Below are 44,474 nucleotides of genomic sequence, written 5' to 3' on the forward strand. Positions count from 1 at the left end.
AAAGCGATGACGTAGTACGCCAAGCTCTAATACATGCTCACCAGGGGCAAAGGTAGCTTTGTCTGTAATAGTTGGCGTCTCAGCATTTGCTCGCGTGCCACTATTTGCCGTCCACTGTAGACCAATCTTGTTCGGTGTATCATCAAAGCTTAGGCTCACCTCAGAATCGGCGCTAAGTCCATACTGGGCGATACCCGATATCCAGCCACTGTGGCTGTCATCGTCATTAATTTGCGAATGACCGAGGCCACCACCATGCCATCTGGGGGAAGATCCGCCTTGCAAGTTGTGTCTATTCGATAGTCCGCTATCACGAGTGGTGATATCTTTTTCATCGACATCGCCCATACCGATACCGTCGAACAGTGCACGGCTAATTACCGGACTATCGATATCACCGTACCAGTGGTTAAGCAGTACCGATTGTCCCAGACGTGGGGCGAACTGCCAACCGTGCGCCGCACCCGATGAGAGTTGTAATGCGCGCAGGGGCGGGGTAGTGCCGTCATCGTGAGGGCTGATGCCTGACCAAACGGGCGTAGTAATGGTTTGTTGTAGGTTGTCAGTGCTGACACTAGAGTCGTAGCTGGGGGAGGCTGATAAGCTTGCGTCGCCAGTACGTGCTTGAGTCAGACCCGTATAGGTGCTGCTGACAAAGGAGAGCTTGCTGGGATAAGGGGCGTAGGGGGTAGTCGCTTCTAATAAAGTGGCTGATACCCAAACCCCAGTATCTCTGGCAATATCGTAGCCATGATCAGGTATAGACAGATGAATGGCGTTTGTCACATGACGTTGCATGTGCTGCACTGTGCGCTGTAACCACTGCTTAATAAATACCTGATGATGATAAGAGACGCTATCGTTGTCAGGTTCGATACCGATTGTCGTCACAGCAATGCAATGAGTAGATAGACTGCCAATAGATGGTAAATTGTTAATACTCACAGGACTACCGACACTAAGACCACGCATGGCACCAGTCGCTTGATAGGTTTCGCGGTGGCAGCGATTGGCACATATCCACTGTTTAGCAACATTGGTGGCGGCCTCATCGCTGTTTACTCGAGACGGTGCAGCAAGTAGTACAGTGCTGTCATCCGTCGTTAACGGTGATTCATCTACCGCTTGACCTTCATAGATTGTATCGGCTGCCAAACCATCTGCCCGTACTATGACCGTATGACTACCAAGTTGCCGAGCACTCATCTGTAGCGCATTCACACTGTCTTGACCTGACTGTACCGAGGATTGTGCGTAGCGGTAGCTTAGTGGCAATAGCTCACTTTCATCTAAGTCACTGACCAGCCACCACGTACCAAGCTCATCAATTGAATCACCTGATACCCACAAGGTAGACACTCCAATATCAGCAAGCAGTCCAGTAACAAAGTCATAGTCACTGACGTCCGATTGGGTACGCATTGGTAACGGTATATATAAGCGCTTTGACGATGCATTGTCTGATGATAAAAGGGACTCAGACACTTGCCATTGCACATCATAGTCGCCAAGGATAGTGGTCACAATATCGAGCGTCGATTGATTGATAAAACAACGGGTATGTATCGACTGGGTCAACTGCCAATCAGGGCTAACGATATCTAAAGTATAGAAATGCATCGCCCCATCCGACTGCTGATACTTTATCCCTCTTATCAGCCCAGTACCAGTACGACCGCTAGCAGTACGATCAGCGGATAATGTGGTTAAGCATATAGGGGAGTCGATTAATAATAAACAATCGTCCGAATGTAATATATTATTAACAAACAAAAGTACTTTAATACTATCAACTTGGTTAACACCACTTACCATAGAAAATGCGATAGGATAAAAGGCGTTTTTAGTTAAAATACTGGTATCAATGGCTATTTTATGTAGACGAGCGGTCTGAGAAGGCATAATAGAGGTACCATGACTGCTTATTTTATGCCAAGGAAATGGCTAGAATAGAGATGTTACTGAATTATTTACTAAGAAAATTATAGAGTTTATTGAAATATTGTCAAGTATATGTATAATCAATCTCAATTATTTTTAAAAAATAAAGAACTTTAGTTCTATTAATAGTGTTTTTAGATGTTTTCTCTTTATACTTTTAGTGATGATACTGCGCTTATGAACCACATTTATCGTACCAAGCTTATAGACAATAAACTTACAACTGCAGGTCTGCTATCTGTTGTGCTTACCGCTTCTTTGTTGACAACTGGCTGTAGCACGACCACCAAGGAAAGCCAGCAAAATACAGACAGTCAACCAATAGTCAAACAGTTAAGTGAGCCGTCACTCGCGTACCTGTCTGACGCCACCGAGATGAGTAATGCCAATCAAAGTGATGTTGAGGCGTGGATGGCTATCGCTAAAAGTAACTATGAAGCGAAACGCTATGCACGGGCGTTAAGAGCGGCGAACGAAGCTCTTAGTATTGACAACGAAATGATCGACGCGCGTCAGATTGCGATGCTCTCAGCAGTCAAAGTGATGGAGAGCAATATTGATGCTTATCACGACGATGCATTGATGGATAGCGGTGATAAGACAATGTTTAAAGACACATTAACTGATATCACAAGCCTAATTAATACGTCTAATTAAAACAATTTTGGGCAGACAAATGCATTTATCTCATACTAATAATGGCGAGCAACGACTTACGATGACCAGTATAAATAGCAGTATAAAAGTCAGTTTTAAGCTACCTAAAGCGCTCTTGGTGGGTTTGTTTATTATGGGCTCAGCGATGAGTGCAGCGCATAGTGAGCTTGTGATACAAGAGAAAGATCCAGGCGCTAGCATCATCAATCAATTTGCTGCGCTCAAGAGTGCTGATGCACAGTCAGTGCAACTGCATCAATTGATTACAGATCTCAATCAGAGGCTAGATAGCAATCCAAATGATTCTTTAGCATGGGAGATTCTGGCGCAGATTTACTATAACAATGGCTATCATGATTATGCTGTCTATGCAGCCAATGAGGCAATTGATCTGGGTCAAAATACTGCTAAGCTGAAAAAGATATTGCTAAATAGCAGCGCTATTGTCTCCCAAAGCCAATTGCGATCAGATTATTTGACGGATGAGGTCGATGGAGAGTTTTTAAAAGAGTATCAGTACGCTCTTAGTAAAATCTATGGTGAAATCTACGGTTTTAATTACGATGAGTCTTTGCCAAAACCACCTGCACCAGTTGTAAAGTCTAGAAACACTAAAACAACAAGCAAATCAAAAGCGCAGCGCCGTGCCTCTGTAAAAAAGCAAGCCACTCCTGTTAAAAAGGCGACTCCTCCTAAAAGAAAAGCAGCAGTAAAACAACCGCCACGACCAGTACCAAAAGCGAAGCCTGTGAACAAACCGGCTAAACCATCATCCCCCAGAAACAGCAACGCCAAATCCACTGATCCATTCAGTATATTACGTTGAAACCAGAAACTGCTGAGGTAACTTATTATGGCAAAGCAAGACAGTGTGCAAAAGAAACTCGCAAAAGTACGTGCGCCTCGGGTGCATCTTACTTATGACGTCGAGGTTGGCGATTCGATTGAAACGAAGGAAATCCCCTTTGTAGTCGGCGTGCTAGGAGAGTTCTCAGGAGATTCTAAGCTTGAACAACCGCGCTTTAAAGACAAAAAATTTGTCGAAGTGGATTTGGATACTTTTGACGAGGTAATGTCAGGTCTAGCACCGCGTGCGACATTCCGAGTGAAAAACGACCTGAGCGATAAAGGTGGCGAGTTTGCGGTTGATTTAGCATTCAATCGTATCGATGATTTTCGTCCAGAATCTGTGGCTGCTCAGATTGAGCCGTTAAAAAAATTGGTACAAGCACGAGATCGCTTAGCAGATTTACGCAACAAGATATCGGCCAATGAAAAGCTTGAAGACTTATTGGACGATGTGCTCAAAAATACTGAACAAGTCAAAAAAATGGCAGAACAAAATCAAACTGACGGTGAGGATTAAACGATGAATGCCCAAGCCCAGCAGCATATAGCAACTGATTCGTTAAATAGCGAAAGCTATGACTTACTCGAAGAAATCGTCAATAAGAGTAACGTTGCCAAATCCGATGATGAAAAAAATCGTGCGATGTCGCAAATCGCAGAGCTGGCCAATGAAGTTATGCAAGGTACGGTAACATTATCAGATAATTTGGCCGCATCGATTGATGCCCGTATTGCCCAGATTGACGCGTTGATATCTAAGCAGTTGACCACTGTCATGCACGCGCCTGAGTTTCAAAAGTTGGAGTCGAGCTGGCGCGGTTTGCATTATTTATGTAGTCAAACGCCATCGGAATCTATGCTTAAAATCCGCATGATGAACACTAATAAACGTGAGCTAACCAAGGATTTTCAGTCTTCGATCGACTTTGATCAAAGCACCTTGTTCAAAAAAATCTACGAAGAAGAGTTTGGTAGCTTCGGCGGTGAGCCGTACGCCGCTATCGTCGGTGATTTTGAATTTACCCGCCAAAACTCAGATATGTATCTACTTGAGCAATTATCTCATGTCGCTGCGGCTTCCCATGCACCCTTTGTATCGGCAGCATCTGCTGAGATGTTTGGGCTTGATTCGTTCACTGATATTGGTCGTCCTCGTGATTTATCAAAAATATTTGAAACGGCTGAGTACATACGCTGGCGTGCATTTAGACAGTCAGAAGATGCGCGCTACGTCGCACTGACGGTACCTAGCTTCTTAGGTCGTCTGCCTTATGACCCTAAAGATGGCACAGTGGTTGAAGGTTTTAACTTTACCGAAGAAGTATCAGGTACAGATCATAGCGACTATCTATGGGTAAATGCCGCTTATGCCTTTGCTTCACGTTTGACCTCAGCTTTTTCTGATTATCGTTGGTGTGCCGCTATTCGTGGCGTTGAGGGAGGCGGCTTGGTAGAGGGTTTACCTGTCCATACCTTTAAGACAGATGAAGGGGACTTGGCACTGAAGTGTCCAACGGAAATCTCTATTACCGATCGCCGTGAAAAAGAGCTGAGTGATTTGGGTTTTATTCCGTTAGTCCATTGCAAAAACACCAATTATGCGGCCTTCTTTGGTGCGCAATCCGTGCAAAAAGCCAAAACATACCAAAACGATGATGCGAATGCCAATGCGGTGTTGTCAACTCAGCTGCAATACATTATGGCAGTGTCACGTATTGCTCATTATCTAAAAGCGATGATGCGCGATAAGGTTGGTAGTTTCTTAGCGCCTGGTAACGTTGAGTCGTTTTTAAATGACTGGATTTCTCGTTATGTGTTGCTAGATGACGGAGCCTCACAAGAAGCAAAAGCCCAGTACCCACTGCGCGAAGCTTCTGTACAAGTTGTAGAAGTACCGGGCAAGCCTGGAGTCTACAAGTCAGTGGTATTTTTAAGACCACACTTTCAACTTGACGAATTGTCTGTTTCTTTGCGTCTGGTCACTCAACTGCCGCAGTCTAGCAACAGCTGATCGTTTATTAAAATCCAACGTTAAATTTAAACTTCTCAAAACAAGGTATGTGATATGAAAGATATTTATATTCAGTTCCGTGGCAAATACAAAATTGATGGCGAGTCTCGTGATAGCGAGCATAAAGGTTGGCTTGAAGTAAATACTTGGGATCATTTGATCCGTCAGCCAAAATCAGCGACAGCAAGTAGCGTTGGTGGTCATACTTCTGAGCGTTGTGAGCATGCTGACATGACGTTTATGAAGGACTTGGACTCAACCAGCCCTAAGCTATGGGAAGCTTGTTCTGCTGGCTATACTTTTGATGAAATCCAAGTTGATTTTTATCGTGCCAACGGTGATAAACGTGTTAAATATCTTGAAGTAAAGCTTAAGCATGCGCTTATCGCGAGTGTTGAGCCGACTGTACGTTCAGAAGGCGTACCAATCGAAAAGTTTGGCATCAAGTATGCTGCTGTTGAGTGGACTTACACCCAGCAAGATATCGATGGCACTGCTAAAGGCGCTGTCACTAAGAAATGGTCGCTAGCCAATAACACTGCTACTTATACCGCCTAAGCTAGATAGTTTCAGGTGTTGTCTATTTATTGTGACAAAAAAGAAAGGTTTATATTTAGGCCTTTCTTTTTTCAAATGGGAGTGATCGTATCGATGAATTACGCTGCTAAGGTATCTGCCAAAGAGGTCGGTTTTCGCCCAAACCTGTTCGAACAGCTATTTGATGATCAGCCTCGTCATTTGGCGCATGAACTCGTGGTCCGCCGCCTCAATATTGATGAGTTAAAATCTTCGGTCGCACAAGACTTAGAGGCATTGTTAAATACGCGCTGTGTGTTGTCCAGTAAGCTTCAAGCTTATCAACATGTGCGCTCATCGATATTGAACTTTGGCATATTGGACTTTGTGGGCTTAAGCAGTGCCAATCCTGCTGATTGTGATTATATCTGTCGGCAAATCGCCCAAACCGTCGAGCAACAAGACAGCCGATTAAAAAACGTGCGAGTATCGTTAGATATTGGCGCCATCGATGTCAATCAGCTGTGTTTTTCTATTGAAGCTTTACTAAAAGTTTACCCCGCCCAAGAGCTGGTCAGTTTCGATGCATTCTTTGAGCCAAGCTCTCAGCGTTACTTAATAAAATAAAAGATATCATCGTCCAATCTGCACAGTTGGCAGCGATAAATATATTGAGGCATTATGGACAGTCTACTTCCTTACTTTGAGCATGAGCTTAGTCTGTTTAATAAACAGTCAAAGGAGTTTGCCAAAAAATATCCAAAAATAGCCAGTCGGCTATTGATGGGACACGATACGGTAGATGATCCACATATTGAGCGGCTGATACAGGCTTTTTCACTGATCAGTGCGCGCATCAATAAAAAGCTGGACGACTCGTATGCTGATTTTACCGAGTCTTTATTGGAAGTCGTCTATCCCGATTATCTCAAACCTTTCCCATCTGTCTCTATCGCGCAGTTTAATTTAGGCATGCAAGGCAATGCGATGAGCGAAGCGATTTTAGTTCCTAAACGAAGCCCATTTGCCAGCCAAAAAATAAATGGCACGCCTTGTCAATTTCAGTCAACCCAAGACGTGACCTTGCTGCCGCTACAGATAGACAGCGTCGACTTTGAGACACGCCAAGAAGTGTATGACAATCAGCATGGACTGCTTAACGGTTGCATTAGCATTAAGTTTAAAGCGCTTAATTCGAGCTTTGATTATCAAGCATTATTGAATCATCCATTAGATTTGTATATAGATGAAGACGCCAGTCAGGGCACCAGTCTGTGGGATCTACTAGGATGTGATATTAAGCAAACGCATCTTCATGGTAGGCAAGTCAATAAGATAAACGCTAGTCCGTTTGAGATTATAGGCTTTGACCCGGAGCAGCAAATTCTGCCCAGTCATCGAGTCAGTAATGCGGCCTCTGCTTTGTTAAAAGAATACTTTTATTTTCCAGAGAAATTCAACTTTTTACGCCTCAATCTTGGTCATACTTGCCCTGATTTAAAAATTGATAGTACTGGCTTTGAGATTCGCTGCTATTTTAAGTTTGATAAAAAAAACACCATCCGCCTAAAAAACTTGCAACAACTGAGTACAAGCAGTATTAAATTGTTTTGTACGCCTGTGGTTAATTTATTTAAGGCCGCGGCCAAGCCCATTCAAGTCACCCATCGTTCTATCTATTATGATTTGGTACCCGATACCCGCGCGCTGTTTCAGCATGAAATCTATGAGGTCAATAAAGTCATAGAGTCCAAACAAAGCGACAATCGTTTGCTACAGCGTGAATACCATCCATTTTATGCGCTCAATCACTATGAGCAACAAGATGCTGGTCGTTATTATCATATCAAACGTGACAAGGATATGGCTGAGTTTAAGCAGGGTTTTGAATATCAGATTATGTTTGTAGAGAAAAACCGTGAGGACTTGTCAGGCGCGGTGAGCATGAGTGCTTCTTTATTATGTACCAATAGAGATTTGCCAGCACAGGTTGTATTCGGTCAAAGTCGCGGCGATTTGTTTAGTGAAGGGATGACGGGCTTTAGCAGTCTGTCGTTGTTAAAGCAACCCACCAGAACGGCGCGATTTGAATACACCGGTGAAGAGCGTTGGCGCTTGATATCGCTGATTAGCCTAAACTTTTTATCGCTTGCTGGCCAAGATGCCGAGCTGATGAAAGAATATCTGTCGCTCTATGATATTACTCAATCTGCCTCTAACAAACTACTGGTCGAAGGTATTGTCTCCGTTACGACCAGTATCAAAGCTCGACGTATTCAGCGTTTGCCGCAACCGGGTTTTGTGCGCGGTACGGCGATTGATATTCAAATTAACCAAAAGAACTTTGCTGGGGTCAGTATCCGCCAGTTTGCCCATTTATTGGCGCATGTTTTTGGCTATCACGCCAGCTTAAATAGCTTTGTTGAGGTGTCTATAAGTGATGCTGTTACCAAAGAGGAGATATATAGATGTCAACCACGCAGTGGTCTCAGTCCTCTTATTTAGCCGATCTAATCGCTGCGCCGCAAGCCTATGAGTTATTGCAAGCGCTACGTTTGGTTCGCCATGAAGTCAGCATGGGGCATGCGCCTATCGAAGTGCGTTACCGTGCCTCCTTGTCATTGGCTTATCCGCAAGCTGAAATTGAGTCGATGTCACTCATTGCCCAAGACAATATGGAAGACGGTGGCGATTCAGTAAAGACTGGTCAAGTAGAGGCTAGTTTATTGAAGGCTAGGCAGATAGAAGTTTGCCCCGCAGTTATTGGACTTACTGGTCCATTGTCGGCCTTGCCAGCGATGTATACCGATCATCTGGCGTCGCGGGTAAATCACGCAAAAGATAAAGCAGCACCGGCATTTTTAGATTTGTTTAATCATCGTTTGACAGATTTGTATGTGCAAGCAAGCTGGTTTTACAACTTGCCATTACAGTATGAGTTAAACAATAAAAAAGACAGCTATCTGCTGAGCTTGCGAGCGCTGGCACGGCAGCCGAAGAAGCTAACGGCAATCGATAGCTTGATTGCTTATGCTGGCACGATTGCCCCAGGGCGTTTGACTGCTGACCAGTTGTCGCATGTGTTGTCGCATTTTTTGAACAGCACCGTCAGTGTTGAGCAATTCGTACCAGAATGGTTTGATCTACCAGCAAGCGAGCAAACGGCGCTCGGTGGGCAGCATGCTGCACTTGGGGTATCTGCATTTTGCGGCGCGCGGGCCGTACAGTTCGATAGCAAAATTAGAATTGTATTTCATCAGTTGGATGCCAAGCGCTATTTAAGACTGTTACCAGCCGGCGATATGTATCGCGTGATTATTGATTTTATTCGTAAATGGTGCGGTGTCTGCTTGGCGGTCGAGATGCAACTGGAGTTAGACAAGCAATATATAAGCCCTTTGTCACTATCAGAGAGTAGATTTGGTGGCTTGGGGCAGGGTGGGTTTTTGGTATCTCAGCCTGCAACTCAGCATCATGATGACACCCGCTATGCGCTGCCTATTCAGTAGAAAGATATTACTAAAAAAGACACGGTTAATAGTTGTATATAGGCAGTTCTAAATAAAGTCGATACGATTGTAATAAAGTAAATAGCCACGTACTACTGTTATAAATTTTTCTTGCTTGCTGTTCGCAAGCGTGACAGAGGCTGCGAAAAATTTACTCCAGTAGCACTCGTATCGCTTTTAAAGTGAATCAACTATAAGTTGCTTGTTTACTAATAACTCTCAATAGCCACTCTAATTTTGATACATCCGTTTAATAAAAATAATGTTAAGTCTAATGAGAATCCCAAAGGAAAAGGTTTATGAGCCAGTTAAAAGCTGTAATTACTCGCTTGAGTCCAAGTTGCCGACAGTGTTTGCAGCAGGCGGCTAGGCTTTGTATCAATAACGGGCATCGCGAAGTTGACACTGTCCATCTATTGCATGAGCTGATTGCTACGCCGCACAGTGATGTGGCTCAAATACTCAAAGTGAATAAAATCAATCAGCAGTCATTACTAGCAGACATAACAGATCTGCTCAATACTTTTGGTCAGGCAACAGGCTCAACCCCTGTTTTTAGTCAGGACTTGATGGCGCTGTTAGAAGATGCATGGGAGCTGGCAAGCAGCCAACATGGTCAGAGTGACCATAAAAATAGCCCACTAGAGATTCGTTCTGGACATATATTACTAGTGCTATTGGCGTATGAGCGTTATCAGGTATTATTAAAAACCCTTCCTGAGCAACTCCAGTATATCGATCGTTTTACCCTAAAAGATGATTATGAGCATCAATGTCTTGGTAGTACAGAAGGCAGTGGCTCGGCTAATATGACTAATAAAAGCGCTGATATTGATGACCATGCAGGAAGTCGTGAGTCTTTAGACACAGAGCAAGCAAATGCCAAGCCAACCCCTGCATTAGATAAGTATACCTATGATTTAACGGCTAAAGCTGATGCCGAGCAAATAGATCCGGTCATTGGCCGCGAGTTTGAGATTCACCAGCTTATCGATATTTTGATTCGTCGTCGCCAAAACAATCCCATCTTAACCGGTGAGGCTGGCGTGGGTAAAACGGCAGTGGTAGAAGGCTTGGCGCAAAAGATAGTCGCCGGTCAAGTACCTGATCAGCTCAAAGAGGTGACGATACGTAGTCTCGACATGGGGCTACTGCAAGCAGGGGCGAGCGTCAAAGGGGAGTTTGAAAACCGCTTAAAGCAAGTTATCGAAGAAGTACAAGCTTCGGTACAGCCGATTATATTGTTTATCGATGAAGCGCATACGCTAATAGGTGCTGGCGGGCAGGCGGGTCAAAATGACGCGGCTAATTTATTGAAGCCTGCACTGGCTCGCGGTGAACTCAGAACCATCGCTGCAACGACTTGGTCAGAATATAAAAAATACTTCGAAAAAGACGCGGCATTATCACGTCGCTTCCAAGTGGTCAAAGTCGATGAGCCTGATATCGAAACGGCAGTGGCGATGATTCGCGGTTTGAGTGCCAAGATGCAGGATCATTTCGGCATATTAATAGACGACGATGCGCTACAAGCGGCAGTGGAGCTATCGGCACGTTATATCAGTGACAGGCAACTACCGGACAAGGCTGTCAGTGTGTTAGATACGGCGGCCGCACGGGTGAGCTTATCAAAGACCGCCATGCCCAATCAGCTGGATAAATTAAAAGCCAAAGGGTTGCAGCTAGAGCAACATATCAATAATCTCAGTCAGCAGCTTGAGCGTATCGGCGGCGTTGACGAAAAAGAAAAGATCAGCCAAAAAATAGCTGTCCTTGATGAGCAGCGTCAGGCTAATCAACAAAGCATTGTTGATATGACCAGCCGCTGGCATGAGCAGCGTCAGCTTAATGATCAATTAGATGCGCTTAATCAACAACTGAATGGCGAGCTCAATACTGCTGATACCCTTAGTGCAAAAGAGCGCTTGGACAAACAAGCTGAGTATCAAAATATCGAGCAAGCGCTAACACAGATACAAGATAAGCAGCGCCTTATTCATCCTGTATTGGATCGGCAGGTCATCAAGCAGATTATCTCAGATTGGACCGGTATTCCACTTAACGATATGGCAGGTAATGAGAAAAACCATCTCTTAAATTTGGCCGATACCTTACAAGCACGCGTCATCGGCCAAGATCATTCTGTTGCCGCTATCGTCAAGCGGATTCATACCGCAAAAGCCCGCCTAGATGATCCCAATCGTCCGCAAGGTGTCTTTATGTTAGTAGGGCCAAGTGGTGTGGGTAAGACGGAAACCGCATTGGCGCTATCCGAGGTATTATACGGCGGTGAGCGTAATCTCATTACTATTAACCTGTCAGAATATCAAGAAGCACATAGCGTTGCCTCATTAAAAGGCTCGCCGCCAGGTTATGTTGGTTATGGCGAAGGTGGCGTATTGACGGAAGCTGTCCGCCGTCGCCCTTATAGCGTGTTGCTACTCGATGAAGTCGAAAAAGCCCATCCAGACGTATTGGATTTATTTTATCAAGTCTTTGATAAAGGGGTCATGGAAGACAGCGAGGGGCGTTTAATTGATTTCAAAAATACCCTTATTTTATTGACCAGTAATATTGGTTCAGCGCAGATTATGCAGCAGTGTATCAATACTGATCCGAGTATTACGGACTTTAACCTGCCAGATAGTGATAGCCTAAAACAGGCCATTAATCCGCATCTGTACAAAGCCTTTAAACCCGCGTTTTTAGGTCGCTTAACGGTCATTCCTTATTATCCGTTAACGGATGACGCGCTGGCAGAAATTATTCGCTTAAAGCTGGATAAAATCACTGGGCGTATTCATGACAATTATGACGTCCCTTGTGTCATTGATTCTGAAGTGATCGAGCTGATTTTATCGCGTTGTCACGAGGTCGATTCTGGTGCACGTAATGCCGATGCGATTATCAGTCATACCTTGCTACCGCAGCTGGCGGGTCAGCTGCTTGCTCATGATGACAGTCAGAGTGTGCTAAAGAAGATAAACGTATTCGTCGATGAGGACGATAATTTTGCCTATCGTCTCGATACTGATGCCGTCGTGGCGCTCAATCAAATGGCGCAATACAGTGAAGATGAAACCGGAGATCAGGTTGAGAAATCGCCAAGCAAACCAGTTTCAGCTAAAAAGCCTGCCGTTAAAAAGCCGCCAGTGAAAAAAACAGCCAGTAAAAAGGCTATTAAAGAGGAGTCACTATAATGAACACTGATAACTCTTTAGTAATCAACATTGATGCGCTTATCGCGCCAATTGATGGCAGTCATCATGGCGTCGGTGAAGACCTGATATTTGATCCACGTATCGATGCCATCGTTGCTGCTCGTCAAGAGGATGATCCATTATTGGCACAAGGCAATTGGGTCACTGAGCTAAAAGTCGCTGACTGGGACTTTGTAAAAAACCAGTGTGCCGATTTGCTCAGTCATACCAGTAAAGACATGAAATTGGCACTTTGGTATGTCGATGCGTTAAGTCATACCGACCATTTAGCAGGTATTAGTCAGGGTTTGAGTCTGTTGCAGGCACTGAATGATGAATATTGGCTGACCATGTATCCGCCACTAGATGGCGAGGAAGACAGTATGGATATCAGGGCAGGGCTGCTGTCATGGTTCGTTAAGGCGCTTACTGATGATATCAAACAGCTATCGCTCGCTGATACCAAAGCAGGAAATTACAATTATAACTACTATCTAACCGCTCGTGATCATGATAAACAGCGTCAGCAAAACCCCGATAGCGAAACGTCCAATCAGCTAACGCTGAGTGACTATAATCATGCCATAAAGACCAGTAGTGAGACTTGGCAACAAGCACTCATGGCCAATCTTAGGGCAGTTACTGAGCAGTGGCAGACACTGACCGACCAGCTCAATAATCTGATGGGTATGGATGCACCAGTATTCGCACCAGTCACGGATTTATTGGTGGCACTGACCCAACATTTGCGTCCGTTGATACCAGAGTATTCTGATGATAATAGTATGTCCGCTCAAGATAGCGTAGCCGATACTATAAACAGGATGGGTGATAGTGAAAGTGCGATATCGGATAGTAGTGGACAATCCGTTAGCACAAAAAATGTTACCTCAACCAGTTTTAATCCTAGCAACCGTGATCATCAAAGCAATCGTCAGCAAGCGCTTAAATTGTTGGGTCAAATTCAAGACTACTTTGCGACCAATGAGCCGCACAGTCCAGTGACATTTTTACTTGGCCGTGCGATTGATTGGGCTGATATGCCGCTGGATCAATGGCTCACCCATATTATCAAAAACGAAGACCAGCTTTCGACACTGTCTGACATGATTGGCATTCAACCCAAGCGTGATTCATCTGACGATGGTTAGTAGCTGAATCAATTACTAACGAATGCTTGATTAACTGGCAATCTATACACAATTTGTGATCTTGCAATATTAAACTTTCCACCTTTGGACTGATAGAGAAGGGCTTGTCATGGTATGGACTCAAACAAAGCGGCATGTGCAACTTAGTAGTGCCCATCCTGATATTGCCACCAGTCTCATTCAGCAGGCTGACTTGGTTGAAAGCTTACTTGGGATGCCATTGCCCGACAGTGTTTGGAGTAAGCCCGCGCTTATGCCAGCGCCTAATGCCTATCCAAGTCCGTATCATCAAGACCAACGACAGCAGTCCTATCAGCAGCGCCAGCTTGCTCTGTATTGTGGCTACCGTATTAGCATTATCCTACTGCATCCACGAGCAGGACTGGATATAAAGCAATGGCTAGGCCAAAACCTAGCCATTCACTGGCACACGGGTGACGCCATACTACCAAGCCAAACCCGTCACGGTATCATCACCGAAGCAGTTGCCCTCGGTAGCAACAGTGGTATGGCGGCCTACCGCATTACCTGCGAGCCTATGTTAAGTCAGCTACGTTTGTCTAGCCATAACCGCCGTCACCATCATCTCAGCCTCAGTGAGCTTATCACCCAAATCATCAGCCCGTACGGCATGAACATTGAGATTGACGAGCGCCTCAGTGATGACAGCAACTACCATATCCAGCACAGCGTCCAATACAACCAAACCGATCTGGCCTATCTGACCCAATACCTTGCCCTCTACGGCATCACGGGCTACTACCGTCATGAGAACGACAAGCACACTCTAGTCTTACTACCTAGTGATGGCGAAATCTTACGTCCAGACATAGATGATATTCAAAGCATCTTAAGTCAAAACCCTGCCAACCTTGCTGATAGACAAGACCGCATCACTGCCATTCGCCCCCGTATTGCTCAGCATACCCAGCAGAGTGATCTACATCGTTATGACAGTCGCTTGATGAGTACCTATACCGGCAGTAGCAGTAGCGAACAAGCAATTGATTCGGACAGTCCCAATATTCACAGTCGCTTTTTGCACAGTCATAGCCGTTTTGATAATGAAGGTCTCGATAAGCTTGCCACCCGCTACCAGCAGAACGCGCAGCAGCGTGCCAATCTAGGCAGCTTAACCGGCAATATCCGTCATCTTAATCTGCCAAGCGCGCATCATATCGATGGCAACCCTTACTTAACCGATCCCATCAGTCTGGTATCTATTCATCAGCACATTAACAATCATATTCCGGCAGATTGGCTGGGTATAGCCCCCTTTGATCCTATTACCTTACAGTCCAATGCGAACCATGAAAATGATGACGACAATGACAACAACGTCCATCACATCAACGCCTGCTACCTGCCATTTCCGCACCATCATCATATTCCTTATGGCGAACATCTTGTTAAACTTGGACCACCGCATCCGAGTCTGACAGGTCTTATGAGCGCCAGTATTATTGATACGGACAGCAGCGCCATTACTAATGACCGCAACCACCGTGCCCATATTAGATACCACTGGCAAAGTGAGCAAGAAGGCAATAATCAGAACAGCCATCAAAGCCAAGACAGCGCGCACTGGATACCGATTGCCAGTCATTTAGTTGCCGATCACATGGGACAAACCCACCCTTTGCGTCATGGTCAACACGTCCTTATCGACTTCATTGGCGGCGACATCAGCCATCCCATCATTATCGGCAGTACTCACAATGGTCAAGGTAATTCTGATGCTCAGCATAATAGCATCGTAAGTGACACCGATACCCTTGACGCCACCAGTCCAGCTTGGTTTATCAATCAAAGCCATGCTCATCCTATTGATGGCATCAAGACTCAAAGTATCGATAGTAGTCGAACAGGGGAGGCGACCAAAGACAGCCTTATTAATGGCTATAACCAGCTGATGTTTGACGCTCATCCTGACAGTCCACAGATTAACGTTTATAGCAGCAGCTTCCAGTCTAGCTTAACCATCGGTCATCTGTATCAGCATAGCGACCACACTCGTGGTCAAGCCCGTGGACAAGGTATCAGTATTGAGAGCCAAGCCGCCGCCAATGTGCAAGGCAGTACAGGTATTCATATTAGTAGCCATCAATCAGGCAGTCAATCAAAGCGGCACATGAGTCATGACAGCCATAGCAAACTGCAAGCTGCTGACCAGCATCAACAAGCCTACACGCAGCTTGCCGAGACTCATCAGCCAGTGGGACTAGAGGGCAGCAGCAAAGCCAATAACACCGCAGAGCAGCAAACACCGTTTGCCCAGTTTAGCAAAGACACTAACGATATTACGCTTAGCGAATCTGGACAATGGCAAAAAGCCAACCTGCTCATTGACTCCCAGCGTCATCTCGCACTGTTAAGTGGACAACATAGTCAGCATACCAGTACAGAAAGCACGCATAGCCACGCCACCGACAACACCCATCATCACAGCCAAACCCAGATGAATCAACTGGTAGCAGGCAATATTCACTACTACTCAAACAAATCCCAAACCCATACTGCCGCCCATGGTGATGTGACCATACAAGCCCATCAAAATCAGATGCGCCTCGATAGTGAGCAAGTACTGCGTATCCATAGCCGAGACAGTATTGAGATCATCGCGCCTGATACGTTAACCCTAAAAGCAGCAGGCAGTGGTATTGAGATATCAGGTGGCAATGTGACGTTTATTACGCCTGCTCAAGTGGGCTATAAGGCTAGTAAAGTGGATTGGGGGAGTGGGGGTGGTTTAGGTTTTCCTGCCGTGCATTTGCCAACGGCGAAGCTACCTGAAAACTTAGATTATTATCTTCGTTATATTATTCATGACCAAGATGATAAGCCGCTTGCTTTTACTAAATGTATGCTGATTAAGCCTGACGGTTCAAGTGAGATGCATACTACTGATTATAAAGGCAAGTTAAATTTAATTGTTGACGATGAATTAAAAGACTATGAGTTGCATGTCATTGTGCATGAAATGGAAGAGTTGGATGACAATGACAATGACAATGACAATGATAATGACGCAGAGGAGGCGAAATAATTATGGCAACTCAATATACAGGATTAATATTTAAAGTACCCAGCACGGTAGACATTCATAAGTTCCGTTATGACTTAATAATAAAATATAAATCCGGTGAAGCAACACATCAAAGAACAACAGGTACTAAAACAAAAGAATATAAAAACCAAAATTTCAACGTTCAGTATAAAACTTTAGAGCGTCAGTTGCCTAAAGGGTCATTTGAACAGATAAATTATCTTATTCGAGTGAATGGAAAGCTGGTAAAGAACATTTCTGCTACACCAAACAAGAGCAAAGGAGTATTTCGTGAATATGAGTTAAAGACCACTATTGCAGGAACCAAAAAAGATCCAAATACTATTAGGAAGTTATTGATTGATACTACTGAGGTTGGGTGGATAATAATCGATAAGCAGTATTCAATTGAAAGCTTTCTTAAAAAAATATATAAAAATGAGCCTACAGATAAAGAAGAAAGTATATTTCGATCAAATAATTCGCATTTAACTGGTACACCAGTTCTTAGCTTACAGCCCGGTGACTTCGTAATATTATCGAATACGTCAAATGATAAGAACAAAGAACTAGCGAAAATGAAAAAAGATGCTAAGGCTGCCAAAATAGAATTTGATAAAGTAAAGAAAGAACTAGAGTTTAATCCTGAAAGGTTTGCATCTAATGCAGATTTTTTACATGATATGTTAAGAAAAGTAGATTATGTAGCTTTGACTAAAGATGAAGTGAAAAATGCAGATAAACCATCAAATGGTTTTAACTATGCAGCAATCCCTGCCGGTATTTCTCAGGGTATCATAACATTTAATGAAACTAATAATGCTAAAGTTACAGAAGCCTATACTAGACTCGTAGAGGCTTATGAAGATGCAAGAAAAACAACTTATGATAAGCATGGTAAGCCAGTAAAATCTAAGCTTGATAATCCTAAGAAGTTTAATTCATTCAGACAATCCTATCCTAAGTTAATTAAAGATTTTGATAATGCATTTTCTCAAAGTTATTTTAAGTACGAAACAGGTCTCACCGCCAGTAATATTAGAAAGCAGGTTAGAAAAGATGTGATCATAAGGTCTTCAAGATATAAGGGAGGAATCGGTGCTTATGTTAAAAACTTTAAGAAACTGGGAAAGATGACTAAAATAGTAGAGGGTGGAGGAAATATTCTTGTAGCAGTCAGTATTGGCGATGCAACTATGAATGTAAAGGAGGCATATGATTCGGGTGATATCGATCATATTAGGAAGACCGTCATTACAGAGACATTAAAGCTGGAAGGAGGTTTGGCAGGTGGTTGGGTGGGTGGAGCAGGTGGGGCGGCTCTAGCTACTGCCGTCATAGGTGTGGGAACGGGGGGAGTTGGGTTTATAGTGATTGGTGTAGTTGCTGCTGGTTTTGGAGTTGCAGGTGGGATTTTAGGTAGTATGGGCGGGGAAGAAGTAGCTGATTTGATTAATGAGAGAATCTGATGGATTGGAAAAATATCATAGAGTGGACTGCTATTATCTCATGGTTAGGAGGTATTATCATTTGGATGATTTCACATCAAATGGCGATTAGCCATACACAAAAGAATTTAAAGTCTTTATGTAAGTATCTCTATGGCTATGAGAGTCGTTATAAGAGCAAACTAAATATGTATGAGATGTTATTCATGACTTCAATCGCTAATGTTATATTTTATCAATATCATCTCATATATAAAAGAAAGGGGTATTTTCCGATGTTCAAGAAAGGAAAAGGTTCTATGTATCCTAATCTCACAGAAGAGACGGCTCTGTTGATAATCAAAAATAATTACAAATGGCTAGTCTTAAATGTCTTGTCTCTTGGCTTAGGTCTTTTTTGGTTGTTTGGTAGCAGTTTTTTTATTTGGTTAGCAAAGCAAGTAGGTAATTAGTTAATTAGTTAATATAGAGCTAAATTATCGTCCTAGCATCAAGTAGGACATCCAAGCTAGAATTTGACCAAATACTACTACCTTGTGTCTCATACGAAACTGACCCCTGCCGTCAAATCCGTACAGTTAAACTTGGGAGATTTTGATTACGCAGCTTGACGATAAAAGTCAAACCATACCTGTCTTGGCGATTTATAGCCCAAACCCTTTTGAATTCTCGTTCCACTGCGAGCACAGCTCTTGCTTTGCTAATCGCTTCTCATTGTAGTACAGCTCAATATAACCAATAAGATCGCTAATGGCATCCAACCTTGTTCCATAATTTTGTTGATACACAAGCTTTCTATCGGTGCGTTGTCGAAACAGTTACCCTTGCCACTCATTGAGCCTTTAAACTGATGTTGCTTAATTATTTTATGATAAGCATGGCTATAGTACTGACTGCCTCTATCAGAGTGCACAATTAGCCCTTGGCTTGGTCGTTTATTCTTGATTGCCATGTTCAATGAATTGCAAACTAAATCAGCGATCATGCGCTTATTAATAGCATAGCCGACAAGCTCTTTGGTGTATAAGTCTTTGACCCCTGCTAAGTACAACCAGCCCTCATTTGTCCAGATATAAGTAATGTCACTGACCCACGCTTCATTAGGACGCTTAGCATCAAACTGCTGATCCAGCACGTTTGGATAGACAAGTTTGTTATGACCGGAGTCAGTAGTGACTTTAAAGCGCTTGTGGCGACCGCATTTGATGCCGTGCTCTTCTTTGATACGTCTGACCATGTACAAGCTAATGTCATGGCCTTGCTCTTATTAGCTTTGCATGCAGTCAATCAACACCATAACGTTCTTTAGTTTCACTGTGAGAGGCTTTAACTAATAGCTCACAGTGGTTACGGTGTATCTGCTGGTCGCTGATGTTACGACTTACCCAGTCATAGTAGCTTGAGGGCTTTATGTTTAATACACGGCACGTAGTAGTAAAACTAGGGCGTATCCCTAATTGGAAAAAGGGATGATATTCGCTAAAATAATGCCTATATTTTAGCGATCGATAGGTATTCAGGAAAGATGGCCAGACAAGCATTAACCGATAATCTCTGGGAACAGCTACTAGTGACTATGGCGCAACATGGTTGCTATCAAAAAGATAAGAACCGCGAAGTGATGGAACTATTCTTTGGAAGCTCCGTACAGGCGCTCCTTGGCGTGACATACCTAGAGAGTTATGCCCGTGGAAGACCGCTTACAACCGTTTTAATCGCTGGTCAAAGACGGGTTTGTGGGAGAAATTTTTTTTAGCCTTTGAGCAGAAATTGATACGGAATGGGTATTCATCGACGGAAGTTATATACGCTGTCACCAGCATGCAAGTGGAGCTCGGCTTGGTGAAGATCGAGCAATTGGACAAAGCCGTGGTGGAGCAACTACAAAGATACACCTATCCTGTGATGCCGATGGATATCCGCTCGATTTTAAAATCACTGGAGGTGAAGTCCATGACAGTCAAGTTGCAGGTGAATTGATTGAGCTCATAGGTCAAGCCGACTACTTTATTGCTGATAAAGGCTATGATTCAGAAGTTATCAGAGACAAAGCTCGTACCCACGATATGGTACCTGTCATCCCTAAAAGAAAAAATGCCAAACAGCCTAATCCAGAATTTGATAGTTATTTATACAAGTTACGTCATTTAGTAGAGAATATGTTTGCGAGACTCAAGCATTTCCGCAGCATCGCGACTCGCTATGAGAAGTTGGCTCGCAACTTCAAGTCCATGCTTTACCTAGCGTGCACTATCATTCATTGCAAGATGAATTGAGGACACGCCCTAAAGAAGTGCTGGTTGTTTTTGATAAAGGCGTACTTCATTGACTGTTTTTCGCAAAGTACGCGGTGGCCTCATTCGAGCATAGCTCTCATCTTGCGTCGGGGCGAAGCAGTGCTTCGCTCTATCCCTCCTCATTTAGTATCTCTCGTTCCTCTTCAGTCACCTTAAGCTGTCGCTTGAGCTGCTTGATTTCCTGAAGAGCCGCCATAAGCTCAGGATTGTATTGTTCTGTGCCGACAAGCTTGCCTTGATTAGCTTTATTGTGTCAATTGGATAACGTTTGTATGGCTATGCCTAGCTGTTTTGCAGTCGCTGAAATATTACCGTTATTGTCCGCTATCTTCTTAACAGCTTCTGCTTTAAATTCTGTGCTATAAGTTCTAATTTTCTTCGTCATGGTAAACTCCTCATCGAGTCGTCAGTTTACCAAGTTTAGTTGTACGGCTGCTTCAGCATAGCTCAAATTGTTAATATAGCCTATTACCCTATACGTGAGAAGGGCATCTAACAGTAAAATTGGCCAGTTAATAGCAGATTGTCTTAGGGAGGAGGAGTCTAAAGAGGAATGTTAGTTTAATAAGAGAGTATATAGAATAAGAAAAAGGCCTCCAATTGCTTGGAGGCCTTTTAATATAATGGTACCCGGAGCCGGACTTGAACCGGCACGCTATTGCTAGCGAGGGATTTTAAATCCCTTGTGTCTACCAATTTCACCACCCGGGCAAAACTTGTATTATCTGCTAAGTAAGCGCTAATAAATAAGCATTTTACTTGTTAGATAGTGGTCGCTATTATAAGCATTTACGTTGATAAAGCAAGCTAAAATTAACGTAATACTAATAAATTTTTTAACTAAATAATTGGAGGCTGAGGTCGGAATCGAACCGGCGTTAACGGAGTTGCAGTCCGCTGCATGACCACTCTGCCACCCAGCCAATCAAGGATGCCTATATTAGCAAAAATAATTTAAATTACAAGTCCTTTTTTAATTAAAAGCTGCTTATTTACTAAGTTGTCATAATTTGATCCTATATTAACGGTTATTCAGACCATTTATGACTCAGATAGAGCCATTGCTGAACTTTTTGGTAATGAGAAGTTAAAGTAAACAGTTTAATCGAAGGTTAAAGTGACAAAGAGTGCGATGTCTTAAAAGTCTGTATGACCTGTATAATAAGTGACGCGGTCATCACGTAAAAAACCAGCCAGCCCCAATCGATAACGCTCAGCGACACGTACCGCTGTACTTGTCGGTGCGGACATGCCAATTAGCCAAGATATGTGGCTACGAATGGATTTTTGTATCAGTTCGATAGATAGCCGTGAGGTCATCACCACACAGACAACATCTGCTTTATGGCGCAGTTGCCAGCCGATAAGTTTATCGAGTGCATTATGACGTCCCACATCTTCAAATAGATACAACTGCTGCTCGTGCATAGTTGCAGCAGCATGAACAGCGCCTGTCAATTGATGAGTATGTTGTGCAGCATTTACTTGTGCGCGTATTGCAAGCAAACTATCGAGACTAGGCATCGTTACTGTGAGAGACTGTTTCTTATGTCGCTCATTTTTCATATAGCTACTTAAATCGGGCAGTGCTTGCGTCAGTCCTGTTATACCGCACATGCCACATCCTGTGCGCCCTGCGAGCTGGCGCCTTTGTGCTTGAATACGCTGATGACAGCGCTGGTTTAATACCAATTCCACCATATAGACATCATAGTCTTGTAGCTGCTCTGAGAGCGGATTTACGCTCATTGGCTCATCGGTTACATTGTGAGTAAAAAATGCTTCGGTAAAAGAATTTTGAATGAAAGAATCTTGATAACTTTCAGCGTCTGTCAATTGGCTCACATTCCAATCTAATAGCTCATGGCTATGCTGAATCAAACCTTCACTATATAAAAAACCGATGGCAAGGTATTCAAGCTGATAGGGGCTTGCCATCAGTATCGCATAATGAATACCATTAATAACAATCGCAACCGCTGCCTCAACTGCCAACATCGCTGACTTATCATCAATATGAATCTGCTCAGTTTTAGACAGGCTATTTGAATCAGTATCTGGTGAATAACTATGTTTTTGCGCCAAATGTAGACGTGATAGTGGCACTGTCTGCGCATCCACTAAAGCCTCAGGCGCATTATTTACAGAGTTGTCTACAGAGGTATCTTCTGAAGCTAAGTTGTTTTTTTTGGCCATTATGAGTGCTTATTATCCTTTGTTATCAATAAAATAATGATTCTCGTCTATAAATATATCTTAAGCAGAGCTTGCTATACTGCCTTGATGAATACGCTCTAATACGACGGTAACAGATTTATAGGCAGGCGTTCTCGAGTCTGGCGCATGGCTATCTAAATCGATAAGGTCGTTACATTCAGGATAATAGGTCGCAACCGCATTAGCTGCGATATCCATCTCAGTGAGTATCAAAGGTCCTAATGTACGTTGCTGATCTTTACTGTCTTGACGCGAAACCAGCACTTGATCGCCTTTTTGCCAACCCAAGCGGCTCATCTCATCCGGATGCATAAACAAAACATCACGACGATCTGTTTGCCGGTAGCGATCTTGGAAGCCAAATATCATGGTGTTAAATTGGTCATGGCTACGGACACTGGTCAGTTGCCACACTTTTTGCTCAGGGTTTTGATTATTATTAGAATTTTTACTGTCTTTGATATGATGCTGATAGGTTGACGTTGTCTGCGCCATTTGTGCGGCAACATAAGTAATCGGATATTGCGGTACTTCAAACTGCGCTTTACCACTGTCAGTATTCCACACGCGATGACGCGCAGGATGATACAAATGGAAGCCGCGCTCAGCGGCACGAATACGCTGATTAAAATTCTCAAAACCGTCAATGGCTTCAGCAATATAATCCCGGACGATATCGAAATCAGTACTCATCGCTTGCCAAGGAATGGATGATTCAGACCCGAGGACGTGAGTCGCCATATCTGCGACGATTTGCGCTTCGGATTTTAGCGTCTCACTGATTGGCTCAAGGCGACCTTGAGTAGGCACAACCTGGCACATCGAATCCTCAATCGTCGCAAATTGCTCACCCTTCACGGTCATTAAGCGTTCGGTTCTACCTAGGCAGGGCAGGATTAGATTGTTTTTACCCGGGTATAGCATGGTTTCATTCAGTTTGGTTGCCACAAAAACATTGAGTTGGGTATCGGTTAGTGCGTTTTGAATCGCACTCTTATCCGGTGCTGCAACCGCATAATTGCCGCCCATACTGATAAAAGCCTTAATTGTCCCTTGCATCAGTGCCTTTGCCCCTGCAATGACATCAAGACCATGCTCTTGCGGCATAGGATGCTTAAAAACGCGCTCAAGACTATCAAGTAGGCTTTGTTTGGGGCGCTCATGGATACCCATAGTGCGATCGCCCTGCACATTAGAGTGTCCACGAACTGGTGACGCGCCTGCACCATCAATGCCAATCATACCCATCAGCAGCAACAAATTAGTAATCATGGCGACATTATCCTCACCCTGAACGTGCTGGGTGATGCCCATACCCCACGTACAAATCGTCGCTGGACTATCAGCTACCAGTTTTGCAAGATTAATAATTTCTGCTTTACTAATGCCGCAGCCGCGTTCGACATCCGTCCAAGACTGCTGACGTAGCCAAGTGTCTAAAGCATCATACCCTGAAGTCTGGTTTTCGATAAAATCGCTATTGATTCTATCGTTTTTGGTGAGCCATTTAGCCAAACCTGTTAATAGCGCGACATCACCACCGATTTGAACTTGAATGACTTCATCGACCATCTCATCGCTTTGTCCTGCTGCCATATGGGTTGGTTTTTGCGGATTCCTAAACTTGCTTAGACCTTGTTCGCGCATCGGATTGATAGCAATAATGCGGCAGCCTTGTTTATGAGCGTGGGCGAGCATCTCAAGCATACGAGGATGGTTAGTGGCAGGGTTTTGCCCGAACAGCATAATCAGCTTAGCCTGTTCAAAATCCTCCAGCACTACCGTGGCTTTACCAACCCCTAACTGCTTACCGAGCATCACTGAGGTTGGCTCGTGACACATATTAGAGCAATCGGGTAAATTATTAGTACCAAAACAGCGCACAAATAGTTGAAACATAAATGCCGGCTCATTGGTCACCCGTCCTGAGGTATAAAACAGCGCTTCGTCTGGTGAATCAAGCTGTTGCAATTGCTCAGCAATACACACATAAGCATCTTCCCAAGAAATCGCTAGGTAACGGTCTTGTGCCGCATCATAGTATAAGGGTTCTGATAAGCGTCCACTATGCTCAAGCTCATAGCCTGACCAGCCTTGTAGTGCTGTTACGGTATGCTTGGCAAAGAAGGCCGCATCTGCCCGCGTAGACATGGTTTCGCTGGCAATGACTTTGATGCCGTTTTCACAAACATCAATGGCTTTATGGCTTTTATGATCGGGCCATGCGCAGCCCGGACAATCAAAGCCACCTTTCGGCTGATTGCTATGTAACACACTGATGCTGCCACGCAAAAAAGCCTTGTAGTCCATCAGCTTACGAGTAGACGAAATCAGCGCAGGCCAACCGGCAGCAGGGTGAGCATAAACAGGAATCTTGCGCATAACAAACCTCATAGGCGAATGGCGATAAATAACAGCGAATGTATTAAAAGCAGCTATCTTAAAAGGCTCTATATTAAGAGCTATTAAGGACTACTATATAATGGCTTGCATAAAACTTTTACTATCATTACCTATGAATAACAAAAAACCTCAAAGCAAATCATGCATTTGAGGTTTTGTGTGGACAGCATTGTTAGAATAATTGACTAGATTATAAATGAAATCTAATAGCGAGCATCTTTTGGTCTTGGCACTGTTGGCCAATCGCCATCTTTTTTAGCAAAGTCAGGGCGCGGTTGATGGGTAAAGAACTCAGCCACATCGATAGCGTCCTGATCACTTAAGACGTTACCGTGACCCCATAAACCTTTGGTTTGGATGCCCATTGGCATATTGTATTTTACAAAGGCGGCAGCCTTATAAGTACGTGCCATACCTGCACCAATATTAAAGGATTCATCACCCCATAATGGTGGGAAGACGATATCGCCGCGGCTGTCTTTGATACCTTCACCGTTATCACCATGACAAGTGGCACACTGAGCGGCGTAAATCTTTTCGCCATGGACAGGGTCGGGTATCAAGGATTCATCAACTTTACCAGCGTTATCAATATTAACCTTTTGGGCTTTAGGCGTCTTCTGTGATAACCATTCCATATACGCCAAAATAGCGAGCATTTCATCTGATTCGGGTTTTAGAGGTTTACCATTCATAGAGCGCTGGAAGCAACCATTGACGCGTTTGGTTAAATCAATCTCTACACCAGCCCGTGGCATCACTCGTGGGTAGAAGTTATGACTGTTGATATATGGGTCGCCAAGTGGGATTTTACCTTGGGCGATATGACAGCTGTTACAGTTCATCTCAGCGCCGACATTATCAGGTAATAGACGTTTGGTTTCGTTCAGTAAGCGTTTACCATAGATAATTTGTTCGGCGTTGGGTTCATCGGCAATAGAAGTATCTTGTGGCAGTACATAAGAGCCGATATCTTCGTTGGCATCGTCAGTGGTGATCAGCTTATATTCGACTGGATTACGCTCGGTAGGTTCTGGCTGTGAGCAGCCACCGATACTGACAGCAAGCACAGCGGCAGTAAGCACCGCTATAGAAAATCTGCGAGGGGCAACGCCAGCAATATTGGACAAGTTGTGTGGTAATTTATTCATTATTTCGCTCCTTTTGCAGCAGCATCGAGACCATCGAGACTTAGGTCTGGGGCAATATCAGTGCCTGTTTTTGGCTTTTTGGCGAGGAATGCTCGCATTTTTACCACATCATTGACGGTAATTTCAGGGGCTTGATTGGTCCAGCTATTACGCACGTAGTTGACCACTTCGGCGATATCAGCATCGGCTAGATTGGTAAACTCAGGCATGGTAAAAGCCATACGGTCATGCGGCGTCTCAGGCATACGGCCCCCACCTAGGGTGATTTGTAGCACAGAGTCAGCTTCTTTAGCATAGACAGCGCTATTGCCATCGAGTGCTGGGAAGATACGCGGAACCCCTTTACCATCAGCACGGTGACAGACGGTACAATATTCTACATAGAGTAGTGCGCCACGTGAGTCATAGTTACCATCTAATAATTTTTGCGTCGTAATATCTTTTTTCACTGGCAGCGTCACTTCTTTATTAGGTGCAGGCGTCAGTGTTTTTAGATACGATGACATGGCATTCAAGTCAGCGTCAGTCATATATTGGGTGCTGTGCTCGACCACTTCTGCCATCGCGCCAAAGGCAGCAGTGGTATCAGTACGACCGGTTTTAAAGAAATCATTGAGCTCAGAGACCGTCCAAGTACCTAAACCACGATGCTCACCACGGATGCTTTTTGCGCGCCAGCCATCAATGACCGCACCGCTTAAATATTCTTCAGAATCCGCATTGGTTAAGGCGATTTCTTGAAAGCCAATACCACGGCCAGTATGACAAGAGCCGCAATGACCAGGGCCTTCAATTAGGTATTGCCCACGTGCTAAAACAGCGTCATCAGTCTCAGGGACAAAGTCGCGTTTACGGTCAAACAATACTTGCCAATAAGCCAGCGGCCAGCGCCAGTTTGCAATCGGTGGTAGCTCACTTTTCATATTGGGCTCATTCACCGCTTTGACATCTGACATAAAGAAGGCATACATCGCTGCTATATCGTCGTCAGGCATGATTTGGTAAGACGGGTAGGGCATAGCAGGATATAGGGCGCTATTGTCACTACGGACGCCGTGCTTGACGGCATTTTTGAAGTCATTAAAGGTATAATTACCAATACCTGTTTCTTTGTCTGGCGTGATATTGGTTGAATAAATCGCACCAAGCGGGGTCAGCATAGGCAAGCCACCCGCATAATCTTCACCACCAAGGGTAGTATGACAAGCGACACAGTCAGCCGTACGTGCAACATAGGCGCCCTGCTTAATTAAGGCAGGGTCAGTAATATTGACCTCAAGGTCACTGTTGGTCGTTCGCATATGCGGCAGTAGTTGTCCGATAATAAAGGCGACTGCCAGTCCGATAACTGCGGCAATAAGTATAATTAATGGCCACTTTTTCACAAGCACGCCCTCCGTAATGAAATAGTTACTGATCTTATTATTAGCACTTCAGATAAAAGGCTACTTGATTAGGCTTAGCTAATTAAAAGATACAATCTTGCTATATAGTATAAGATAAGCCGTAACATAGGCATATTGTGGAAAACCACATTTATTTTAAGGTTTTATAAGTAATGCAAATGCAGTGTGCTAAGCAGCAAGTTTTATGGTTCTTTATACTGCAAGTGATATCTGCCGTCGTGATGATGATTGCAATACTGGCTTTGCTCTTTCATAATCAAGCAAACGCACAAACCTATTATCTGGGTGTACTTGCGCCGCAAGGAGAGTCTGTCGCTCAGCAGCGATGGCAGCCGTGGCTTGATACCCTTAATACTCAGTTATCAGATGACATTGTCGTGCTAGTGCCACTAGCGCTTGAGAATTGGCAGGAACAAATAGAGGCACAACAGTTTGCCTTTGTGCTAGGGCCGCAAGTACAATTCATTAAAATGGACACGATGGGCTGGCGCTGGCTTGCGACCTTGCAAGCGAATACGCAAACGGTAAATTCAAATGAATTTAAAATGTCTGATGTTAAACAAGCTGACTTTAAAACTGATGAGCAATACAAGCTATATAGGCAACTGCAAAACGAGCTTGCGCTAGCTAAGGAAGCTATCGCTGATAAGGTAATAAATCAGCCTAGTGCGATGGAGCAGATTGCCAGTGTTTTGTGGGTAAAAGCGGATAGCGATATTCAGCAATTGCGAGACTTGAAGGAGCGTAAAATAGTCGCCGTTGATAGGGATGCCTTTGCTGGCTATTTACTGGTCGCGCATTTATTACAACAAAATGGGGTACGGCCTAGCGATTATGAGGCCCAGTTTGTCGGCTATCCGATTGAGCTTACGCTAAGTACGCTGGCCAGTGGTGCGGTAGATGCGGCGATAGCGCCATTATGCTTAATGGAAGAGATGGCAAGACAAGGGAAGATTGATCAATCACAGTATCGACCTCTCAACCCAGTCGCAACAGATTCTAATTGTCAGTCTTCAACCAAGATTTATCCCAATTGGACACTAGCCGCAACCAGTCAAGCGCCAATAGCGTTAACCGAGCAGATTAATCAGTATTTATTCGCTGCAGGAGCGCAAAGCAGCAATGGTAGCGCTAATACTGACATTAATAATATTGATGTTACTACTATGCATAATAACGCAGAGTTGCGCTGGCTAGCACCTGAATCAAACAGTGATGCTGAGCGTATATTGTATGAGATGCAGCAACATCCTGCCCAAAAACAGTTAGCGGTACATATTGTAGACTGGATAAAATCACATCGATGGTGGATGAGTATTATCGTTTTTATTATAGTAATATCAACGATTAACTATGGCTGGATGAGTTGGCTGGCATGGCGTCGTCGGCAACAAATACTCGCTCAAAACCGTCTCATTCGTGATTATGACCAGCAATTACGGCAGTCTGAACGTTTTGCGGTCATTGGTGAGATGAGCGGGGCGATTGCCCATGAAATTAATCAGCCGCTTGCCACCATTCAGAACTATGCCCAAGGTTTATTGATTCGTAGCCAAGATAATAGAATGGATAAACAGACAACAGAGAAAGAAACGGTAGAAAATGCCCTACAACAGATTGTAAATGAGACGGAGCGGGCCGCTGACGTAATCAGTAACATTCGACACTGGGCCGGTCGCTCTCAGCCGAATGAAGTTAGCGTTGATATTGCAGCGACTTATGAGCAGTGTATGTTGCTGCTGGGCGAAAAAGCAGTAGGAATTACTTTTTGGTTCGCAAGTGACTACCAGCAATTACGCCTGCCAAGCTTATTATTAGATCAACTGCTGATTAACAGTGTGCTTAATGCCCAGCAGCAGCAGGCAACACATATTATGTTGCGTTGTGAGGTGAAAGAATATAGGGGTGCGCGCTGGCTAGCACTACATGTCACCGATGATGCTGGTGGCTTTAATGATGCCCAACTTATGAAGAATGAGCTAAAGGATAAACCGCACCGTTATGCAAATCAGCAGCATACCCCTCGTTCGACAAAAGCAGATGGCTTAGGGTTGGGCTTGATGATATGCCAGCGTCTATGCAAGTCGCTCGATGGCACAATGGAGATTACCAATGTTAACGCACGGCGTGAGCTTGCTAATATACAGGCGATAGATAGTCATTATCAACACCGCCTAAAGCAGTCCGTTTATAATAAAGCTCATCTGATTCAAACAGAAAGTAGCTATCTATTAACCCATGAGTTGGGCGCGCAAGTGTCCTTTTATTTACCATTATCTTTGGTCATAAGGTAGCGTATGACTTCTTTTGAGGTGCCAAGCGCGCAACTAGTCATTCATATTATTGATGATGAGGAAAGTGTGCGCCATTCGTGTGAGTTTTTGATTAGTAGTTTAGGTTTCCCTACCCAAGTTTGGGATAGTGCCTTAACGTTTTTGCAGCAAGTAGATATCTACGATCCAGCAGTAGTGGTGAGTGATTTGATGCTACCCGATATGAGCGGTCAGGAATTACAAGTGTATCTCAATAAACACGATAGCCCAATCGCATTGATTGCCTTAACCGGTAATGGCGAGATTGCCGATGCAGTCGCTATGCTCAAAAAAGGCGCTGCGGATTATTTAGAAAAACCTATCGGTAGCCGCCGTCTGCAAGAAGCTATTAATAGTGCTCAGACCTTGACCATCAAACGTGCCAAGCTCTACTATATTCGTACACTTTACACGCAGCTGACCGATAAAGAAAGACAGGTCGCCAATGAGCTGATGCAAGGTAATCTTAATAAAATCATCGCTGATCATTTAGATGTGTCTGTACGAACGGTTGAAGTCCATCGCTCGCAAGTGATGAAAAAGATGGAATCACAGCATGTCAGTGAGTTGATTCAAAAGTTGGTTATGCTAGATTCTTAAGCTTTAAGATGAAGTCTTTGAGATGAAGTTTTGAGACATAGCTTATTATTCTTAAATTTTATCCTTTTCCATAAAAACGCCTGCTATTAAGCAGGCGTTTTTGTCTTTTATGAAGCTGAATTTTTAGGGTTTTTTCGCAGCATTTAGCATAAGTTAATTAACTTAGAATCAAACTATCATCGTCAACTTTTTCACCGCGAGTTTGCTCAAACATATCGAGTAAATCATGAACGGTCATACCTTGACGCTTATCCCCTGCGACATCGAGTACTACTTCACCTTGGTGTAGCATCACCGTTCTTGTGCCATGCGCCAAGGCTTGTTGCATAGAATGAGTGACCATCATCGTTGTCAGCTTATTATCCGTCACGATTTTATCGGTTAGCTCTAATACAAAAGCCGCCGTTTTAGGGTCAAGGGCAGCCGTATGCTCGTCTAATAATAAAATCTTAGACGGTTGCAGCGATGCCATCAGTAAGCTGACTGCTTGACGTTGACCACCGGATAACAGTCCCATACGGTCAGTTAGGCGATTCTCTAATCCTAATTTTAGGACAGAAAGTTTTTCACGGAACAGCTCACGATTATTCGGGTTTAGGGCAAAGCTTAGACCACGTTTACCACCGCGTTTATAGGCGAGCGCCATGTTTTCTTCAATCGTTAGCGCTTCACAGGTTCCTGCCATCGGGTCTTGAAATACCCGTGCTACCCAATTGGCACGCTGATGAGCGGTTTTTTTGGTGACATCAATGCCATTAAGTAATATCGAGCCACTATCCACGCGCGTAGTACCGCTGACCGCATTTAAAAAAGTTGATTTGCCTGCGCCATTAGTACCGATAACTGTCACAAATTCGCCATCAGCAATGTTTAAATTGATGCCGCGTAGGGCAGGGTTTTCAATGGGTGTTCCCGGATTAAAGGTCAACCGTAAATCTTTGGCTTGCATCATAATTGTTATTCCTTACGCTTATTCAAACTTGGCGAGCCAAATAATTTTTATTGCTAATCTTATTGCTGTTTGTATTCATTAATCTTAAGCACGTAATTTACGGCTTAAAAACTTGGTTTTGGCTTTTGGTAACACTAAAGCAAATACCACTAATAAGGCAGTGATCAAGTTCAAATCTTGCGGGCCAAAGCCAATACTACGTAAGGTATCGCTCGATAAAGCGACTTGGATAAATAGCTTATACAGTATTGCACCAAGGATAACGGCAATTGTGATCAGCCAAATACGTCTGGCTGGAATGATAGTCTCACCGATGATGACAGCTGCCAGACCAATAACAATCGTACCGATACCAATAGAAATGTCCGCACCGCCTTGGGTTTGGACAAATAATGCCCCTGCTAACGCAATCAGCCCGTTAGAGATTGCCATGCCGATGATGGTCATCCACGAGGTATTGATACCTTGTGCCTGCGCCATGCGTAGGTTTGAGCCAGTCGCGCGCATAGAGAGACCTGTTTCAGTATTATAAAACCAATCTAACAACAGCTTAGCCAGTATCACTACCACGCCAATAATCAAACAGCGCATCCAATAACCATTGCCATCAGTAACCAGTGAGCTAAACACAGTTTTCTCACCTAATAATGGCAAGTTTGGTGCGCCCATAATACGTAGGTTGACAGAATATAGTGCCACCATGACCAAAATACTGGCAAGCAGCTGTAAGATACCCAGCTTGACGTGTAGCCAAGCGGTAACGATACCGGCGACAGAACCTGCAAGCATCCCAAAGGCGCAAGCAAGCCAAGGATTAACACCAGCAACGATAGAGATGCCAGCAACTGCGCCACCCAACGGAAAACTACCGTCAGCTGTTAAGTCAGGAAAATCGAGGGTGCGAAATGAGATCAGGACGCCAAGTGCCACGAGACCATAGATCAGACCACTTTCAAGCGCACCAAAAAAAGCAATTAAGGACATAGGAGATCAATAAGTCATAACCAAGCGTTTAGCGAATAGGCTACGGGTATATATAAATATAAATACCAGAATTATCTATTAGCGTAACGTCTAAGCGGTGAATTTAACAGATTAAACAATCTGCGGTTAGGGTAGACCAAAAGTATTGCAAAAACATATGACAATTAGCTAGCATTATAAGTGATTTTTATTGAAAGCTTGAGTCTAAAACGATCATTTTAAATCGTTGCCAGTTACTCCAGTTACTCCAGTCACTTAAGTTTTAAGTACTTAAAATATAAATACCAAAAAATAAGCCCAGCTGATTGAGCGATAGCTGGGTTATTTGTGTTGAACAGGTTGTAATTAATAGTATTACGATAAAACTAACGACCAGCACGCATTAACTTTTCAATTAGAATGGTTAATTAAGCGTGCTCTATAGCCGTCTATTTTATTCTGTAATTGTTAAAAAGCGCTATTCTACCACTTCTTTAGCTTTATCGATAACAGCTTGCGGTAAAGTTATCCCTTGCTCTTTAGCATGTTTCGGACTGACATATAAGTCAAGAACCTGCGGCGTATATACTGGGATTGCACCTGCTTTTTCACCATTTAAGATGCGTACGACGATTTTGCCAGTTTCACGGCCAAGATCATAATAGTTAACGCCTAATGCAGCAATAGCACCGCGCTCAACTGAGCTGGTATCAGAAGCAATTAACGGGATTTTACTTTCTTTAGCGACTTGGTACAGTGACTCGTAGGCTGAGACGACGTTATTATCCGTTGAGGTATAGATCATATCGACTCTACCTTCAAGGCTACGCGCTGCCATAGCGATATCAGTACTGCGCTGAGCAGGGGCTTCATGTACCTTGATACCAAGTGGTGCTAGTTTCTCTTTTAGGTTTTTTAGGATAATCGTTGAGTTGACTTCACCTGGGCTATAAACGTAACCGACGTTTTTTAAGCTAGGAATGATTTGACGCATCAAGTCGATTTGCGGCTCATAAGGAAGGGCATCAGAACCACCAGTGACGTTAGTGCCAGAACCGTCAAGCTTTGACACCAGTTTAGCTTCAACAGGATCGGTGACTGCTGAGAATACTAAAGGAATACTGCTGGTTGCAGCAGCTACTGACTGGGCTGATGGTGTACCAATAGCAATGATAACGTCTGAATTGTCTGCGACGAATTGTTTTGCAATCTGACCAGCAGTAGCAGTATTACCCTGCGCGCTTTGGAAGTTGACTTTTAAGTTCTCGCCATCTTTAAAGCCAGCATCGTTTAGCTCATCGATAACGCCTTTACGCACGTCATCGAGGGCTGGATGTTCAACGATAGCGGTAATCGCAACCGTTTTCATCGCAGTTTTGGCATCGCCACTAGTCGCAGTGTCATCAGTGCCAGCATCTTTTGCTGGCTGGTTACAACCTGTCAAAATTGCGGTACAAACACCGCCCAATAATAGAGCTTTAGCAAAACGATTTTGATACAACATGGGTCTTACTCCTGAAAATAATAATGTGTCCGTACATTATATAAAAGATAAATAAAGGGTAGTGCTTACAGCGGTTATAAACAGTGCTTGTTATAAGTTATCTATTATCTGTTCATTACTACAATTCCAACAGCGATTATTTGCTGGCAGTTTTTGCTTTTTCATCAACATTAATGCCGTTTTTGAGCATATCAGCTGGTAAGCTCACACCTTGCGCTTTGGCATGTTTAGGGCTGATATACAAGGTTAAATCGTTCATCACTTCAGGCTTAATGGTATTGACCGCTTCACCATTTAAAATCCGGTAAACCATCTTGCCAGTGACACGTCCAAAATCATAGTCATTGACGCCAAGCGCTGCAGTTGCACCGCGTTGGACGCTGAATTCATCAGAGGCAACGATTGGAAGGCGAATCTCATTGGCCGCTTGGGTCATCGCTTCAAAAGCTGAGGCGACATTATTATCAAATGAAGTATAAATGATATCGGCGCGCCCTTGTAAGCTGCGTGTTGCCATCCCGATATCGGTTGGGCGGTTGGCCGGAATATCTAATAACGCTAGATTTCTTGCTGGTAATGCTTTTTTAAGCTCATCACGTAGCGATACAGAGTTGGCTTCACCAGGACTGTAAACATAACCGATAGTTTTCAAATCTGGCTTAATTTTCTGTAATAAATCTAACTGCGGCTCTAAAGGTAATTGGCTTGAAAGTCCTGTCAAATTACTTTGAAAGGGTTTGCCGTCTGCCGTAATAAGTTTGGCACCAAGTGGGTCTGAAACAGCGGTATACACAATCGGTATCGTCGTAGTTGCGGCAACGATAGACTGTGCTGATGGGGTAGAAATAGCCACAATTGCATCGGGATTATCACCAACGAATTGCTTAGCAATCTGTCCTGCTGTAGCGGTATTGCCTTGAGCGCTTTGAAAGTTAACTTTTAGATTTTGACCTTCGATGTAACCATTATCTGCCAGCTCATCAATGATACCGCGACGCATGTCATCGAGCGATGGATGCTCAACAATCTGAGTGATAGCCAGCGTTTTAGCGGGTTTTTCTGTAGTGACAGCGCTGTCAGTTGTGGTGGCAGTGTCGGTAGAGTTAGAGCAGCCTGATAATCCAAGCGCGGCGCTAATAGCAGCGCCAAATAGGCTGAGGCGTAGGGTAGTAAAGGTCATTTTATTCTGGCTCGTAGGTTAGAAAATGCAGGTTACCCGAGTCAATGCTATGCGTATACTGAGATAACGGGCTAACATCAAAGTGATCAATCCATAGATCATTACGTTCATATTATGACAGTAATGTAACTTATGGCAATAAGAAATTGAAGCGTATTCGTCACGAGTATTAATAAGGAGTGTGTTGAGTGTTTTATTAAATGATTTCTCATTTATTTTAACCATAAAAAAGATGCCACCTAGGACATCTTTTTTATGGTTAAGTTTGTTGTTTGGTTATTAATCAAAAATACGCCATATATTGCTAAATAACCACCAAAGCAAGCGCAATGGAATCTCGACTATATCAATAAAGTCAAACCAATCCCATATATGCGAAGGCTCTGAATGACGGTAACGTCGTGAGCGATTTATATCCGCCGTATATATGAATAATAAGGCGCTAATAATACCGCTGCTAATAGCAATCCATAGAGCGGTTATATCGTTGCTAAAAAACCAATAAACAAGTAAGCCAAAGGTTAAATAAAGGAGAATATCTGCCAACAGTCTTAGCAATACCATTGTTATTCTCCATTATTCAATGCATCAGTAATAACAATGCTATTTAGGCCAGTACATCACCGATAACACAGTTATCAGGTAGTGTAACGACTGTTAGCTGAGTTTTTGGATTGCCTGTCGATAACACCATGCCTTCTGAGATACCAAACTTCATCTTACGCGGCGCAAGATTGGTCACGCAAATCACCTTTTTATCAAGCAATTGCTCAGGCTCATAAAATTTACGAATACCGCTAAAGACATTGCGCGGCTGACCTTCACCTACATCTAAGGTAAATTGCAGTAGCTTATCAGCACCTTCGACATAGTTACATGCTATGACATGAGCCACTTTCATCTCAACTTTGGCAAAGTCTTCAATACCAATGTAATCGGCTTGCTCTGCACTTGCATCAGTATCTTTCGCTGCTGGCTGAGTGTTTTTAGCCACTGGTTTTGCGTCTTGAGCAGCGGTTGGTGTCGCCGTTATGCCTAATGATGCTTTTGAGTCCTCAACCATTGCTGCTATGTCTTTTTCTTCAATACGCTGCATCAGCGGTTTGAATTTACTGATTTTATGACCAAGTAACCACTCATTACGACTGGCAAAACTTAAGTCATCAATGTTTAAAAATTCTTTGGCATTGGCGGTCAGCTCAGGCAATACGGGCGCAAGATATACCATTAATTGACGGAAGATATTAATCGCCACCGAGCAGACGTCTTGAACTTCTTGCTCTGAGCCTTCTTGCTTAGCAAGTGACCATGGTTTTTTCTCGTCGATATACTCATTCGCTTTGTCCGCACATTGCATGATTAAGCGCATGGCCCGCGAGAACTCACGGTTTTCATAAGCGGCGGCAATCTCGTCGCCCGTTTTGGTGATATCTTCTAACAACCGCGGCTCTGCACAAACCTCTGTGAGCATGCCGTCGTATTTTTTGACCAAAAACCCAGCGCTGCGACTGGCAATATTGACCACTTTACCGACTAAGTCAGAATTGACCTTTTGCATAAAGTCTTCTAGATCAAGGTTGATATCTTCAACTTTGTCAGACAACTTGCTGGCAAAATAATAACGCAGATATTCAGGATGTAGATGCTCAGCGTAAGTGTCAGCCTTAATAAAAGTGCCGCGTGACTTACTCATTTTTTCGCCATTAACCATTAAGAAACCGTGAGCAAAGACACCGGTTGGCGTACGGAACTCACTACCGGCAAGCATTGCTGGCCAAAATAGCGCATGAAAATAAACGATATCTTTACCAATGAAGTGATAAACCTCAGTTTTATGCTCGTTTTCTTGCATCCAGTAACGGTCAAAGTCCAATTCGTTTTCGGTACCAGCACGCTTATCACACAAGTTCTTAAAGCTTGCCATGTAACCGACAGGCGCATCAAGCCAGACATAGAAATATTTGTCTGGCTCATCGCTTGGGGTATCTGGAATCTGAAAGCCAAAGTAGGGTGCATCGCGCGAGATATCCCAACTGGTCAGTCCAGCGTCAAACCATTCTTGTAGTTTGTTGGCGACCGACACTTGCAGGCGATTGTCACTACGCGTCCAATCTTTTAAGAATTGCTCAAACTCAGGCAAGTCAAAGAAATAATGCTTAGAGGTTTTAAGCACAGGCGTGGCATTTGATAACGTTGAATGCGGGTCTTTCAGGTCTGTTGCATCATAGGTAGTACCACATACTTCACAGTTATCACCATATTGGTCTGGCGAATCACATTCAGGGCAAGTGCCTTTGACAAAACGATCGGCTAAAAACAGTTGTTTTTCAGGATCAAATAGTTGCTCGACGTCGCGGGTAGAGATATGCCCAGCGTCTCTAAGGCGACGATAAATCAGCTCAGAGCATTCTTTGTTTTCTGCAGAATGGGTTGAGTGATAATTATCAAAATTAATTAAAAATTTAGCGAAATCAGCCTCATGTGCGGCTTGCACATTGGCAATTTGCTGCTCTGGAGTGATGCCATTGTCTTCGGCTTTGAGCATGATGGCCGTACCATGAGCGTCATCAGCGCAAACATAAGTGACCTGATGACCTTGCGCCTTCATCGCTCGCACCCAAATATCAGTTTGGATATACTCTACAAGATGCCCCAAATGGATGTCACCATTGGCGTAGGGCAGGGCACTGGTTACTAGAATCTCACGCACAAAATCACCTATATTTTTATATGAACGGATTGATTATCAATAGAAATTAAAAAAGTGTGCCTATGATACCGTAATTCGGCTAAATTTGTGATATTCCTCAGTAATTAATACGGTAATTAACTCTACACGACCTATAGAAGTGTCATTCTTTTATGAGACGTCGATAGTCATACTGTCTATAGTTAACCATGATCGAACCGCCATAAAAAACCCACCAAGTAATTGCTCAGTGGGTTTTTAGTATTAAGTGATAATCATGAAATCTAATGATTTATAGCTACTCATTATGGATTCATTTAAGCAAATTAGAATGACCCAAACAGCGTACCTAAAGTAATGACTACTGCTACGGCAATCAGTGGAATAACCATGGTGACCATTGCCACGTTCAAATAGGATTGTTTATGCGTCAGACCACAAATCGCCAGTAAGGTAATGACTGCGCCACTGTGTGGCAAGGTATCTAAACCACCCGCTGCCATCACAGCGACTCGGTGCATCAGCTCTGGATCAATACCAGCGGCGACTGCCATTCTTAGATAATCTTCACCCAATGTTGATAGCGCAATACTCAAACCACCAGACGATGAACCAGTAATACCAGCCAGCGTGGTCATAGCGACGGCTTCTGAAATCAATGGATTACCAGGAGTAAGATTTAAAATACTATCACGAATGATGAGGAAGCCTGCCAATGAGGCAATCACTGCACCATAGCCTACTTCAGATGCCGTATTAAAGATTGGCAACATCGAATCATAAGTACCACGGTTGATGGTTTTTTGCAGATTTGTCCAATGACCGATACGCATGACGATTAGCACCACACAAGCTACAACCAATGAGATAATAATCGACCACAGCCCGAGTGAGCCTGCGATATTCAAGTCTGGGAACTGGGTCTGTAAGCCACTAAAGTCCATCGATGGGAAGATGAAGTAAGTCAATAAAGCGTTTAGACCGATAACCAAGACCAATGGAATCATAGCAACGGTAAATGACGTATGATGCGTACTGAGCAAATTAGTGTCCGTTGTAGTTCCACCAATACCGCCCACATCACTATCATCATGCTGACCGTAACCTTCACCTGCTGCATTGGCTTTTTGGGCTCGTGACTGCAACCATAACCAACCACAGATAAACATGATAGTACCGCCGATGATACCTAAAATAGGCGCGGCAAATACGTTGGTATTGTAATAAGGAATCGGAATGGCATTCTGAATAGCGGGTGTGCCTGGTAATGCCGTCATAGTAAAGGTGAATGAACCTAGGGCAATCGCAGCTGGAATCAAGCGCTTAGGAATATCAGCGGCTTTAAACAAGTCTTTGGCGATTGGATAAATGGCAAATGCCACGACGAATAACGACACGCCGCCATAGGTCAAAATGCCACAAACTAGAATCACTGACAGAATAGCTTTGCTGGCACCAAGCTTTTCGACCACGGTATTGGCAATAGCTGTTGCTGCGCCAGAGTCCGCCATCAAACGCCCAAAGAGTGCACCCAATAAGAAGATAGGAAAGAATTTGAGTAAGAATCCACTCAATGCGCCCATAAATACATCGGTATAGGCGGGAATAGTGCTTAGAAAGTCACCTGAAAGTAGTACCGCTAAAGCGGCCATAATCGGTGCCAAAATCAGCACGGAATAGCCGCGATAAGCAAAGAACATCAATAATAACAAAGTAATAACGATAGCAAATGTACTGAACATGACCGCCCTCCTTGGCTAAGTTAAGCCTGAGAGTATGCAGGGCACAAAGAAATAGGTCAATAAAATTAAACATAACAGATGATTTAACGTATTTTATCAAACATTATTCTAGATAAGTATGGTAGGGATCTATTCTATATTGCTCAAGCTGCACTACCTTCTATGCACTACTTTATATAAGCTTCATATTATTCTCTAGTCGCTGCTAGAATAATATGTTAAGTTATCAGAGGTATTATTTTTATAATATATCGATAGAAAATGTATTAATATAAATACAAAAATGATGAATGGTCTAGTGGTTTACATACGCAAAAATCAATGATGATAAATCAGTTATGAATAATAAAAATGAGACTTGCAAGGAGATAAGCATGAGTCAATCAAAAGTATATAGCAGCGCTGAAGAGGCGTTAAAAGGTATCGTTAGTGATGGACAAACTCTCGCTATCGGCGGTTTTGGTCTGTGCGGTATTCCTGAAGCATTAATTGAAGCACTGCGCGATAGTGGTGTTAAAGACTTGACCTGTATCAGCAATAACGCCGGTATCGATGACTTTGGCTTAGGGCTATTATTACAAACCCGCCAAATCAAAAAAATGATCTCATCGTATGTTGGCGAGAATAAAGAGTTTGAGCGTCAATACTTGGCAGGCGAGTTAGAAGTTGAGCTGACCCCGCAAGGCACATTAGCCGAAAAGCTACGTTCAGGCGGTGCAGGTATTCCTGCATTTTATACCGCAACTGGCGTCGGCACACAAGTCGCTGAGGGTAAAGAAACGCGTGATTTTGACGGTCGTACTTATGTACTTGAGCATTCATTACGTGCCGATGTGTCGCTTATCAAAGCGCAAAAAGCCGATAAAGCAGGGAACTTAATCTTTAATAAAACCGCGCGTAATTTTAATCCAGACTGCGCGATGGCTGGCAAGATTACCATTGTTGAAGTAGAAGAAATCGTAGAGACGGGCACGCTCAATCCCGATGAAATTCACCTACCGGGTATTTTTGTGCAGCGTATCGTATTAAATAGTAACCCCGAAAAGCGTATCGAAAAAACCACGACTAAAGCAGTCGAAGGCGCTTAAGTACTTAGTTAAGGGCTTTATCGAAATATTTTTAAACGATTAAATTAATAATAAAGTATTGTGAAAAATAAGGAAGTTACCATGGCATGGACAAGAGAGCAGATGGCACAGCGTGCCGCACAAGAGCTACAAGATGGCTATTATGTAAATTTAGGCATCGGTCTACCCACTTTAGTGGCCAACTATATACCTGAAGACGTAGATGTTTGGCTACAGTCAGAAAATGGTCTGTTAGGGATTGGCGAGTTTCCTACCGAAGAAAACGTAGATGCCGATTTGATTAACGCTGGCAAGCAAACCGTGACCGCAGAATCAGGTGCCAGTTATTTCAGTAGTTCAGAGTCGTTCGCGATGATTCGTGGCGGACATGTTAACCTTGCGATATTGGGCGCGATGGAAGTCTCAGAACAGGGCGATTTGGCGAACTGGATGATTCCCAAAAAAATGGTCAAAGGTATGGGCGGCGCGATGGATTTGGTCGCTGGCGTACAACGCGTGATTGTATTAATGGAACAGGTTAATAAACACGGTGAGCCAAAAATCCTAGCCAATTGCGAGCTGCCATTGACGGGTAAAGGGGTGGTCGATCGTATTATCACTGAGCTTGCTGTACTTGATGTGACGGAGAATGGATTGAAACTGGTTGAGCTGGCAGAGGGTGTTAGCTTTGAAGAGCTACAAGAAAAAACACCAGTGAGCATTGTCCAATAGTTTTGATGTTATATCGGATGTTAGAAAGGCTGATTAATGCGTTGTTTAAGAGCCACTATATTTTAGGGGCTTATTTATAGCTTTAATTCATTACTACACATCATTACCCATTATTAAGGATAATATATGGCGACTCAATTACAACAGGATTTGACAGGTAAGGTGGCATTGGTCACTGGCGCCGCAAGTGGTATCGGACGTGATATTGCTGAAACTTATGCCAAAGCAGGGGCAGCGGTGGGTATTGCAGATATCAATCTTGAAGCTGCTCAGAAAACGGTTGATGCTATCGAAGCTACGGGCGGACGCGCCCTCGCGATTGCTATGGACGTGACTTCAGAGAGTGCCGTCAACCACGGAGTGCAACAGCTGGTCGATACCTTTGGTGGTATTGATATTCTCGTCTCCAATGCCGGTATTCAGATTATCGATCCGATTAATAAAATGGCGTTTGAAGATTGGAAAAAAATGCTCGCTATTCATTTGGATGGGGCATTTTTAACCACCAAAGCCGCTGTACAGCATATGTATAAAGACGATAAAGGCGGTACGGTCATCTATATGGGTTCTGTGCACTCGCATGAAGCATCAATGTTTAAGGCACCTTACGTCACGGCAAAACATGGTCTGCTTGGGCTGTGCCGTGTATTGGCGAAAGAAGGCGCTGAGCACAATGTACGCTCACATGTGATATGTCCAGGTTTCGTCAAAACGCCTTTAGTCGAAAAGCAAATTCCGCAACAAGCTGCCGAAAAAGGCATCAGTGAAGAATCGGTCGTCAAGGATATTATGCTGGTTAATACGGTCGATAAAGAATTTACCACTGTCGATGATATTGCCCAATTAGCCTTATTTTTAGCGGCTTTTCCAACGAATGTCTTTACTGGACAATCTATCGTTGCCAGCCATGGATGGTTTATGAATTAATCGTTTTGATTGGTATTTTTTGGCTTAATAGTCATTAGCTTGCTAAAAAAGCCCAAAGCTTGATAAAAAAAGACCAATCCAGTAGCATCTAGCTTTATATTAACTTGAGCCAATTGTATTGGCTCTTTTTTATGAGCGCTTGCTGCATCGATTTGGGCGCAAGGAATAAAATGATAAATAATAAAGATTTTGCATTGGGTTTTGCAGCGAAACTAAGCCGTGCTATCGAGCAACAGCATTTTGAGCAAGCGATTAAAGAAGTTCAAACGTTACGTCCTATTGATATCGCTGATGTGATAGCACTTATTGAGCCTCGCCTTGCTTGGCAATTGTTAGAGCAGCTGCCCAATCGTTCTACGATATTTGCCTATTTAGATGCGGATATTCAAGTTGAACTGGCCTATGTGTTCCCTCGAGCTATCTTAGCGAAGCTAGTAGGCGAGATGCCTTCTGATGAGCGTACGGATTTATATAAGCACCTAAGCCAAGATCAACGAGATGCTTTGTTACCGGCATTAGCACAAGCAAAGCGCGAAGATATCCGACGCTTATCTGCCTATGAAGAGCGCACTGCCGGTGCCTTGATGAGCTCTGACTATGCGACTTTAGGTGCTCAGATGACTGTCTCTGAAGCATTAGATGCATTACGATTAGAAGCGCCCGACGCTGAAACCATTTATCATACCTATGTGATTGACGATGACCGTAAGCTGCTCGGTGTGGTGTCATTAAGAGTACTGATTTTAGCATCACCAGAGCAAATAATTCATGACATTATGCTCAGCTCCGTCATATCTTGTGATGTGAATGATCATCAAGAGGACGTTGCTAAGACCGTTGCCCGTTATGACTTAATCTCCTTGCCCATTACCGATGCAAGTGGTGCTTTGGTCGGTATTGTCACGCATGATGATGCGATGGATGTGGCGAGTGATGAGGCGACCGATGATTTTCATAAGTCAGGCGGTGTCTCTACGATGGTAGGTCGTTTAAAAGATGTCAGTATTCGAGTTTTATATCGTAAGCGGGTATTTTGGCTGGTATTTTTAGTATTTGGCAACTTGCTTTCAGGGCTGAGCATTGCAAAATTTGAAGATGTAATAGCAGCAAACCTAGTATTGGTGTTTTTCTTACCTTTGCTGGTTGATAGCGGTGGTAATGCAGGCTCACAGTCGGCGACCTTGATGGTACGTGCTTTGGCAACTGGCGATGTGGTCATGCGTGATTGGTTTTCATTACTGGGCCGTGAAGCAATGGTCGCTTTAATGCTCGGGGCTACGATGGCGGTGGCTATCTCAATCATCGGTTATGTGCGTGGCGATGCCGTTGTTTCTTTAGTGCTGGCAATGAGTATGATGTCCGTGGTTATGATTGGTTGTGTGATTGGTATGAGTCTGCCTTTTATATTGAACAAACTAGGCTTTGATCCTGCCACTGCCAGTGCGCCTTTGATCACATCAGTTTGTGACGCGGCAGGCGTGCTTATTTATCTATTTATTGCTTCAAAGTTTTTGGCGATAGGTTAAGGTCGTTTAAAAGATAGAAATCGGCGAAAATATAAGACAGTATAGACACATCGTGCAAAGCTCAGACCTACTGACAGTGTGGTTTTTTTATACCTCTCATTGAGCTACACTGTATACATAAAACCGTCTAGCTAAATTGTTTCGGAATATATTTTTTCGTTCAAATATTATTTGAAAAAGCGTCATTGGAATTTGCCAGACTTAACCATCTATAGAGGTAGCTATGTTTAACTTTATAAAAAAAATAGGATCTTCAAAATCCGAGACTCCGCAGCAGCAAGCTGAGCTTGATAGTGCCGTTGATAAGGTACTGTTAGGTTATCAGGTTGGTAGTACCAGTATTGCTACTATGGTAACGGGGCTTGAGCGCGCCGGTGACCAGTTGACTTTGGATTTGCGCTTGCCGCATGCTAGCGATCCGGAGATTATTCAGCAAGAACTTGGACAATTGCTACATCCGCACGGTATCAAGGTTATT

General features: G+C 43.6%; 30 protein-coding genes, 2 tRNA genes and 4 pseudogenes. 21 read left to right on the forward strand and 15 right to left on the reverse strand.

The window, feature by feature from the left end; genetic code table 11:
- Nucleotides 1-1,902, reverse strand: a 1,902-nt coding sequence (locus tag CAN34_RS01010) for a contractile injection system protein, VgrG/Pvc8 family (RefSeq protein WP_133063012.1), incomplete at its 3' end; no start/stop codon positions are given.
- A gap of 216 nt (nt 1,903-2,118) precedes the next feature.
- Between CAN34_RS01010 and CAN34_RS01015 the strand changes: the two genes are divergently transcribed.
- The 13 genes from CAN34_RS01015 to CAN34_RS01075 all read left to right on the forward strand — a co-directional run bounded on the left by CAN34_RS01015 (nt 2,119) and on the right by CAN34_RS01075 (nt 18,780).
- Nucleotides 2,119-2,598, forward strand: coding sequence for a tetratricopeptide repeat protein (locus CAN34_RS01015; protein ID WP_123891895.1), 480 nt, complete (start codon nt 2,119-2,121; stop codon nt 2,596-2,598).
- 19 nt (nt 2,599-2,617) lie between these two features.
- Complete coding sequence (locus CAN34_RS01020; RefSeq protein ID WP_089554063.1) at nt 2,618-3,424, forward strand: hypothetical protein; 807 nt, start codon at nt 2,618-2,620, stop codon at nt 3,422-3,424.
- Between the two features lie 27 nt (nt 3,425-3,451).
- The gene (gene tssB / locus CAN34_RS01025; RefSeq protein ID WP_079691435.1) at nt 3,452-3,964 is read left to right on the forward strand and encodes a type VI secretion system contractile sheath small subunit; all 513 of its coding nucleotides are present in this window, start codon (nt 3,452-3,454) and stop codon (nt 3,962-3,964) included.
- 3 nt (nt 3,965-3,967) lie between these two features.
- Nucleotides 3,968-5,458: a type VI secretion system contractile sheath large subunit gene (gene tssC, locus CAN34_RS01030; protein WP_079691436.1), complete on the forward strand. Its 1,491-nt coding sequence runs from the start codon at nt 3,968-3,970 to the stop codon at nt 5,456-5,458.
- Nucleotides 5,459-5,512: 54 nt separating this feature from the next.
- Nucleotides 5,513-6,016, forward strand: a complete 504-nt coding sequence (locus CAN34_RS01035) for a type VI secretion system tube protein Hcp (protein WP_079691437.1) — start codon at nt 5,513-5,515, stop codon at nt 6,014-6,016.
- Between the two features lie 93 nt (nt 6,017-6,109).
- Nucleotides 6,110-6,601 carry a type VI secretion system baseplate subunit TssE gene (tssE, locus tag CAN34_RS01040; protein ID WP_165767590.1) on the forward strand — a complete coding sequence of 164 codons (492 nt, stop codon included), beginning with the start codon at nt 6,110-6,112 and terminating at the stop codon, nt 6,599-6,601.
- Nucleotides 6,602-6,655: 54 nt separating this feature from the next.
- Entirely contained in the window at nt 6,656-8,479 is a 1,824-nt protein-coding gene (gene tssF, locus CAN34_RS01045; RefSeq protein WP_089554065.1) for a type VI secretion system baseplate subunit TssF, read from the forward strand.
- Nucleotides 8,443-9,483, forward strand: a complete 1,041-nt coding sequence (gene tssG, locus CAN34_RS01050) for a type VI secretion system baseplate subunit TssG (protein ID WP_089554066.1) — start codon at nt 8,443-8,445, stop codon at nt 9,481-9,483. The genes tssF and tssG overlap by 37 nt, the downstream gene beginning before the upstream one ends.
- Before the next feature lie 299 nt (nt 9,484-9,782).
- Nucleotides 9,783-12,683 (forward strand): type VI secretion system ATPase TssH, encoded by a 2,901-nt coding sequence (tssH, locus tag CAN34_RS01055; protein ID WP_089554067.1) that lies wholly within the window; start codon nt 9,783-9,785, stop codon nt 12,681-12,683.
- Nucleotides 12,683-13,834 carry a type VI secretion system protein TssA gene (gene tssA, locus CAN34_RS01060; protein WP_089554068.1) on the forward strand — a complete coding sequence of 384 codons (1,152 nt, stop codon included), beginning with the start codon at nt 12,683-12,685 and terminating at the stop codon, nt 13,832-13,834. The genes tssH and tssA overlap by 1 nt, the downstream gene beginning before the upstream one ends.
- 109 nt (nt 13,835-13,943) lie before the next feature.
- Entirely contained in the window at nt 13,944-16,880 is a 2,937-nt protein-coding gene (locus tag CAN34_RS01065) for a type VI secretion system Vgr family protein (protein ID WP_089554069.1), read from the forward strand.
- A gap of 2 nt (nt 16,881-16,882) precedes the next feature.
- Nucleotides 16,883-18,349, forward strand: a complete 1,467-nt coding sequence (locus CAN34_RS01070) for a hypothetical protein (protein ID WP_089554070.1) — start codon at nt 16,883-16,885, stop codon at nt 18,347-18,349.
- Nucleotides 18,349-18,780, forward strand: a complete 432-nt coding sequence (locus CAN34_RS01075) for a hypothetical protein (RefSeq protein ID WP_089554071.1) — start codon at nt 18,349-18,351, stop codon at nt 18,778-18,780. Before CAN34_RS01070 ends, CAN34_RS01075 begins: the two co-directional genes overlap by 1 nt.
- A 146-nt stretch (nt 18,781-18,926) precedes the next feature.
- On the opposite strand, the pseudogene CAN34_RS01080 reads toward CAN34_RS01075, so the two are convergent.
- Nucleotides 18,927-19,764 (reverse strand): annotated as a pseudogene (locus CAN34_RS01080) (IS3 family transposase); the annotation flags it as partial.
- Between the two features lie 89 nt (nt 19,765-19,853).
- On the opposite strand from CAN34_RS01080, the pseudogene CAN34_RS01085 reads away from it, so the two are divergent.
- Nucleotides 19,854-20,604, forward strand: a pseudogene (locus CAN34_RS01085) (IS5 family transposase).
- An 11-nt stretch (nt 20,605-20,615) separates the two neighbouring features.
- Here the strand turns inward: CAN34_RS01085 and CAN34_RS14355 are convergent.
- From CAN34_RS14355 to CAN34_RS01120, 7 genes and pseudogenes are all read right to left on the reverse strand, one after another.
- Nucleotides 20,616-21,010: pseudogene (locus tag CAN34_RS14355) on the reverse strand (transposase); the annotation flags it as partial.
- Nucleotides 21,011-21,249: 239 nt separating this feature from the next.
- Nucleotides 21,250-21,336, reverse strand: a tRNA-Leu gene (locus CAN34_RS01095).
- 138 nt (nt 21,337-21,474) lie between these two features.
- Nucleotides 21,475-21,548 (reverse strand) — tRNA-Cys (locus tag CAN34_RS01100).
- A gap of 214 nt (nt 21,549-21,762) precedes the next feature.
- Nucleotides 21,763-22,821 carry a formate dehydrogenase accessory sulfurtransferase FdhD gene (locus CAN34_RS01105; RefSeq protein WP_089554072.1) on the reverse strand — a complete coding sequence of 353 codons (1,059 nt, stop codon included), beginning with the start codon at nt 22,819-22,821 and terminating at the stop codon, nt 21,763-21,765.
- A gap of 60 nt (nt 22,822-22,881) precedes the next feature.
- A complete protein-coding gene (locus CAN34_RS01110; protein ID WP_089554073.1) occupies nt 22,882-25,224 on the reverse strand; it encodes an FdhF/YdeP family oxidoreductase in 2,343 nt (780 codons plus the stop codon).
- A 224-nt stretch (nt 25,225-25,448) separates the two neighbouring features.
- Nucleotides 25,449-26,396, reverse strand: coding sequence for a c-type cytochrome (locus tag CAN34_RS01115; RefSeq protein ID WP_174668330.1), 948 nt, complete (start codon nt 26,394-26,396; stop codon nt 25,449-25,451).
- Entirely contained in the window at nt 26,396-27,781 is a 1,386-nt protein-coding gene (locus tag CAN34_RS01120) for a cytochrome c (protein ID WP_089554074.1), read from the reverse strand. Before CAN34_RS01120 ends, CAN34_RS01115 begins: the two co-directional genes overlap by 1 nt.
- A 173-nt stretch (nt 27,782-27,954) precedes the next feature.
- Here CAN34_RS01120 and CAN34_RS01125 point away from each other — a divergent pair, with 173 nt between their 5' ends.
- Nucleotides 27,955-30,096: a PhnD/SsuA/transferrin family substrate-binding protein gene (locus tag CAN34_RS01125; RefSeq protein ID WP_089554075.1), complete on the forward strand. Its 2,142-nt coding sequence runs from the start codon at nt 27,955-27,957 to the stop codon at nt 30,094-30,096.
- Nucleotides 30,097-30,099: 3 nt separating this feature from the next.
- A complete protein-coding gene (locus CAN34_RS01130; RefSeq protein ID WP_089554076.1) occupies nt 30,100-30,714 on the forward strand; it encodes a response regulator transcription factor in 615 nt (204 codons plus the stop codon).
- Between the two features lie 157 nt (nt 30,715-30,871).
- Here the strand turns inward: CAN34_RS01130 and CAN34_RS01135 are convergent, their stop codons facing one another.
- The 6 genes from CAN34_RS01135 to CAN34_RS01165 all read right to left on the reverse strand — a co-directional run bounded on the left by CAN34_RS01135 (nt 30,872) and on the right by CAN34_RS01165 (nt 39,744).
- On the reverse strand, nt 30,872-31,666 hold the full coding sequence (locus CAN34_RS01135; protein WP_089554077.1) for an ABC transporter ATP-binding protein: 795 nt from the start codon (nt 31,664-31,666) through the stop codon (nt 30,872-30,874).
- An 84-nt stretch (nt 31,667-31,750) separates the two neighbouring features.
- On the reverse strand, nt 31,751-32,650 hold the full coding sequence (locus tag CAN34_RS01140; protein WP_089554078.1) for an ABC transporter permease: 900 nt from the start codon (nt 32,648-32,650) through the stop codon (nt 31,751-31,753).
- A gap of 457 nt (nt 32,651-33,107) precedes the next feature.
- On the reverse strand, nt 33,108-34,133 hold the full coding sequence (locus CAN34_RS01145; protein ID WP_089554079.1) for an ABC transporter substrate-binding protein: 1,026 nt from the start codon (nt 34,131-34,133) through the stop codon (nt 33,108-33,110).
- A 136-nt stretch (nt 34,134-34,269) separates the two neighbouring features.
- Nucleotides 34,270-35,313 (reverse strand): ABC transporter substrate-binding protein, encoded by a 1,044-nt coding sequence (locus tag CAN34_RS01150; protein ID WP_079692137.1) that lies wholly within the window; start codon nt 35,311-35,313, stop codon nt 34,270-34,272.
- Between the two features lie 607 nt (nt 35,314-35,920).
- Nucleotides 35,921-38,023: a methionine--tRNA ligase gene (gene metG / locus CAN34_RS01160; RefSeq protein WP_079692135.1), complete on the reverse strand. Its 2,103-nt coding sequence runs from the start codon at nt 38,021-38,023 to the stop codon at nt 35,921-35,923.
- 305 nt (nt 38,024-38,328) lie between these two features.
- A complete protein-coding gene (locus CAN34_RS01165) occupies nt 38,329-39,744 on the reverse strand; it encodes a GntP family permease (protein WP_089554080.1) in 1,416 nt (471 codons plus the stop codon).
- Nucleotides 39,745-40,118: 374 nt separating this feature from the next.
- Here CAN34_RS01165 and CAN34_RS01170 point away from each other — a divergent pair, with 374 nt between their 5' ends.
- The 5 genes and pseudogenes from CAN34_RS01170 to CAN34_RS01190 all read left to right on the forward strand — a co-directional run.
- Nucleotides 40,119-40,832, forward strand: a complete 714-nt coding sequence (locus CAN34_RS01170; RefSeq protein WP_089554081.1) for a CoA transferase subunit A — start codon at nt 40,119-40,121, stop codon at nt 40,830-40,832.
- Nucleotides 40,833-40,913: 81 nt separating this feature from the next.
- Nucleotides 40,914-41,543 carry a CoA transferase subunit B gene (locus CAN34_RS01175; RefSeq protein WP_089554082.1) on the forward strand — a complete coding sequence of 210 codons (630 nt, stop codon included), beginning with the start codon at nt 40,914-40,916 and terminating at the stop codon, nt 41,541-41,543.
- Between the two features lie 126 nt (nt 41,544-41,669).
- Nucleotides 41,670-42,470 (forward strand): 3-hydroxybutyrate dehydrogenase, encoded by an 801-nt coding sequence (locus tag CAN34_RS01180; RefSeq protein ID WP_089554083.1) that lies wholly within the window; start codon nt 41,670-41,672, stop codon nt 42,468-42,470.
- Nucleotides 42,471-42,640: 170 nt separating this feature from the next.
- Entirely contained in the window at nt 42,641-43,996 is a 1,356-nt protein-coding gene (gene mgtE, locus CAN34_RS01185; protein ID WP_089554084.1) for a magnesium transporter, read from the forward strand.
- 223 nt (nt 43,997-44,219) lie between these two features.
- A pseudogene (locus tag CAN34_RS01190) lies at nt 44,220-44,474 on the forward strand (ATP-binding protein); the annotation flags it as partial.

The organism is Psychrobacter sp. DAB_AL32B, from assembly GCF_002224105.1.
Classification (GTDB): domain Bacteria; phylum Pseudomonadota; class Gammaproteobacteria; order Pseudomonadales; family Moraxellaceae; genus Psychrobacter.

Excerpts from the sequence above, each read along its gene's own strand:
- tssE (WP_165767590.1), top strand. The coding sequence starts at position 6,110 with ATGAATTACGCTGCTAAGGTATCTGCCAAAGAGGTCGGTTTTCGCCCA.
- CAN34_RS01035 (WP_079691437.1), top strand. The coding sequence starts at position 5,513 with ATGAAAGATATTTATATTCAGTTCCGTGGCAAATACAAAATTGATGGC.
- CAN34_RS01110 (WP_089554073.1), bottom strand. The coding sequence starts at position 25,224 with ATGCGCAAGATTCCTGTTTATGCTCACCCTGCTGCCGGTTGGCCTGCG.
- CAN34_RS01125 (WP_089554075.1), top strand. The coding sequence starts at position 27,955 with ATGCAAATGCAGTGTGCTAAGCAGCAAGTTTTATGGTTCTTTATACTG.
- CAN34_RS01165 (WP_089554080.1), bottom strand. The coding sequence starts at position 39,744 with ATGTTCAGTACATTTGCTATCGTTATTACTTTGTTATTATTGATGTTC.
- CAN34_RS01140 (WP_089554078.1), bottom strand. The coding sequence starts at position 32,650 with ATGTCCTTAATTGCTTTTTTTGGTGCGCTTGAAAGTGGTCTGATCTAT.
- CAN34_RS01135 (WP_089554077.1), bottom strand. The coding sequence starts at position 31,666 with ATGATGCAAGCCAAAGATTTACGGTTGACCTTTAATCCGGGAACACCC.
- tssF (WP_089554065.1), top strand. The coding sequence starts at position 6,656 with ATGGACAGTCTACTTCCTTACTTTGAGCATGAGCTTAGTCTGTTTAAT.
- mgtE (WP_089554084.1), top strand. The coding sequence starts at position 42,641 with ATGATAAATAATAAAGATTTTGCATTGGGTTTTGCAGCGAAACTAAGC.
- CAN34_RS01065 (WP_089554069.1), top strand. The coding sequence starts at position 13,944 with ATGGTATGGACTCAAACAAAGCGGCATGTGCAACTTAGTAGTGCCCAT.
- CAN34_RS01150 (WP_079692137.1), bottom strand. The coding sequence starts at position 35,313 with ATGACCTTTACTACCCTACGCCTCAGCCTATTTGGCGCTGCTATTAGC.
- CAN34_RS01115 (WP_174668330.1), bottom strand. The coding sequence starts at position 26,396 with ATGAATAAATTACCACACAACTTGTCCAATATTGCTGGCGTTGCCCCT.
- CAN34_RS01070 (WP_089554070.1), top strand. The coding sequence starts at position 16,883 with ATGGCAACTCAATATACAGGATTAATATTTAAAGTACCCAGCACGGTA.
- CAN34_RS01130 (WP_089554076.1), top strand. The coding sequence starts at position 30,100 with ATGACTTCTTTTGAGGTGCCAAGCGCGCAACTAGTCATTCATATTATT.
- CAN34_RS01105 (WP_089554072.1), bottom strand. The coding sequence starts at position 22,821 with ATGGCCAAAAAAAACAACTTAGCTTCAGAAGATACCTCTGTAGACAAC.
- CAN34_RS01170 (WP_089554081.1), top strand. The coding sequence starts at position 40,119 with ATGAGTCAATCAAAAGTATATAGCAGCGCTGAAGAGGCGTTAAAAGGT.
- CAN34_RS01015 (WP_123891895.1), top strand. The coding sequence starts at position 2,119 with ATGAACCACATTTATCGTACCAAGCTTATAGACAATAAACTTACAACT.
- CAN34_RS01145 (WP_089554079.1), bottom strand. The coding sequence starts at position 34,133 with ATGTTGTATCAAAATCGTTTTGCTAAAGCTCTATTATTGGGCGGTGTT.
- tssB (WP_079691435.1), top strand. The coding sequence starts at position 3,452 with ATGGCAAAGCAAGACAGTGTGCAAAAGAAACTCGCAAAAGTACGTGCG.
- CAN34_RS01180 (WP_089554083.1), top strand. The coding sequence starts at position 41,670 with ATGGCGACTCAATTACAACAGGATTTGACAGGTAAGGTGGCATTGGTC.
- tssC (WP_079691436.1), top strand. The coding sequence starts at position 3,968 with ATGAATGCCCAAGCCCAGCAGCATATAGCAACTGATTCGTTAAATAGC.
- tssA (WP_089554068.1), top strand. The coding sequence starts at position 12,683 with ATGAACACTGATAACTCTTTAGTAATCAACATTGATGCGCTTATCGCG.
- CAN34_RS01020 (WP_089554063.1), top strand. The coding sequence starts at position 2,618 with ATGCATTTATCTCATACTAATAATGGCGAGCAACGACTTACGATGACC.
- tssG (WP_089554066.1), top strand. The coding sequence starts at position 8,443 with ATGTCAACCACGCAGTGGTCTCAGTCCTCTTATTTAGCCGATCTAATC.
- CAN34_RS01175 (WP_089554082.1), top strand. The coding sequence starts at position 40,914 with ATGGCATGGACAAGAGAGCAGATGGCACAGCGTGCCGCACAAGAGCTA.
- tssH (WP_089554067.1), top strand. The coding sequence starts at position 9,783 with ATGAGCCAGTTAAAAGCTGTAATTACTCGCTTGAGTCCAAGTTGCCGA.
- CAN34_RS01075 (WP_089554071.1), top strand. The coding sequence starts at position 18,349 with ATGGATTGGAAAAATATCATAGAGTGGACTGCTATTATCTCATGGTTA.